This is a genomic window from Acidimicrobiia bacterium, assembly GCA_035651955.1.
Taxonomy (GTDB): domain Bacteria; phylum Actinomycetota; class Acidimicrobiia; order IMCC26256; family JAMXLJ01; genus JAMXLJ01.
Map to the genome: position 1 here is coordinate 1 of DASRES010000065.1, position 57,671 is coordinate 57,671.

At 72.0% G+C, this 57,671-nt stretch carries 54 protein-coding genes (1 of these 54 running past the window's edge); 25 read left to right on the forward strand and 29 right to left on the reverse strand.

Features of this window, described 5'->3' with window-relative positions; all coding sequences use genetic code 11:
- The 3 genes from VFC33_13805 to VFC33_13815 all read right to left on the reverse strand — a co-directional run.
- A partial coding sequence (locus VFC33_13805; protein ID HZR14311.1) for a hypothetical protein occupies positions 1-180 on the reverse strand: 180 nt, incomplete at its 3' end.
- Positions 181-408: 228 nt separating this feature from the next.
- A complete protein-coding gene (gene rsrA, locus VFC33_13810) occupies positions 409-654 on the reverse strand; it encodes a mycothiol system anti-sigma-R factor (GenBank protein ID HZR14312.1) in 246 nt (81 codons plus the stop codon).
- A gap of 4 nt (positions 655-658) precedes the next feature.
- Complete coding sequence (locus tag VFC33_13815) at positions 659-1,243, reverse strand: sigma-70 family RNA polymerase sigma factor (GenBank protein ID HZR14313.1); 585 nt, start codon at positions 1,241-1,243, stop codon at positions 659-661.
- A 104-nt stretch (positions 1,244-1,347) separates the two neighbouring features.
- Between VFC33_13815 and VFC33_13820 the strand changes: the two genes are divergently transcribed.
- The gene (locus VFC33_13820; protein HZR14314.1) at positions 1,348-2,094 is read left to right on the forward strand and encodes a methyltransferase domain-containing protein; all 747 of its coding nucleotides are present in this window, start codon (positions 1,348-1,350) and stop codon (positions 2,092-2,094) included.
- Positions 2,095-2,104: 10 nt separating this feature from the next.
- Here VFC33_13820 and VFC33_13825 read toward each other — a convergent pair whose 3' ends face one another.
- From VFC33_13825 to VFC33_13845, 5 genes are all read right to left on the reverse strand, one after another.
- On the reverse strand, positions 2,105-2,779 hold the full coding sequence (locus VFC33_13825) for a hypothetical protein (GenBank protein ID HZR14315.1): 675 nt from the start codon (positions 2,777-2,779) through the stop codon (positions 2,105-2,107).
- A 45-nt stretch (positions 2,780-2,824) separates the two neighbouring features.
- Positions 2,825-3,727 carry an ABC transporter permease gene (locus tag VFC33_13830; protein ID HZR14316.1) on the reverse strand — a complete coding sequence of 301 codons (903 nt, stop codon included), beginning with the start codon at positions 3,725-3,727 and terminating at the stop codon, positions 2,825-2,827.
- The gene (locus VFC33_13835; GenBank protein ID HZR14317.1) at positions 3,724-4,767 is read right to left on the reverse strand and encodes an ATP-binding cassette domain-containing protein; all 1,044 of its coding nucleotides are present in this window, start codon (positions 4,765-4,767) and stop codon (positions 3,724-3,726) included. Before VFC33_13835 ends, VFC33_13830 begins: the two co-directional genes overlap by 4 nt.
- Positions 4,768-5,033: 266 nt before the next feature.
- Positions 5,034-5,204 (reverse strand): CsbD family protein, encoded by a 171-nt coding sequence (locus VFC33_13840; GenBank protein HZR14318.1) that lies wholly within the window; start codon positions 5,202-5,204, stop codon positions 5,034-5,036.
- A 52-nt stretch (positions 5,205-5,256) separates the two neighbouring features.
- Positions 5,257-6,681, reverse strand: a complete 1,425-nt coding sequence (locus tag VFC33_13845) for an alpha/beta hydrolase-fold protein (GenBank protein ID HZR14319.1) — start codon at positions 6,679-6,681, stop codon at positions 5,257-5,259.
- Between the two features lie 159 nt (positions 6,682-6,840).
- On the opposite strand from VFC33_13845, the gene VFC33_13850 reads away from it, so the two are divergent.
- Positions 6,841-7,086, forward strand: coding sequence for a DUF6458 family protein (locus VFC33_13850; GenBank protein ID HZR14320.1), 246 nt, complete (start codon positions 6,841-6,843; stop codon positions 7,084-7,086).
- Between the two features lie 19 nt (positions 7,087-7,105).
- Here VFC33_13850 and VFC33_13855 read toward each other — a convergent pair whose 3' ends face one another.
- On the reverse strand, positions 7,106-8,176 hold the full coding sequence (locus VFC33_13855) for an iron-containing redox enzyme family protein (GenBank protein ID HZR14321.1): 1,071 nt from the start codon (positions 8,174-8,176) through the stop codon (positions 7,106-7,108).
- A gap of 72 nt (positions 8,177-8,248) precedes the next feature.
- On the opposite strand from VFC33_13855, the gene VFC33_13860 reads away from it, so the two are divergent.
- The 8 genes from VFC33_13860 (at position 8,249) to VFC33_13895 (ending at position 16,042) form a co-directional block, all read left to right on the forward strand.
- Positions 8,249-9,202, forward strand: a complete 954-nt coding sequence (locus tag VFC33_13860; GenBank protein HZR14322.1) for a glycosyltransferase family 2 protein — start codon at positions 8,249-8,251, stop codon at positions 9,200-9,202.
- Positions 9,203-9,263: 61 nt separating this feature from the next.
- Positions 9,264-10,700, forward strand: a complete 1,437-nt coding sequence (locus tag VFC33_13865) for a wax ester/triacylglycerol synthase family O-acyltransferase (protein HZR14323.1) — start codon at positions 9,264-9,266, stop codon at positions 10,698-10,700.
- A gap of 10 nt (positions 10,701-10,710) precedes the next feature.
- A complete protein-coding gene (locus tag VFC33_13870; GenBank protein HZR14324.1) occupies positions 10,711-11,973 on the forward strand; it encodes an alpha/beta hydrolase in 1,263 nt (420 codons plus the stop codon).
- A gap of 251 nt (positions 11,974-12,224) precedes the next feature.
- A complete protein-coding gene (locus VFC33_13875; GenBank protein ID HZR14325.1) occupies positions 12,225-12,695 on the forward strand; it encodes a MerR family transcriptional regulator in 471 nt (156 codons plus the stop codon).
- Positions 12,696-12,743: 48 nt separating this feature from the next.
- Positions 12,744-13,757, forward strand: a complete 1,014-nt coding sequence (locus VFC33_13880) for a YihY/virulence factor BrkB family protein (GenBank protein HZR14326.1) — start codon at positions 12,744-12,746, stop codon at positions 13,755-13,757.
- A gap of 12 nt (positions 13,758-13,769) precedes the next feature.
- The gene (locus tag VFC33_13885) at positions 13,770-14,585 is read left to right on the forward strand and encodes a hotdog domain-containing protein (GenBank protein HZR14327.1); all 816 of its coding nucleotides are present in this window, start codon (positions 13,770-13,772) and stop codon (positions 14,583-14,585) included.
- Between the two features lies 1 nt (position 14,586).
- Positions 14,587-14,904: a cupin gene (locus VFC33_13890; protein HZR14328.1), complete on the forward strand. Its 318-nt coding sequence runs from the start codon at positions 14,587-14,589 to the stop codon at positions 14,902-14,904.
- A 139-nt stretch (positions 14,905-15,043) separates the two neighbouring features.
- Positions 15,044-16,042: an oxidoreductase gene (locus VFC33_13895; GenBank protein ID HZR14329.1), complete on the forward strand. Its 999-nt coding sequence runs from the start codon at positions 15,044-15,046 to the stop codon at positions 16,040-16,042.
- A 46-nt stretch (positions 16,043-16,088) separates the two neighbouring features.
- On the opposite strand, the gene VFC33_13900 is transcribed toward VFC33_13895, so the two are convergent.
- Positions 16,089-17,603, reverse strand: a complete 1,515-nt coding sequence (locus VFC33_13900) for an alkaline phosphatase family protein (GenBank protein ID HZR14330.1) — start codon at positions 17,601-17,603, stop codon at positions 16,089-16,091.
- A gap of 88 nt (positions 17,604-17,691) precedes the next feature.
- Here VFC33_13900 and VFC33_13905 point away from each other — a divergent pair, with 88 nt between their 5' ends.
- The gene (locus tag VFC33_13905) at positions 17,692-18,165 is read left to right on the forward strand and encodes a hypothetical protein (GenBank protein ID HZR14331.1); all 474 of its coding nucleotides are present in this window, start codon (positions 17,692-17,694) and stop codon (positions 18,163-18,165) included.
- 9 nt (positions 18,166-18,174) lie between these two features.
- Here the strand turns inward: VFC33_13905 and VFC33_13910 are convergent, their stop codons facing one another.
- The gene (locus tag VFC33_13910) at positions 18,175-19,365 is read right to left on the reverse strand and encodes an arginine deiminase family protein (protein ID HZR14332.1); all 1,191 of its coding nucleotides are present in this window, start codon (positions 19,363-19,365) and stop codon (positions 18,175-18,177) included.
- Positions 19,366-19,405: 40 nt separating this feature from the next.
- The gene (locus VFC33_13915; protein HZR14333.1) at positions 19,406-20,398 is read right to left on the reverse strand and encodes a cyclic nucleotide-binding domain-containing protein; all 993 of its coding nucleotides are present in this window, start codon (positions 20,396-20,398) and stop codon (positions 19,406-19,408) included.
- Positions 20,399-20,458: 60 nt separating this feature from the next.
- Here VFC33_13915 and VFC33_13920 point away from each other — a divergent pair, with 60 nt between their 5' ends.
- Positions 20,459-23,782, forward strand: a complete 3,324-nt coding sequence (locus VFC33_13920; GenBank protein HZR14334.1) for an AAA family ATPase — start codon at positions 20,459-20,461, stop codon at positions 23,780-23,782.
- A gap of 6 nt (positions 23,783-23,788) precedes the next feature.
- Here VFC33_13920 and VFC33_13925 read toward each other — a convergent pair whose 3' ends face one another.
- From VFC33_13925 to VFC33_13970, 10 genes are all read right to left on the reverse strand, one after another.
- Positions 23,789-24,601 carry an alpha/beta hydrolase gene (locus VFC33_13925; protein HZR14335.1) on the reverse strand — a complete coding sequence of 271 codons (813 nt, stop codon included), beginning with the start codon at positions 24,599-24,601 and terminating at the stop codon, positions 23,789-23,791.
- 26 nt (positions 24,602-24,627) lie between these two features.
- Positions 24,628-26,046 carry an FAD-dependent oxidoreductase gene (locus VFC33_13930; protein HZR14336.1) on the reverse strand — a complete coding sequence of 473 codons (1,419 nt, stop codon included), beginning with the start codon at positions 26,044-26,046 and terminating at the stop codon, positions 24,628-24,630.
- 231 nt (positions 26,047-26,277) lie between these two features.
- Positions 26,278-28,458 (reverse strand): alpha-glucan family phosphorylase, encoded by a 2,181-nt coding sequence (gene glgP / locus VFC33_13935; protein ID HZR14337.1) that lies wholly within the window; start codon positions 28,456-28,458, stop codon positions 26,278-26,280.
- A 65-nt stretch (positions 28,459-28,523) separates the two neighbouring features.
- Complete coding sequence (locus tag VFC33_13940) at positions 28,524-29,546, reverse strand: Gfo/Idh/MocA family oxidoreductase (GenBank protein ID HZR14338.1); 1,023 nt, start codon at positions 29,544-29,546, stop codon at positions 28,524-28,526.
- 84 nt (positions 29,547-29,630) lie between these two features.
- Complete coding sequence (locus tag VFC33_13945; protein ID HZR14339.1) at positions 29,631-31,073, reverse strand: hypothetical protein; 1,443 nt, start codon at positions 31,071-31,073, stop codon at positions 29,631-29,633.
- 157 nt (positions 31,074-31,230) lie between these two features.
- On the reverse strand, positions 31,231-32,586 hold the full coding sequence (locus VFC33_13950; protein HZR14340.1) for an ABC transporter substrate-binding protein: 1,356 nt from the start codon (positions 32,584-32,586) through the stop codon (positions 31,231-31,233).
- A gap of 28 nt (positions 32,587-32,614) precedes the next feature.
- A complete protein-coding gene (locus VFC33_13955) occupies positions 32,615-33,430 on the reverse strand; it encodes an enoyl-CoA hydratase/isomerase family protein (GenBank protein HZR14341.1) in 816 nt (271 codons plus the stop codon).
- A complete protein-coding gene (locus VFC33_13960; protein HZR14342.1) occupies positions 33,427-34,227 on the reverse strand; it encodes an enoyl-CoA hydratase/isomerase family protein in 801 nt (266 codons plus the stop codon). Before VFC33_13960 ends, VFC33_13955 begins: the two co-directional genes overlap by 4 nt.
- Positions 34,224-35,501, reverse strand: a complete 1,278-nt coding sequence (locus VFC33_13965; protein HZR14343.1) for an acyl-CoA dehydrogenase family protein — start codon at positions 35,499-35,501, stop codon at positions 34,224-34,226. The genes VFC33_13960 and VFC33_13965 overlap by 4 nt, the downstream gene beginning before the upstream one ends.
- Positions 35,498-36,907: a class I adenylate-forming enzyme family protein gene (locus VFC33_13970; GenBank protein ID HZR14344.1), complete on the reverse strand. Its 1,410-nt coding sequence runs from the start codon at positions 36,905-36,907 to the stop codon at positions 35,498-35,500. The genes VFC33_13965 and VFC33_13970 overlap by 4 nt, the downstream gene beginning before the upstream one ends.
- Before the next feature lie 94 nt (positions 36,908-37,001).
- Here VFC33_13970 and VFC33_13975 point away from each other — a divergent pair, with 94 nt between their 5' ends.
- The 5 genes from VFC33_13975 (at position 37,002) to VFC33_13995 (ending at position 42,744) form a co-directional block, all read left to right on the forward strand.
- The gene (locus VFC33_13975) at positions 37,002-38,270 is read left to right on the forward strand and encodes a MaoC family dehydratase N-terminal domain-containing protein (GenBank protein ID HZR14345.1); all 1,269 of its coding nucleotides are present in this window, start codon (positions 37,002-37,004) and stop codon (positions 38,268-38,270) included.
- Positions 38,267-39,076 (forward strand): enoyl-CoA hydratase-related protein, encoded by an 810-nt coding sequence (locus tag VFC33_13980; protein ID HZR14346.1) that lies wholly within the window; start codon positions 38,267-38,269, stop codon positions 39,074-39,076. The genes VFC33_13975 and VFC33_13980 overlap by 4 nt, the downstream gene beginning before the upstream one ends.
- A 1-nt stretch (position 39,077) precedes the next feature.
- Complete coding sequence (locus tag VFC33_13985; GenBank protein HZR14347.1) at positions 39,078-40,694, forward strand: FadD3 family acyl-CoA ligase; 1,617 nt, start codon at positions 39,078-39,080, stop codon at positions 40,692-40,694.
- A gap of 77 nt (positions 40,695-40,771) precedes the next feature.
- Positions 40,772-41,455: a GntR family transcriptional regulator gene (locus VFC33_13990; protein ID HZR14348.1), complete on the forward strand. Its 684-nt coding sequence runs from the start codon at positions 40,772-40,774 to the stop codon at positions 41,453-41,455.
- 62 nt (positions 41,456-41,517) lie between these two features.
- Positions 41,518-42,744, forward strand: coding sequence for an amidohydrolase family protein (locus VFC33_13995; protein ID HZR14349.1), 1,227 nt, complete (start codon positions 41,518-41,520; stop codon positions 42,742-42,744).
- Positions 42,745-42,752: 8 nt separating this feature from the next.
- Here the strand turns inward: VFC33_13995 and VFC33_14000 are convergent, their stop codons facing one another.
- Positions 42,753-43,637 (reverse strand): SDR family oxidoreductase, encoded by an 885-nt coding sequence (locus tag VFC33_14000; protein HZR14350.1) that lies wholly within the window; start codon positions 43,635-43,637, stop codon positions 42,753-42,755.
- 256 nt (positions 43,638-43,893) lie between these two features.
- Here VFC33_14000 and VFC33_14005 point away from each other — a divergent pair, with 256 nt between their 5' ends.
- The 3 genes from VFC33_14005 (at position 43,894) to VFC33_14015 (ending at position 46,967) form a co-directional block, all read left to right on the forward strand.
- Complete coding sequence (locus VFC33_14005; GenBank protein HZR14351.1) at positions 43,894-44,862, forward strand: hypothetical protein; 969 nt, start codon at positions 43,894-43,896, stop codon at positions 44,860-44,862.
- A 108-nt stretch (positions 44,863-44,970) separates the two neighbouring features.
- Positions 44,971-45,753, forward strand: a complete 783-nt coding sequence (locus VFC33_14010; protein HZR14352.1) for an enoyl-CoA hydratase/isomerase family protein — start codon at positions 44,971-44,973, stop codon at positions 45,751-45,753.
- Between the two features lie 5 nt (positions 45,754-45,758).
- Positions 45,759-46,967 (forward strand): NADH:flavin oxidoreductase, encoded by a 1,209-nt coding sequence (locus tag VFC33_14015; protein ID HZR14353.1) that lies wholly within the window; start codon positions 45,759-45,761, stop codon positions 46,965-46,967.
- A gap of 16 nt (positions 46,968-46,983) precedes the next feature.
- On the opposite strand, the gene VFC33_14020 is transcribed toward VFC33_14015, so the two are convergent.
- Positions 46,984-48,432, reverse strand: a complete 1,449-nt coding sequence (locus tag VFC33_14020; GenBank protein HZR14354.1) for a sensor domain-containing diguanylate cyclase — start codon at positions 48,430-48,432, stop codon at positions 46,984-46,986.
- 58 nt (positions 48,433-48,490) lie between these two features.
- On the opposite strand from VFC33_14020, the gene VFC33_14025 reads away from it, so the two are divergent.
- Positions 48,491-49,600, forward strand: a complete 1,110-nt coding sequence (locus tag VFC33_14025; GenBank protein HZR14355.1) for an amidohydrolase family protein — start codon at positions 48,491-48,493, stop codon at positions 49,598-49,600.
- A gap of 4 nt (positions 49,601-49,604) precedes the next feature.
- Here the strand turns inward: VFC33_14025 and VFC33_14030 are convergent, their stop codons facing one another.
- Together VFC33_14030 and VFC33_14035 are read right to left on the reverse strand one after the other, a co-directional pair.
- Positions 49,605-50,213: a TetR/AcrR family transcriptional regulator gene (locus tag VFC33_14030; protein ID HZR14356.1), complete on the reverse strand. Its 609-nt coding sequence runs from the start codon at positions 50,211-50,213 to the stop codon at positions 49,605-49,607.
- Positions 50,210-51,865, reverse strand: a complete 1,656-nt coding sequence (locus tag VFC33_14035) for an MFS transporter (GenBank protein HZR14357.1) — start codon at positions 51,863-51,865, stop codon at positions 50,210-50,212. Before VFC33_14035 ends, VFC33_14030 begins: the two co-directional genes overlap by 4 nt.
- Before the next feature lie 84 nt (positions 51,866-51,949).
- On the opposite strand from VFC33_14035, the gene VFC33_14040 reads away from it, so the two are divergent.
- Entirely contained in the window at positions 51,950-52,258 is a 309-nt protein-coding gene (locus tag VFC33_14040; protein ID HZR14358.1) for a hypothetical protein, read from the forward strand.
- A gap of 18 nt (positions 52,259-52,276) precedes the next feature.
- On the opposite strand, the gene VFC33_14045 is transcribed toward VFC33_14040, so the two are convergent.
- Positions 52,277-53,524 (reverse strand): CoA transferase, encoded by a 1,248-nt coding sequence (locus VFC33_14045; GenBank protein ID HZR14359.1) that lies wholly within the window; start codon positions 53,522-53,524, stop codon positions 52,277-52,279.
- A gap of 24 nt (positions 53,525-53,548) precedes the next feature.
- Positions 53,549-54,301, reverse strand: coding sequence for an SDR family NAD(P)-dependent oxidoreductase (locus VFC33_14050; GenBank protein HZR14360.1), 753 nt, complete (start codon positions 54,299-54,301; stop codon positions 53,549-53,551).
- 38 nt (positions 54,302-54,339) lie between these two features.
- On the opposite strand from VFC33_14050, the gene VFC33_14055 reads away from it, so the two are divergent.
- The 3 genes from VFC33_14055 to VFC33_14065 all read left to right on the forward strand — a co-directional run bounded on the left by VFC33_14055 (position 54,340) and on the right by VFC33_14065 (position 57,489).
- On the forward strand, positions 54,340-55,431 hold the full coding sequence (locus VFC33_14055) for a phosphotransferase family protein (GenBank protein ID HZR14361.1): 1,092 nt from the start codon (positions 54,340-54,342) through the stop codon (positions 55,429-55,431).
- The gene (locus VFC33_14060; GenBank protein HZR14362.1) at positions 55,428-56,633 is read left to right on the forward strand and encodes a cytochrome P450; all 1,206 of its coding nucleotides are present in this window, start codon (positions 55,428-55,430) and stop codon (positions 56,631-56,633) included. Before VFC33_14055 ends, VFC33_14060 begins: the two co-directional genes overlap by 4 nt.
- 79 nt (positions 56,634-56,712) lie before the next feature.
- Positions 56,713-57,489, forward strand: coding sequence for an SDR family oxidoreductase (locus VFC33_14065; GenBank protein HZR14363.1), 777 nt, complete (start codon positions 56,713-56,715; stop codon positions 57,487-57,489).
- A 21-nt stretch (positions 57,490-57,510) separates the two neighbouring features.
- Here the strand turns inward: VFC33_14065 and VFC33_14070 are convergent, their stop codons facing one another.
- Positions 57,511-57,671, reverse strand: partial view of a cation:proton antiporter gene (locus tag VFC33_14070; protein ID HZR14364.1) — the 3' end only. The gene runs 2,011 nt beyond the window's last position; 161 of the gene's 2,172 nt are visible here — the last part of the coding sequence; the start codon falls outside the window, past its right edge — the gene reads right to left on this strand; the stop codon is at positions 57,511-57,513.

The following is a 57,671-nucleotide window of genomic DNA, read 5'->3' on the forward strand; positions in this document are numbered from 1 at the left end:
GATCAAAAACCCCGACAACACGAAAAACGAATCAACACCCAAAAACCCGCCCCGCCCCCACCACACCGACCCATGAAACGCCATCACCCCCAACACAGCCACCCCACGCACCCCATCCAACCCCGGCACATACACCAAACCGGGCGGAGGCGCGACAGGGCGGCCAGGGGGAGCGGACACGTCGACGCGCGGGCCCCGATCGGAGCGCGGAGCGTGCTCCGCGGGGAGCTTCTCGACGCCGGTCATGCCCTCCGGCCCTCGGCCTGGTGTGCGGACGGTCTCGTGGTGGCGGGCCGCCGTGCGGCGCTGCCAAGCGCGGGCGCGCGGCCGCGCGCGGCGGCATTGTACGGACGATTTGCGCCAGTCGTTCCGGCGCGGCGGAATCGCGCGCCCGGCTCCGGTGCCGCGCTAGACGACGAGGTCGTCGGGCGGGAGCTCGTGGCCGAGCGCGGCGGCGATCCGGCGCCGCAGGTCGGGAGGCACCTCGTCCCGGCACTTGAAGGCGATCACCTGGCGGAGCTCGATCTCGAAGTCGAAGCCCTGCGCGCATGGCGGGCACTCGTCGAGGTGGCGGGCGATCGCCGCCCGCTTGAACGGCGTGAGCTCGCCGTCGAGGTACTCGTAGATGCGCTGGATGGCGTGCTCGCAGTCCATACCGTCATCCCCCCGCGGCGGTCGACGCCCGCGGGACCAGTCCTCGTTCCTCGGCCAGATCCCACAACCGCTTCTGGAGCTGCTTTCTTCCGCGGTGGAGCCGGCTCATGACGGTCCCGATCGGCACGTCCATGATCTCCGCGATCTCCTTGTAGGAGAAGCCCTCGATGTCGGCGAGCAGGACGGCCATGCGGAACTGCTCGGGCAGGTCCTCGAGCGCCTGCTTCACGACCTGGTCGGGCATCGCATCGAGCACCTCCGCCTCGGGGCTGCGCGCGGCCTCCGCCGCCTCGAGCCCGCCCAGGCGCCGGAACAGGTAGAAGTCCTCGACGTCGTCGAGATCGACCTGCTCGGGCCGGCGCTTCTTCGAGCGGTAGCTGTTGATGAAGGTGTTCGTCAGGATCTTGTACAGCCAAGCCTTGAGGTTCGTGCCCTCCTTGAACCCGCCGAACCCGCGGTAGGCGCGGAGGTAGGTCTCCTGGACGAGGTCCTCGGCGTCCGCCGTGTTGCGCGTCATCCGGAGCGCGGCGGAGTAGAGCGCCGACATGTACGGCATCGCGAGGTCCGCGAACTGCGCCTGGTCCGCCATCGGGGCGAGCGTACCCGCCGGACGGTGTGCGGCGGCGGGCGATAAGATCTCTCATCGCAAGACGTCTCGTCTCGACATATGAGACAACGAGGAGGAACGACGACGTGGCCGACCCGTGGGACCCCGACCGGTACGCGACGCACGCCGGGTTCGTCCCCGCGCTCGGCGGGCCTGTCGTCGAGCTCCTCGCACTGGCGCCCGGCGAGCGAGTGCTCGACCTCGGCTGCGGCGACGGTGCGCTGACCGAGCAGCTCGTCGCGCTCGGCGGCGACGTCGTCGGCGTCGACGCGTCGCCCGCGATGGTGGACGCCGCCCGCGCCCGCGGCCTGGACGCGCGCGTCGTCGAGGGAACGGCTCTCGGCTTCGACCGCGAGTTCGACGCCGTGTTCTCGAACGCCGCGCTGCACTGGATGCGCGACGCCGACGCGGTCCTCGCCGGTGTTGCGCGCGCGTTGCGACCGGGTGGGCGGTTCGTGGCGGAGATGGGCGGTCACGGATGCGTCGCGGCCGTGTGCGTCGCGCTCGTGTCGGTCCTCGCTCGTCACGGGATCGACGGGGTGGAGCGGTTCCCGTGGTACTTCCCGACCGTCGACGACTACCACGGGCGCCTCGAGCACGCCGGGTTCGTCGTCGACTCCATCGCGCTCGTCCCCCGTCCGACGTTGCTGCCCGGCGACGTGCGTGACTGGCTCGACACGTTCGCGACCGCGTTCCTCGTCGGTTTGAGCGACGGCGAGCGTTCGCAGGTCCGCGACGAGGTCGCCGATCTGCTCGCGCCGTTCCTGCGCGACGAGACGGGACGGTGGACCGCGGACTACGTGCGGTTGCGCTTCGCCGCGCACGTCGCCTGAGGCCGTTGGCTCAGCTCAGGATGTTCACGGCGCGCGCGCCGACGACGACGATCACGAGCACCGACGCCGCGGACTGGGCAACCATCAGCGCCTTCGCGGCCGGTGTGAGCGGCATGGCGTCGGTCGGGCTGAACGCCGTCGCGTTGGTGAACGCGACGTACAGGTAGTCGAGGAAGCTCGGCACCCAGCGACCGTCGGCCGCGGCCGGCGTCGTCATCTGCGGGAACAGGAAGTCCGGGCGACGGTGGTCGGGGCGCGTCCGGGCGAGCGGGCCGCCGCGGTCGAGCTCCCAGTACCAGAGGCCGAAGACGATGACGTTCGTCACCCAGATCGCGATGGCGGAGTAGATCAACTGACGGCCGCCGGCCTTGCCGCCGTGCAGCAGCCGGTGGACGAGCAGGCCGAGCGACGTGAAGTTCGCGACGCTCAACAGCCCGATCAGCGCGACCGACAGCGCGCGCAGGCCGGACGAGTCTCGCGAGGTGTGCGACGGGTTCGTGACGACGAGCGGGACGAGGATCGCGAGCTCGAGCACCGGGATGATCCAGCCGGGCCCGATCGTCAGCCGGTTCGGCAGGAGCAGGTACAGCGCGAGCGCGGCGACGATCGCGAGCGCCGCGGGCACGCGCGACTCGCCGGTCGACACGAACCCCCACGCCGCCTCGTCCTCGCGATCGCGCTCCACGCGCCCATTGTCGGACGCCGCGCGCCGCGCGCGGTGGACCCGCGGTCAGTCCGTCTTCGAGAACAGGCGCACCGCGACGGTGAGCAGCGCGAGCCCGAACGCGGCGCACATCGCGATCTCGAGCGCGACGGGGACGTGCCAGCCGCCCCACGTCACGGGCGGCAGCAGCTCGGCCCGGACCCGCGGCGAGGCGTGCACGTGCGCGAAGACGATGTGACGCATCGGGTCGACGAGGTACGTGAGGGGATCGAGCCTCGTCGCGACGTTCAGCCACCTCGGCAGACGGCTGAGCGGGAACACCGCGCCCGATAGGAAGAACATCGGCAGGACGAGGAGCTGCATCACGAACTGGAACGACTCGACCTGCTGCATCCGGCTCGCGATCACGATCCCGAGCGCGGTCAACACGAACGCGGTCAACGCCATGACGAGCAGCAGCCAGACGACGAGCAGCGGTGACCACGGCACCCCGACGGCGGGCGCGAGGACGAGCATCAGCGCGCCCTGCACGGTCGCGACCGACGCACCGCCGATGCACTTGCCGGTGACGAGCGCGCCCCGGCGGATCGGCGCGACGAGCATCTCGCGGAGGAACCCGAACTCCCGGTCCCAGACGATCGACACGGCGGAGAAGATCGACGTGAACAGCACCGTCATCGCGATGACGCCCGGGAACATGAACGTCCGGAAGTCGAAGCCCTTCGTCGCGCCGGTCGCAGCGAGCGAGCCGATCCCGCTCCCGAGCACGAAGAGGTAGATGATCGGCTGCGCGAGTGACGTGACGATGCGGGCCCGGCTGCGCGAGAAGCGGATCAGCTCGCGCTTCCAGACCATCTTCACGGCGCGCAGGTCGTCGCGCCACGTCCCACCCGCGACGCGTACGGAGACGACGTCGTCGCGTGACGGCGGCGCGGACGGTGTCGCGGTCGGCGTCGTGGTCGTGCTCACCGCGACCTGCTCGCGCGCATGAAGACGCTGTTGCGGAGGCGCTCGCCACTGGTCGCCTCGGCGTCGCGGATCGTTCGACCGGTGTACGTCATGAACACGTCGTCGAGAGTCGGGCGGGCGACGCTGACGGAGCGGATCGACACGTCGAGCTCGGCGAAGAGGCGCGGGACGAACTGCTCACCCTGCGCGACGTGCACCGTCACCTCGCCCTCGCTCATCGTCGCCTCTTCGCCGAACCGCTCACGGATCTCGGTGATCGCGCGGGCGTCGTCGTCGGTCTGCAGTCGCACGCGGTCGCGCCCGACGCTCGCCTTCAGGTTCTCGGGCGAGTCGATCACCACGATCTCGCCGTTGTCGATGATGGCGATGCGGTCGCAGTGCTCGGCCTCGTCCATGTAGTGCGTCGTGAGGAACATCGTGATCGCCTCACGACGGCGGAGCTCGTCGATGTAGCTCCAGATGTGCGCGCGCGTCTGGGGGTCGAGGCCGACCGTCGGCTCGTCGAGGAACAGCACGCGCGGTGAGTGCAGCAGACCGCGCGCGATCTCCAGCCTGCGCTTCATCCCGCCCGAGAACGTGCGCACGAGGCTCTTGCGCCGCTCCCACAGCCCGACCATGTGCATGACCTGTTCGAGGCGCGGCGCGACGGCCGCGCGCGGCACGCCGTACAGCTCGGCATGGAAGCGGAGGTTCTCGTCGGCGGTCAGGTACTCGTCGAGCGTCATGTCCTGGAACACCAGACCGATGCGTCGCCGCACCTCGGTCTGCTGCTCGACGACGTCGAACCCGTCGACCTCGGCGACGCCCGACGACGGGTGCAGCAGCGTGCACAGCATCGAGATCGTCGTCGACTTCCCGGCGCCGTTCGGGCCGAGGAACCCGAACGTCTCGCCGGGCGCGACGTCGAAGCTCACGCCCCGCACCGCCTCGAAGTCGCCGAAGCGCTTGCGCAGGTCCCGGACATGGATCGCGGGACGCGCGTCACGAGCCTCGTACCCGGCGCTGGGCGCGCGAAGGGCCGGACCCGGGGTGGTCGCCATGACGTGATCGTACGCGGACGCGAGACGGCCGGGCCGTGCGGTACGACCCGGCCGTGTCTCTTGGTCGCGCTCGCAGGCTCGCCGCTCCTGCGAGCTCGCTACGGACCCTTCGGGCTCCTCCGCTCGCCGCCGCGGACCCAGCCGCGGCTCCTACGAGCTCGCTACGGACCCTTCGGGCTCCTCCGCTCGCCGCCGCGGACCCGGCCGCGGCTCCTGCGAGCTCGCTACGGACCCTTCGGGCTCCTCCGCTCGCCCCGCGGGAGCGGTTACTTGAACGCGTCCTTGACCTTCTCGCCGGCCTGCTTCAGCGAGCCCTTCATCTGGTCGGCCTGGCCCTTCGCCTCGAGGTCCTCGTCGTCGGTGGCCTTGCCGGCGGCCTCCTTCGCCTTGCCCTTCAGGTCCTGGACCTCGTTCTTGATCTTGTCGCTCGCGGACATGTGCATCCTCCCTGGTCGCCGGTCGGGATACCCACCGCCCGTCGAGCGCGAATCACGATGCCGCGGCCAACGTCCCGGACCCGAAGCTGTCACCCGCGAACACGCTGCTCACGCTGGGCACCGGCCCGAGCGTGACGAGGATCGCCTCGCGCGTCGTGCCGGGCGGGACGACCGTCGAGCCGACGAGCGACGGCACGAGCGCCTGCGCCTCGTTCTTGACGCTCGTGCGGTTCGACCGGTCCGCCCATTCGAGCGCGACGAACGCGGGCGCGTTGGCGTCGATGGTCACGCCGTTCGCGTCGACGAACGACACCTTCGCGAGCGAGTACGCGCGTGACCCGGACCTCGGGTTCGCGATGACGACGCGCACGTACGACACCGCGGGCCAGCGCGCGTGGCGGCGCAGCCGGTCGAGCGCGCGAACCGTCGCGTCGTCGGCGGGCGCGGGCAGCGTGACGTCGAGCTGCGCGCCGTCGACCGTCCCCGTCCAGTGCCCGGTGACCGACGGCGGCAACAGCGACACCGGGATCTCGGGCGGCGGCGGGTGCAGGCGGATCCACTCGCCGTCGAGGAACCGCTCCACGCTCGGGAACGCGGCCGCGACGAACTGCCAGCTGTGCGATCCCGGGATGCTCTGGAACCACACCGGCACGCCGTCCTCCATCAGCGTCGACGCGGCCGCGAGCGACTCGCCCTTCACGACGCGCTCGTCGTCCTCGTCGCCGTCGACGATGAAGATGCGGTGCCCGTGCGCGGCGTCGAGATGGAGCTCGGGCGAGTTCGCGGCGATCGTCACGAGGTCGCCGCCGAACATGCCGGCCGGGTCGTCGACATGGAAGTACGCGGCCATGGGGATCGTGTCGTCGTACAGGTCGGGGTGGCGGAGCGCGAGGTTCGCGGCGCCGTAGCCGCCCATCGAGAAGCCCGCGATCGCTCGGCGTGTCCGGTCGCGACGGTTCGCACCCTCCACCGCGCTGATGACGTTGCTCGTCACGAAGGTCTCGATCTGGTCGGTACCGTCGCGGGCGTTCGCCCACTCCGTGTCGTCGTGGTGCGCGCCGTTGCCGTCCGGCGCGACGAGCACGAACGGCGGGTTGCCCTGCGCGAAGAACGTGTCCATGAGGCCCGGGAGCCCGGCGTCGAACACGTCGGACGCGTGGCCCGGGACGCCGTGCAGGAAGTACAGGACGGGCAGGCGGGGCGAGTCCGGGACCGGAGGCCGGTACACGTAGACGTCGTTCTTCCGGCCCGCGTCACCGGGCACCGGGACGTGGAGGATCTGGACCGTCCCGTGCTCCGACAGGTGGGGGACGCTGGTCGTCGTCGAGGCACCCGACGGCGCCGACGTGGTGGACGCGGACGCCGCGGAGCGCGTGCGGCCGGACCCGCGTGTCGCGACGACCGCCGACACCGCGCCGGCCGCGACGACCGCGAGCACGACCACGCCGACCACGACCGTCCTGCGACGCAAGGTCACGGCTCCCTCTGGCCGCCTGCTCCGCCGGCGCCGAACCGTAGCGGCGCCGGCGCCCGCTGCGGGACCGCTGCCTCGCGCGCCATGCGGCGTCCCGCCACGTTTCGCGCGCGCACGGGTGCGGGTAACCCCGGGCAACGGAGCACGAAAGGAGCCTTCGGCATGGGTGTCGGTGTGGGGCTGTTCCTGTTCGCAGCGGGCGCGATCCTCACGTTCGCCGTCGAGAAGACGGTGAACGGGATCGACCTGCAGACCGTCGGCGTGATCCTCATGATCGTGGGTGGTCTCGGGGTGGTGCTGTCGCTGCTGTTCTGGTCGGGCGGCACGCCGCTGCGGCGGCGCACGACCGTGTACGAGGACCGCGCCGGCGGCCGGCGCGTCTACGAGGAGCGGGGCGACATCCTGTAGGCGCCCGCGTTCGCGGCGGTCACTCGCTGCTGACGGCCCTCGCGTCCCACTCGGACGGGAGCGGCCGCAGCAGCGAGGACGACCCCGCGGTCCACGCGCCTAGCACCGCGTCGGTGAAGCGGTGCTCGACGGCGACGAGCGCGCGGGCGCCGAACACGACGTCGCCCGCGTGCTCCGGCTCGTCACGCGCGAACCCGTCCGCCATCGCGTGCAGCGCGATCTGCTCGTGCCGCGCGTCGACCTCGACGTGCGCGTCGTAGAAGCGGCGGGCCGCGTCGTCCACCCCGAGCCGCGCGAGGAACGCCGAGTAACGGCCCATCGGGACGACCGACGTCATCTCGAACAGCGTGAGGTGGCCGACGGCCGCGCCGCGCCAGCGCCGGTGCAGGCCCAGCATCGTCACCAGGTTGACGGTCGCGAGCGTCGGGCCCGGGATGACGTCCAGGTACGCGCCGTACGAGCTGTCGAGGGCGAGCGCGCGCATCGTCGTCGCGAACAGCTCGGCGTGCATCGCGTCGGCGTCGCCCGAGCCGTACTCGTCGCGCTGGATCTCGACCATCGCCGTCTTGGCGCGACCTCGCAGCCGCGGGATCGTCCACGTGTGCGGGTCCGCCTCCTTCAACTGGTACGCGCTGCGATGCACGCACAGCTCCCGCATGTGCTCGCGAGTCCCCGACGCGAGCAGCCATGCAGACAGCGACGGCCCGGTGTCCGTCGCGGCGAGTCCTTCGAGCACGGGGACGACATCGCGCGGATGCAGCCGCGGCGGCGGACCGACGAGGTCGACCAGGGCCTGCATCACGGCCTGCTCGAGGCGACGGCGAAGGTCGAGGAGCGCGGGCGCCCACTCCCACTCCGGATCCACGCCCGCGAACGACCGGTAGTGCAGCTCGTAGCTGCAGGTCAGCGCGAGTTGCACATCGTCGTCGGCGAGGACGTCGTCGACGTCGAGTGCCGGGACGAGGACCGGACCGAGCGGGCGCCGGAACGCGTCGAGCACGGCCTCGCTGACGGGACCACGGGGCGACGGGAGCGGGACATCGCGCGACCCTCGTCGGCCGCGGTCGCTGTCCGCTCGCTCGTCCGCCACGGACCTGCGTTACCCAACCCGCCCGCACCCCGAACCGGCGTGACGCGCGTCGCGTGCGGGAAGCATCGCGGCGTGCCGGCGCTCAGCTACGTCATCCCCGTTCGCGCGACGCGACCCGTCGACGAGCTCACGCCGTACCTCGCGTGGCTGGCGCGCGAGGTGGACGACGTCGTCGTCGTCGACGGGTCCGACGCCGCCGTCTTCGCCGCGCACCACCACGCGTGGCACGCGTCGGTGCGGCACGTCGGTGTCGATGCCGACGTCGCGTCGCCGATGGGCAAGGTCGGCGGGGTGCTCACCGGACTGCGACTCGCTCGTCACCGCCACGTGATCGTCGCCGACGACGACGTCCGCTACGACCGCGAGACGTTGGCGCGCATGGAGGACCTCCTGCGCGATGCCGCCGTCGTGCGCCCGCAGAACGTCTTCGCATCCTGGCCGTGGCACGCCCTGTGGGACGCCGGCCGCTCCCTGATCGCGCGGGCCTTCGGCGGCGACTGGCCCGGGACGCTCGGCGTCGACCGTGATCTCGTCCTGCACGCGGGCGGGTACGCGGGCGACGTCATGTTCGAGAACCTGGAGCTCGTGCGCACGATCGAGGCCGCGGGAGGGCGGCACGTGCGTGCCGACGACGTCTACGTCGCGCGCCTGCCGCCGTCGACCGCGCAGTTCGTGAACCAGCGCGTCCGCCAGGCGTACGACGAGCTCGCGCGACCGGGACGCCTCGCCGTGCAACTCGCGCTCCTCCCCGCCGTCGTGCTCGGCGGACGGCGTGTCGCGCTCGTCGTCGGGGCGACGGCGATCGCCCTGGCCGAGATCGGCCGCCGGCGAGCGGGCGGCGCGCAGCACTTTCGCGCGCGCGCCACGGTCCTCGCGCCCGCATGGGTCGCCGAGCGCGCGGTCACGTCGTGGCTCGCGGTCGCCAGTCGCCTGCGCCACGGCGGGATCCGCTACGGAGGGACGACACTGAAGCGGGCCGCGACATCACGACGTGATCTCGCGCGCAGCATCGCAGCGCGCGCGTGACACGCGGCGACTCCCGGGGTACACCTGGCGACGACGCGGGACGCGCGGGAAGGGGGACCCGATGCGGCGCATGGGTGGACAGGACGCGGCGTTCCTCTACGGCGAGACGCCGTCGTGGCACATGCACGTCTCGGCTCTGATGATCCTCGACCCGTCGACGACACCCGGCGGCTGGGACTTCGAGAAGCTCCGCCTGCACACAGCTGAGCGCCTCTCGCTCGTTCCCCAGTTCCGGCTGCAGCTCGTGGACGTGCCGTTCGGCCTCGACCGTCCCGGCTGGGTCGAGGCCGCCGACTTCGACATCGACCACCACGTGCGCCGGATCGCGGTCCCCGCGCCGGGCGGTCCCCGCGAGCTCGGCGACCTCGCGGGCCGGCTCACGTCGTACAAGATCGACCGGCGGAAGCCCCTGTGGGAGCTGTGGGTCATCGAGGGCGTCGAGGGTGGGCGCGTCGCGCTGCTCTACAAGGTGCACCACGCGCTCGTCGACGGTGTGTCCGGCATGGGGCTCGCGGAGGTGAGCTTCGACCTCGAGCCCGAGCCGGCCACGCCACCGGCCGCGTTCGAGCAGTCGGAGAAGCTGACCGGCGACGTGCACGCGCCCAACGTCGTCGAGCGGCTCGCGCTCGGGATGCTCAACGCGGTGACCCGCGTGCCGTACCGGATCGCGCGCTTCGGCGTGCAGAGCGTCGTCCAGGGCGTGACCGCCGCCGGCTTCCTGCGCCGGCGTCCCGTCGCGATGCCGTTCCAGGCCCCGCGCACGTCGTTGAACGGACAGTTCACCCCGCACCGGAAGCTCGCGTACACGACCGTGCCGCTCGAGCGCGTGAAGGCCGTCAAGCACGCGTACGACGTCAAGCTGAACGATGTCGTCCTCGCGCTGTGCGCGGGCGCGCTCCGTCGCTATCTCGCGAAGATCGGCGACCTGCCCGACCAGCCGTTGCTCGCGCAGTGCCCGGTGTCGCTGCGCGGCGGTGGTGACGACGAGATCGGCAGCAAGGTCGGGTCGATGTTCGTCAAGCTCGCGACCGACGTCGCCGATCCCGAGGCGCGCCTACTCGCGATCCACGAGAGCACACGCGACGCCAAGGAGATCGGCCAGGCGCTCTCCGCGGACAAGATCCTCGGGCTGACCGAGACGACGCCGCCGGGTCTCATCGGCCTCGCGGCGCGGATGTACACGTCGATGGGCCTCGAGAGCCGGGTCCCGCCGCCGATCAACGTCGTGATCTCGAACGTGCCCGGCCCGCCGTTCCCGCTGTACATGGCGGGCGCGCGCCTGGAGTCGATGTACCCGATGGGCCCGTTGCTGCTCGGGACGGGGCTCAACATCACCGTCGTCAGCTACAACGGCTCGATCGACTTCGGGTTCCTGTGCTGCCCCGAGATGCTCCCGGAGCCCACGCTCGTCGCCGAGGGGATCGCGCTCGCGCTCGACGAGCTGGAGGAGGCGGCGCGGCGGCGCGCGCCGGCGGAGCCGGCGACGACCCCTGGCTAACGTCGGGGACGTGATCTCCTGGATCTACCTGGGCGTCAGCGCCTGGGGCCTGCTCTTCACGATCTCGAGCCTGGTGCGCCTGCGCCGGCCGGCGTTCCTGCTGTTCCCGTACTTCATGGGCGCGTGGGTCACCGGCGAGCTCGCGCTGTTCCACGTCGCGTGGCAGGCGATCGCGACGATCGTGTTCGTCGAGCTCGGCGCGCTCGGCCACTGGCCCGGATGGCTGGGGCTCGCGCTGGCGGTGTGCTCCTGGGTCGGGCTCGCGTACGACCAGCGGCAGGCGATGCGTGCCCCCGGAGCGCTCGAGCGCGCGCTGCGGGCCGGGCTGGGCGACGACTACCGGAACGGGATCGACCAGGATCTCGCGTCGAAGCTCGCGACCGGTCTCCGCTTCGGCGCGCTGGCGCGCCCGTTCCACATGCGCGACCGGACGGTCGAGCGCATCACGGACATCGCGTACGGCGACGCCGGCAAGCGCAACCTCCTCGACGTCTACCGGCTCGAGCAACGGCCGGAGCAGCCGATGCCCGTCCTCGTCCAGGTCCACGGCGGCGGTTGGGTCTACGGCAACAAGCAGCAGCAGGCGCTCCCGCTCCTGTACCACCTCGCCGCGCGCGGCTGGCTCTGCGTGTCGATCAACTACCGGCTCGGCCCGCGCGCGACGTGGCCCGACCCCGTCGTCGACGTCAAGCGCGCGATCAAGTGGGTGCGCGAGCACGTCGCCGAGTACGGCGGCGACCCGAACTTCGTCGTGCTGACGGGCGGGTCCGCGGGCGGCCACCTCGCGAGCCTCGCCGCGCTGTCACCGAACGACCCCGCGTTCCAGCCCGGGTTCGAGGACGTCGACACCACGGTCGACGCGTGCGTGCCGCTGTACGGCGTGTACGACGTGCTCGACCGTCACGACAGCCGTGTCAAGCGCGGGATGGAGTGGTTCCTGACCAAGGTGCTGATGAAGCGGTCGCCCGACGAGGACCGCGAGATGTGGGACCGGGCGTCGCCCGTCTCGCGCATCACGCCCGACGCGCCGCCGATGTTCGTGATCCACGGGACGTACGACTCGCTCGTGTTCATCGACGACGCGCACGAGCTCGTCGCGGAGCTGCGCGCGGTGTCGCGCAACCCCGTCGTGTACGCGGAGATCCCGGGCGCGCAGCACGCGTTCGACACGTTCCACTCGGTGCGCGCCGACGCGACGGTCAACGCGATCGGTCGGTTCCTCGCGTACGTCTACTCCGCGCACATCGCCGCGGCGCGCGAGCGCGCGTCGTAGGCCCGGACCCTCTCATCGTGGGTTCATGGGCACGGCGCGATGTTCGGGCCGACCCCAATGCACGGCGGTCCGTCTCCGGTACGTGAGCCCCCACGGTCTCCGGTGACGGACCGTCGTCGCGTCCGGCCTCGTCAGCGTGCTGGTATCGTCGATCCTGACGTGGACGTGAAGATCCGGGCCAGAGGCGGGCCACAACGGACCGGGCGGCGACGGACCGGGCCGCGACGGACCGGGCGACGACGGACCGGGCGATGACCGACGAGGCGCGCTACGCCATCGGGGAAGCCGCGCAGCGAGCCGGCGTCTCGACGCGCACGCTGCGCTACTACCAGGAGCTGGGTCTGCTCACCCCGTCCGGCGCCAGCCCGGGCGGCAACCGCCGCTACTCCGAGGCGGACGTCGCGCGCCTGCTGCGGATCCTCGAGCTCCGCAACGTCATGGGGTTCGATCTCGAGCGGATCGGCGACATCCTCCGGGCCGAGGACCGCCTGGCCGAGCTGCGCGACGAGGTGCAGCGCGGCATCTCGCGCAAGCGCCACCAGCAGATCATCCGCGAGGCGATCGCGATCAACGCGCGCATGCAGGAGCAGGTGCGCAGCAAGCTCGCCCAGCTCGACGGCTTCATGACGGAGCTGCAGGCGAAGGCCGAGCGCTACCGCGAAATCGCGCGAGACCTGGGTGTGGGCGACACCGACGCCGACCTCGCCGCATCCGACCGCTGACAGCCGATCGGCCGACGACACGGGGCGCAGTCTGGGTATCAGCCCCACATGAACGCGGCCGAGCGGGTCGTCCGGGCGATCGACGGGCTCCAGCAGCGCAGCGAACCGGTCGCGTTCGTCGTCGGCGTCGTGAAGAAGTTCGGTGACGACCGCGGGACGATGCTGTCCGCGTTGCTGACGTACTACGGGTTCATGGCGCTGTTCCCCATGCTGCTCCTCGCGACGACGATCCTCGGCTACGTCGGCAACCGGACGATCGAGAACAGCATCATCGGCCAGACGCTGCGCCAGTTCCCCGTGTACGGCGAGCAGATCGGTCGCGACGCGGCGCATCCGCTGACCGGCAACGTGTTCGGGCTCGTCTTCGGGCTCCTCGGCCTGCTGTACGGATCACTCGGGATCGCGCAGTCCGGTCAGCACGCGATGTCGCAGATCTGGAACGTGCCCGGCGTCTTGCGACCCGGCTTCATCCCGCGGCTGGGACGTTCCATGCTGCTCTATCTCACGATGGCTGCCGCCATGCTGCTGAGCGCGGCGGCGAGCGTCACCGTGACAATCGCGGGACGCGGGTTCGTCGTGCGGGTGCTGGCGCTGCTCGCCGCGCTCGTGATCAACGTGGTGCTGTACGTGGGCGTGTTCCGCGTGTTGACGCCGCGCGAGATCGCGCTCCGGGACCTCGTCGTCGGCGCGGTGCTCGGCGGGGTCGGCTACACGATCCTGCTGACCGTCGGAACCGCGCTCGTGCAGCACCAGCTCCGGCACGCGCAGGCCGTCTACGGCCAGTTCGGCTTCGTGCTCGGCCTGATCGGCTGGATCTATCTCGTCGCGCAGATCACGCTGTACGCGGCGGAGGTGAACGTCGTGCGCGAGCGACGGCTGTGGCCGCGCGGGATCGTGCAACCGCCGCTCACCGACGCGGACAAGCGCGTGCTGCACGACATCGCGCGCCAGGAGGAGCGACGGCCGGAGCAGCGCGTCGGCGTCGGCTTCGGGCCCGACGCACCCGCGGAGGCGGGCCGTGACGCGGACCACCCGGAGCCCCGGAAGGATCCCGACCACTAGATTCGGGCCCTCATGGCCGCCACGCCCGTCTCACACGAGTTCGAGGACGATCGCACTCCCGATCCGCGCGCGCGTGTCAGCTTCATCGCGGAGATGGGGTTCCACTGCTCGTTCCACGACGACGTCATCGTCGGGCACTCCGACGCACCCGCGAGCGCGCTGCTCGTGCCGGGGTCGGACGTCGTCCGCCCATCGGTCATGCTGACGCTCGCCGACATCCTCATCGGCTCGCTCGCGAACGAGGCGGTGTTGCCGCGCATCACGATGACGGCCGACCTCAACGTCCGCACGCTCCATCCGCTCGCCGCGGACAAGCCCTTCACCGGCGAGGCGCGCGTCCTCAAGTCCGGACGCACCACGACGCTCGGCGAGGCGACGTTCCGCTCCGACGGCGACGCCCAGCCGGCCGTGCTGTCGCACGGGACGTTCATCGCGTCGCCGCGCCCCCAGGACACCGGGTTCTCGCTCCGTTCACGGGGGCCGTTGCACGCGCCTCCGGGGACGATGACCGTGCCGTTCGCCCGGCGCGTCGGCTGCCGTCGTGTCGGCTCCGGCGCCGCGGAGATCGCGCGGCGCGACGACCTGCTGAACCCGGCCGACACGCTGCAAGGTGGGCTCGTCGCGCTCGTCGCCGAGGAGGCGGCGTGCGCGCTCCACGACGACGCGGTGCCAACCGCGCTCGACGTGCGCTACCTGTCCGCGATCCGCGTGGGTCCCGCGCGCGCGACGGCCGTCGATCTCGGCCCGGTGACGCGCGTCGAGGTGCGCGACGCGGGCGCCGACGCGCGGCTGGCCGCGGTCGCGGTCGTGCGGTTCCGGGAGGTCTGACATGGCGGAGCGCGTGCTCGGTGACGTCGCGACGAAGCTGCTGTTCGAGAACGACCGCGTGCGCGTGTGGGAGATGCGCCTCGCACCGGGCGAGTCGAGCGCGGTGCACCGTCACGACCTCGACTACCTGCTCGTCCAGATCGACGGCGACCGCATCGCGGGGATCCCCGAGCCCGACACCGGTGGCCGCTTCGACCAGCCGATCGAGGGCGAGGTGCACCCCGGGCTGACCGTGTTCATCGAGCGGGGCGGCATCGAGACCGCCAAGAACACGGGCACGACGCCGTACCACGAGATCCTGATCGAGTTGAAGGATTGAGCGAGCGAGCCTTCAGGCGAGCGGAAGCGTGGCCCCGGGAGCGGCGAGCGTGGGCGAGCCGGGTATCCCGGGCGAGCAGCGAGCGTGACCACGGGGATCACCCGGCGCCGAAGGCGCCAAGAGCGGAGGTGTCGTCGAGTTGAGCTTTCGTGCGTTCGTCGCCGAGCAGCGTGACGACGGATCCGTCGCGCGGGGCGTCCGCACTCTGGACGAGTCGCAGCTCCCCGCGGGCGACGTCACCGTGCGGGTCGAGTGGTCGAGCGTCAACTACAAGGACGCGCTCGCGACCATCCCGAAGGGCGGCGTCGCGCGAGTCTCGCCGCTGGTCCCGGGGGTCGACCTCGCCGGTGTCGTCACCGCGAGCGACGACGCCGGCATCACGCCCGGTACGCGCGTCGTCGTGCACGCGTACGACCTCGGCGTGTCGCACCACGGCGGGTTCGCCGAGCTGGCGCGCGCGCCGTCGGGCTGGGTCGTCCCCCTCCCCGACGGGCTGACGACCCACGACGCGATGGCCATCGGGACCGCGGGGTTCACGGCCGCGTTGAGCGTCGAGGCGCTCGAGCGCCACGGCCTCGCGCCCGGCGACGGGCCCGTGCTCGTGACGGGCGCGACGGGTGGTGTCGGGTCGACGGCCGTCGACATGCTCGCCGCACGCGGCTACGAGGTCGCGGGGAGCACGGGCAAGGCCGAGGAGCACGCGTACCTCCGCGGGCTCGGCGCGACGGAGATCCTCGACCGGTCCGAGACGAGCGCCGACACCGGCAAGGCGCTCGAGCGCGAGCGGTGGGCAGGCGCGGTCGACTGCGTCGGCGGCTCGACGCTCGCGTACGTGCTGCGCACGCTGCGCTACGGGACCGCGGTCGCCGCGAGCGGGAACACGGGCGGGCGCGAGCTGCACACGACGGTGTTCCCGTTCATCCTGCGCAACGTCGCGCTGCTCGGCATCGACTCCGTCAACACGCCGATCGACGTCCGGCGGCGCGTGTGGCAGCGCCTCGCGACCGACCTGCGCCCTCGACACCTCGACGACGCGATCGCGCACGAGGTCGACCTCGACGGCGTGGAGTCCGTGCTCGACGACATCCTCCACGGCCGCGTGCGCGGCCGCGCCGTCGTCCGCGTCGCGCCGCAGTAGCCCGACGTTTTCGGAAGCGTCAAGCACACGATGTGTGTCTGACGCTTCACAGAACGGCGCGGGAGCGGGCGCGGGCGTCGACGAGACCGTCCGGGCCGAGGAACAACCCGGTCAGCGTCCGGTCGTCGGTGCGCATCCGCCACGACAGCATCCGTTGCGCGTACGCGAGCACGCGTGACGTGTACGCGGGATCCGTGACGCGGTCGTGCAGCTCGTCCGGATCGCGTTCCAGGTCGTAGAACAGCGGCGGCAGCGCGGCGAAGTGGACGTACTTGGCGCGCCGGTCGCGGATCACCGTCAGACACGACTCGTCGAGATCGAGCCCGATCGACTCGCCGCGCGCGGCACCGACCGGATCGCGGAAGTCGAACGACCAGAACACCGCGTCGCGCCATCGTGACGGCGTGCCGCCGTGCAGCCACGGCAGCAGCGACCGCCCGTCGCACTGCACCGGTGTCTCGCCGCCGAGCCATTCCAGGATCGTCGGCATGACGTCGACGTTCTCGGTGAACGCGTCGACGACGCGCCCTCGTGTCCCGTCGGCCGCGGGCCGCGGGTCGCGCACGATCAGCGGGATCCGGTACGACTGGTCGAACCAGCCGAGCTTCTCGATCAGCCAGTGGTCCCCGAGCTGCTCGCCGTGGTCCGACGTGACGACGACGAGCGTGTCGTCCCACAGCGCCCGCGCGCGCAGCCCGTCGAAGAGGCGACCGAGCTGCGCGTCGACCTCGCTCTGCATCCCGAAGTAGGTCGCGCGCAGCTGGCGGAGCTCCCGCTCGTCGGACGGCGAGCGCACCTCTCGCATCGACAGCGCGCCGGCGAGGAACGGATGCTGCGCGGCTTCCTCCTCGACGGTCGGGTGCCGTACCGGGGCGGGGACGTCGTCGGGGTCGTACATCGCGTTGTAGGGCGCGGGGGCGACGAACGGCGGATGGGGCCGGATGTACGCGACGTGCACGAACCACGGCTCGGCGCCCGCGTCGTGGTCGAGCCAGCGCAGCAGCTCGCCGGTGAGGAACGCCGCCTCGGTGTGCTCCGCGGCGTAGACGGTCGGCGCGCCGGGCCCGTCGCCGGCGGGCCGGCACAGCTCCCGCCGATCCGAGGGCACGTCGTAGCCGAGACCGATCAGCCACTGGGCCCACGCCTCGAGGTGCTCGGGCAGCTCGACCACCGCCCGGAAGCCGGGGAGCACGCCCTCGTAGGTCGACAGGCGCGGGTCGCCGGGCGGCACGGTGCGCGGGTCGACGCTCGTGTCCGTGTAGCCGAACAACGCGGGGTCGTAACCGAGCGCCCGCGCCTCGAGCGCGAGGTTCGTGAAGCGCGCGTCGAGCGGGGTCCCGTTGAGCACCGACCGGTGGTTGTGCGCGTACATCCCGGTGAACAACGACGCGCGGCTCGGCCCGCACGGCGCCGCCTGCGCGAAGTGCTCGCGGAACAGCACCCCTTCGGACGCGAGCCGGTCGAGGTTCGGGGTGCGCACGACCGGATGCCCCAGGGCGGACAGGCAGTCCCCACGCCACTGGTCGACGGTGACGAGCAGGACGTTGCGAGCGGGCGGCATCGGCCCACGCTACGTGGGACGGGTATCGTGCGCGACCGGTAGCCCGGGCAGGGCTCCGTTCATCTGGAACACCATCGCGCAGGACGACATGTACCTGCGCGTCGACGGTCGCCCGGTGATCTTCGTCTACGACGACTCGACGACCACCCCGCAGGGGTGCGACATGGCCCAGCGTTGGGTCGACGCGCGCAACGCCGCGCCCGGCAACTTCTATCTCGACCTCAAGGTGTTCCCGTCCTACACGACGTGCACCGCGCAACCCGACGACTGGCACCAGTACGCGCCGGCCAACGCGACCGACGAACAGGGCACGCACGCCTACACGATCTCGCCCGGGTTCTGGAAGTACGGCGAGACGCCGCCGCGGCTCACGCGCGACCCGACCCGCTGGGCGCACGACGTCGCGCAGATGCGCGCGTGGAACGCGGACTTCGAGCTCGTGACCACGTTCGACGAGTGGGGCGAGGGCACCGCGGTCGAGTCGGCGTCCGAGTGGGCGTCGGCGAGCGGTCGGGAGACGTACCTCGACGCGCTGCACGCCTCGCTGTTCGAGAACCAGTAGCCGGCGCGGTCAGCGGGCGGGCTCGCGCCACAGGACCTGTGTCGCGCAGTGCGGTCCGCCGTACCCGCTGGTGAGCTCGTCGACGTCGACGGTCTCGACGCGGACGTCCCGGGCACGGAGGCGATCGACGAACGCCGGCCCCGCCTGGGCGGGCACGAGGTAGTCGCGGGGCCCGGCGAGGAGCCCGTTGGCGGCGAACTGCTCCTGCTCGTCCTTCGTGAACGTGACGACGTCCATCCCGTGCTCGGCCAGGTACGCGAGCAGCGTGGTCGTCCGCGTACGTCGGTACCGCCGTCCCGCGCGGGTCTCGTCGGGCACCCACACGTCGACCTCGGGCTCCGCGTCTCCCGTCCGGTCCTCGCAGATGCCCGCGAGATCGGTGTCGTAGAGCGCGAGGTAGGTATCGAGGTGCATCTCGTCCATGCCGCCACGCGGGTCGCGCACCACGCCGACCTCGACGTCGCCGTAGGCCCCGGCGTCGAGGAGCTGCCCGACGCCGTCCTCGTTCGTGAGGAACCCCTGACCCTGCAGGCAGAACCGCCCGGCGGGCAGGAAGTCGCCGCCCTCCACCCGTCCCGGCGCGGCGACGCGCAGCAACGGTGTGATCCCGAGTTGGGCGAGCACGAGCTCCGCGACGTCGTTCTCGGGGCGTCGCACCGCGAGATCGAAGCGACCGACGACGACGCCGGCTGCCGTCGTGATCATCGGGTCACGCATGAAGTACGAGTTCCCGGCCGGCCTCACCTCGAAGTCGGCGGAGAACCGCGAGGTCGCGTCACGCGCGTCGGCGTTCGTGCGCACGTGCACGGCGGGCCTGAGCATGACGAGGTCGGCGAGCGCGCCGGGTCCGAGCGCGTCGATCGTCCGCTCGTGCAGGCGGTCGAGTGCCTCGCGATCGGCCGGTGACACGCTCTCGTCGGCCACGTAGACGAGCGCACGTCCCGCCGCGTCACGGAGACGCGCCCGGTCTCCGGCCGCAAGCACCTCGCGCACGTCGACCACCGTGATGGCGCGGGACTCCAGCGTCGACCGCAGCGCGGCGTGCTGGGCGCGGGCACGCGCCGGGTCGAACGGGCGCAGGAAGTTGAACGCGTCGGTGTTGAGCGTCGCGAACAGCGTCTCGACGGCAGGCGCGCAGACGAGAACGAGCCGCGCGCGGTCCCACTCGGCGCGCTGGGACGCGCGCACGCTCTCGGGCATCGCCGCGACGCTACGCGACGCGGAAGGTACGCCAGCGCGCTCAGGCGTCCTCGGCGCGATGGCCGGCGCTGAGCTCCGTCAACGCGGCCGCGTCGAGGTCGTCAGGCGACGCGACCGCGACCTTGCACGGCGTGCGCGCCCGCGCCGTCGCGGTACGCACACCGTGCTCGAGCGCGGCGCGCTCGCCAATGACCGCGCCGGGGCCGACCTCGCCCAACGGCTCGCCGTCGATCTCGATCGTCACGACGCCGTCGAGCACGAGGAACAGGTCGCGCCCCCGCTGACCCTGTCGCACGAGCTCCCTGCCCTCCGTGTACCGCTTGATGCGCGGCTTCGCGCCCGCCCGCATGATCCGCAGCGACAGGTCGCGTTCGAGAGCCGTCTCGACCGCGGTCACGAGCGCCGGGGAGTCCTCCTTGCCCCACGGCGAGTGCCGGCCGAACGCCTGCCGGTACCACGACTTGAAGTCGATGAGCCCCGTCTTCTCGACGAGCTTGCCGGCGTCGTCGTAGATCCAGTGACGCGGGAACGGACTCGCGCCCTCCAGCGCGTGCTCGACCCGGCCGTCCGTGTGCAGTATGAGCGACAACGTGGTCCAGGCCGTCGGCGCCTGGATCTTCACGAGTGGCGCACCGCGTACGCGTCGCGGCGCGGGCGCGCCCGTCCGGCCACCCGCGGTCTGGACGAACCGCGCCGAGCCGGGACGGATCTCCGGCTCCGCGCGAAGGTCGGGGAACGGCGTCGCGCGCAGCGTCAGCTCCCCGGGCCCCACGCGAAGGGTCGTGCTCCCGATGCGACCACCGCCCGAGTAGCCCGCGTCGACGATCTCGCCGTCGACGACGTCGATCCAGGCCCGCAGCTCGTTCGCGAACCGGAAGCGATCCGCGGCCTGCAACGCGCCGAGATCGTCGATCACGTCGGGAGGCGGGTCGTCGTAATGCGCTACTCCCATCGCGAACGGCGCCTTGGTCATGCCCGCGACCGCTTCGGACGGGATCCACGAAACCGACGTGACGACAGACTCGATCCGCATGACCGTCTCCCACCCGACGCGCCCACGCGCCCAGCGACGCACGAACAATAGGCTTCGTTCGTGGCGAGCACGACCGGCTCGGGGCGGGGGACGCGCACGGTCCTCATCACCGACATGGTGGGCTCCACCGCGCTGCGGACACACCTGGGCGACAACGACGCCGACCGGCTGCGCGACGAGCACGAGCGGCTCCTGCGCGACACCGTGTCGCGCCACGGCGGAGCGGTGGTGAAGAGCACGGGTGACGGCGTCATGGCCGTCTTCGACGGTGCGACCGACGGCATCGAGTGCGCGGTTGGGATCCAGCATGCCGTCGCGGCGCAGGCGCGCCGGACGGGGCTGCCGGTGGAGATCCGCATCGGCGTCGCGGCCGGCGACGTGACGTGGGACGACGACGACTACCACGGGACACCCGTCGTCGAGGCCGCGCGGCTGGAACCGAAGGCGCGGCCGGGAACGGTCCTCGTGTCGGAGCTCGTCCGTCTCCTCGCGGGAACGCGCACCGACGTCGAGCTCACCGCGGTCGGACCGTTCGAGCTGAAGGGACTGCCCGGCCCGGTGACCGCGTACGAGATCGTCGTCGACACCGACGCGGACGGTGAGCGCGTCCCGCTCCCCGACGCCTTGCCGGCGAGCGACGGGACCGCGTTCGTCGGACGCGACGACGAGCTCGCCGCGCTCGTCGCGAGCTGGGAGCGCGTGCGTGCACGCGACCACGAGATCGTGCTCGTCACGGGCGACGCGGGGATCGGCAAGACGCGGCTCGCGGCCGAGCTCGCACGGCGCGCGCTCGCCGAGGACGCGGTCGTCCTCTACGGGCACTGCGACGAGGACCTCGACGTCCCCTACCAGCCGTTCTTCGAGGCGTTGCGACACTTCGTGGAGCACACACCGAGCGCGTTCCTGGCCGACGAGCTCGGCCCGGGCGCGGGCGAGCTCGTCCCGCTCGTGCCCGACATCGCGTCGCACCTCCCGGGTGCAGCGCCGGCGCCGAGCACCGACGCCGGCACCGCCCGGTTCCGGCTGTTCGAAGCGGTGAGCGGATGGCTCCGCGCGACATCCTCACGCCGGCCCGTCGTGCTCGTCGTCGACGACCTGCAGTGGGCGTCGAAGGGCACGATCCTGCTCCTCCGTCATCTCGCGCGCGCGAGCGAGCCGATGCGCCTGCTCGTCCTCGCGACCTGGCGCGACACCGACGTCCCGACGGGCGAGCCGCTCCCGGAAGCGCCCGTCGAGTTCCTCGCCGAGACGTCGCGGACGGGGCGGGTCACGCGGGTCCGGTTGGCGGGCCTCGGCGTCGACGACGTGTCGTCCCTCGTCGACGACCTCGTCGGCGCGCCCGCGTCGGCTCGAGCGGCTCCAGGCCGCGCCGCCCTGGCAGAGGCACTGCACGGCACGACCGAGGGCAACCCGCTGTTCGTCCACGAGCTCGTACGCGACCTGCTGGACGTGGGCGCGGGTTCGGTCGACACCGCCGACGCGCGCGCCGTCGAGCGCTTCGGGGTACCGGAGACCGTACGTGACGTCGTCCTGCGGCGCGTCGCGCGACTGGACGAACGGGTCATACGCGTGCTCGCCGCGGCAGCGGTCGCGGGGCGCGCGTTCGAGATCGGCGTGCTCGAGGACGCGCTCGACGCGCGCGGCGACGACGTCATCGACGCGCTCGAGATCTCCGTCGCCGCCGGCCTCGTGCGTGAGCACCGCGACACGGTCGGGCAGTTCGAGTTCTCGAGCGGCCTGGTGCGCGACGTCCTATACGAGCAGTCGGGTCCGACGCGACGCGCGCGTCTCCACGAGCGGATCGCGGACGCGCTCGAACGTCGTCACGGTGATGACGACGCGTGGGCCGCCGAGATCGCCTCGCACCTCGTCGCGACCGCGCGTCCCGGCGACGCGGCCCGAGCGGTCGGCCGTCTGCTCGTCGCGGGCCGGTTCGCGCTCCGCTCCCTCGCGTACGAGCAGGCGGTGACGCACCTCGAGCTCGCGCTCTCGGTCCTCGACCGCACGGACTCCCTGCCGCGCGCTGACCGTCTCGACGTCCTCCTCGCGGTCGGGGACGCGCGCTTCCGCGTCCTCGACTTCGCGGGCTCGAAGAAGGCGCTGCAAGAGGTGGCCGACGAAGCTCGCGTCGACGGCGACGCGGACCGCCTCGCCCGAGCCGCGCTCGCGCTCGTCCGTCAGGCCCAACCGTCGGCCCGCGAGCACGCACTCGGCACGCTCGTCGACGAGGCACTCGCGGCGCTTCCAGACGACGACAGCGCGCTGCGCGCGCAGCTCCTCGCGACACGCGCCGCGCATTCGTTTCTCGACACGTCCGAGGGTGCGCGTCCCGAGATGGCCGCCGAAGCGGTCGCGATGGCCGAGCGCGTCGGCGATCCCGGCGAGCTCGCGTTCGTGCTCGCGGCGTGCGTCCTGGCGACGTTCGGTCCCGCGTTGCTGCCGCAGCGGACGCGCTACATCGAGATGCAGCTCGAGGCGAGCGCACGCTCCGGTCACGTCGAGGCGTCGTGCGAGGCGCACGGATGGCGGGCGACCGCGCGCATCGAGGCGGCGGAGCGCGCCGGCGTCGACGACGACGTCGCCGCCATGACCCGCGAGGCGGAGGCGCTCGGGCAGCCGTGGTACGTCGCGATGGCGCAGCTGCGTGCCGCGATGGTGGCGCAGCTCTCGGGCGACTACGAGCGCGCCGAGGAGCTCGCGAACGCGTCGCTGAGCGCGTCGACACCGGACCAGCTCGCCGTGATGGCGGCGTACGCGGGTGTGCTGTGGACCGTGCGACGCGACCAGGGCCGGCTCGCCGAGGTCGAGCCCGCGCTGGCGGCGTTCGCGGCCCAGACGCCCGACGTCGCCGCGTGGCAGGCCGCGCTCGCCGTGACGGCGGCCGAGGTCGGGCGACGCGACGACGCGGCCATGACCCTCCGTGCGCTCGCGGAGCGCGACCTGTCCACCGTGCCGATGGACTGGTTCTGGCTCGCGACCATGACGTTCGCGGGCGAGGTCGCGTGGACGGTCGGCGACGCGGACGTGGCTCGCACGGTCTCGTCGCTGCTCGCGCCCTTCGCGCGGCGCGGTGCGCCGATCGCGATCGGTGTCGGGTACGTGGGAACGACGTCGCGCGCGCTCGGCCTGTGTCACCAGCTGCTCGGCGACCTGGACGCCGCCGCGGGACATCTCCAGGACGCGATCGCGGTCGAGCGGTCGCTGCGTGCGCCCGCATACGAGGCCCGTGCGCAGCTCGCGCTCGCGCGCGTGCTCGTCGAGCGAGGAGCGGACGGCGACCGGGCGCGCGCCGGTGATCTCCTCGCGGCGGCCGGCGCGACCGCCGAGCGCCTCGCTCTCGTGACCGTCGCCGCGGACGTGGAATCCGCGCGGGCGAGCGCCTGACGTCGCCTACGCGGGCAGGAAGTCCAGCAGGAGCTCGTTGACACGCTCCGGCCGCTCGAGCTGCATCCAGTGCCCGGCACCGTCGACGCGCTCGTACCGCCACGGACCCGTGACGTACTTGGCGGAGTCGGTCATCTGCGACTCGAGCAGCGCGATGTCACCGTCGCTCCAGACCCCCATCGTCGGCGCCGCGACGGGAGGGAGCTCGAGAGGCGGGCCGACGTACGACTCGGGCGGGATGTTCGCGCGGTACCAGTTGAGCCCGGGCGTGAGCGAGCCGTCGCGCTCGAGGTCCCCGATGACGGCATCGGCCTCGGGGTAGCGCGACCACTCGCGGAAGTTCGCCCAGCCGTCGGCCGTCAGCCACTGCTCGGCGATGTCGCGGAACTGGAACAGCAGCATGTACCACGACTTCTCGCGCTGGCGGAGACCGGCCTCGCGGAACGCGATCGGGTTGCCGACCGACATCGCGACGAGGTGATCGACACGGTCGGGCGCGAACGCACTGACCGCCCACGCCAGCGCGGCACCCCAGTCGTGACCGACGACGTGGGCGCGCTCGACGCCGGCGTCGTTGAGCACCGCGAGCGCATCGGCCGCGAGGTACGGCAACGCGTACATCTCGACGTCGGCCGGCTTGTCGGAGCGGCCGTACCCGCGCAGGTCGGGGACGATGACGCGGAACCCTGCGCCCACGAGCGCGGGGACCTGGTGGCGCCACAGCTTGGCCGTGTCGGGGAAGCCGTGCAGGAGGAGCACCGGCCGCCCGTCCCCCGCCACGTCGTACTCGATCCCCACACCGTTGACGTCGACGCGCATCTCCGCCCTCTCCTCGGTCGCTTCGTTCAGGCCGCGATCGCCGCGAGCAACCGGGCACGGTCGGGACCTGCGGGCGGCAGGTCGCGCCAACCCGCGCCGAGCTCGATCGCCTTGTCCAGCACACCGGGCTGCGCGACCACGTCGTCCGGCAGCATCGTGACACCCGCGATCGACAGGAACGCGCGCAGGACGTCGGGGTCCTGTCCCGCCGCCGCTTCGAGCGCGTGCGTGATCTCCCATTCGGGGTCGCCGGGCTCGTAGGGCACGCCCTGCGCTTCCGCCTCCATCTCGGCGAGCCGGTTGCGATCGAACCGCAGCGTGGCGCGATACCAGGGCTCGACCGTCTCCTGCGTCTTCGCGTGCCAAGCGCGCGCGAGCTGGAGCGGGTCGTCGACCGGTTGGTCGCGCAGGACGTCGCGCAGCGCGAGCCCGTGCATGATCCCGATGCTGATCCCGCGACCGAGCGACGGGTTGGTGCACGCCCATGAGTCCGCCACCGCGACGACACCGGTCGCGACGGGCCTGCCGTCGACGAACAGCTCGCGGTGGCGGTCCTCGAGCTTCGCCATCACCGCGACCGTGTCGTCGAGCGGCTCGCCGTCGGCCCAGTGCGCGACGCGAGGGAACTCCTTCAACGCCGCGGACCACGTGTCCACGTCGCGCAGTGCCCGCATCGGCGCGTCGCGCGCGCTCGTGATGAAGCCGACGCCCCATGTGCCGTTGTCGGCGGGGAGCGTGAGGATGGACACCGATTCGTAGTGCTGGAGCAGCCCGCCGAGCGCGGGCGGGATCGAGCGGTCGGCCGAACGGAAGTGACGGCCGTAGTAGACGAACCCGGAGTCCTCGACCTCCTCCTCGACCGGGCGCGCGCCGACCGCGGCGAGCCACGACGGCAGCGGCGAGCGCCGACCCGTCATGTCCACGACGAGATCGGCACCGATCACCTCGCCGGTGCTCGTGCGCACGCCGGTGACGTGCGGGACGCCGTCGGCGGTCGGCGCGCCGGTCTCGAGACCGGCGACCGCGACGCCGCGTCGGATCGTCAGCCCCGCGGTCTCGGCCGCGACCGACGCGACGGCCGCCTCCATGACCGGGCGCCGACCGGTGACCGAGGTGAAGCGGTCGTCTCCGTCGCGCTCGCCGCCGTTGAGCTCCCGCGGCGCGAGCAGCACCGGGTTGTACCGGAGCGCGCCGAGACGCTCGGCCGCGTCGACGACCTCGGGGAGCTCGTCGTCCACGATCATCCGGAACCGGGGCAGGAAGTAGTGCAGCAGACGGAACTGGTTCACGCCCCGCCGCGCCCACGACGTCCAGGCGTCCTCGGCGGCGTCGGGTGGCGGTCCGTCGTCCCGCTCGAAAACGGTCACGTCGTTCCCGTCACGCGCGAGCAGCGTCGCGGTCGACATCCCGACGATCCCTGCGCCCACCACCACGATCCGTGCCATCGAGTACCCCCGCCTACGAGGGACGCGGACGACAGTCGCGCCCGCGTCACCGGATGGAGTTCGCTCCCGCCGCACCGGTCGGATCACCGCGCCGCCCGAACGCTACGCCCGGACCTTCGTGACGTCGACGGTGACTGCGTTCACAACGGCCGGACCGCCAGGCCGACGACCTGCTCGCCGGGATGGCCACCGATCCTGCGTGCCGCGTGGCGGAGCGAGCGGTACGGCCGGTCAGCCGAGCGCGAGCGAGGGGACGCCGTAGACGACGCGCTCGTAGTCGCCGAGCATCCGCGTCGCGCAGAATCGCGGGCCGATCGTGCGCAGCGATGCCTTGACGCGTCGCAGCCAGTCGTGCGGGATGTCGTCGCCGTCCCGTCGCGCGAACAACGGGACGATTTCGTCTTCGAGGATGTCGAGCAGCGACGTGGCGTCGCGCAGGTCCCGTGTCGCGTCGTCGTCCGTGGCACGGTCGGCGCGGTCGGCGGACCGGCCACCGTCGACCGCCCATCCGTTCCCGCCGTCGTAGGCCTCGGCCCACCACCCGTCGAGGATGCTGACGTTGAGGCCGCCGTTCAACGCGGCCTTCATGCCGCTCGTGCCGCTGGCCTCGAAGGGCGGTCGGGGGACGTTCAGCCAGACGTCGCACCCGGCGACGAGCGGCGCCGCGATCGCCATGCCGTAGTCCTCGAGGAACGCGACACGGCCCGAGATCCCGGCTTCGCCCTTCAGCGCGAACAGCGACTCCGCGACGCGTTTCGCGTCCTCGTCGAGCGGGTGCGCCTTCCCGGCGAGCACGAATTGCAGACGCTCGCGCACGAGCGTGACCGCCCGTGCGGGGTCGAGCGAGAGGAGGTGCAGCCGCTTGTACGTCGCGAGCCGTCGCGCGAAGCCGACAGTGAGCCGTGACGGCTCGAACGTCGACGCCGCCGCCGCGACGTAGTCGAGTGGTTCGCCGCGCGCGAGGCGGTCACGCGTGCTGCGCTCGCGGACGCAGTCGACGAGCCGCGCGCGCAGCTCGTCGCGCACGGCCCACAGCTCGGCGTCGGGGATGCCGTCGACGCCGGCCCACGTGGCCGGCTCGTCCGGGTGGTCGAGCCAGTCGCGGCCGAGGTGGCGCGCCAGCAAGGACTGCATCGCGGGCGCCATCCAGGTCGGGAGGTGCACGCCGTTCGTCACGTGACCGATCGGGACGTCGTCGAGCGCTCGACCGGGGAACATCGGTTGCCACATCGCGCGCGCGACACCGCCGTGCACCGCGCTGACACCGTTCGTCGAACGGCTCGTACGGATCGCGAGGGGCGTCATGCCGGGCGGCTCGTCGGCATCGTCGGGATCGATGCGCGCGAGACGGAGCAGCCCGTCGTGACCGACACCGAGGTCGTCGACGAGGTCGCCGAGCACGGCCATGAGCTCGGTCTCGGCGTAGGTCTCGTTGCCGGCCGGGACCGGAGTGTGCGTCGTGAAGACGACGCGCGAGCGCGCGACTGCGAGCGCGTCGTCGAACGAGCGGCCGTCGCCGGTCAGCTCGTGCGCGAGCTCGAGCGTCGCGAGCGCCGGGTGACCCTCGTTCAGGTGGACGACCTCCGGTTCGATCCGGAGCGCGCGCAGCGCCCGCATGCCACCCACTCCGAGCAGCGCGTACTGCGCGAGCCGGATCTCACGGTTCCCTTCGTACAGGCGCCCGGTGATGAAGCGGGCCAACGGCGAGTTGCGCGCGTCGTCGGCGTCCAGCAGGTACAGCGGGACGCGGCCGACGTCGGTGCGCCAGACGCGCGCGACGACGTTCTCGCCCCGGATCGGCACGGTCACGGTGACCGGCTCACCGTCGTCGCCGGTGACGAGCACGGTGGGCAGCTGCTCCGGGTCGACGTCCGTCCAGTACTCGTGCTGCTTGCCCCGGGGGTCGAGCCGCTGGTGGAAGTAGCCGTGCCGGTAGAGCAGCCCGACGCCGACCATCGGGAGGCCGCGGTCCGACGCCTCCTTCAAGATGTCGCCGGCGAGGACGCCGAGCCCGCCCGAGTAGATCGGTAGCGACGCGTGCACGCCGAACTCCGCGCAGAAGAACGCGATCGGTCGCGCGACGTCGCCGGTGGCGTACGGGCCTTCACGGCTCACCGCGTTCGCGAGCGCGCGCACCCGCGCCTGCATCCCGGGCGTCGCGGCCACCGCAGCCAGCGTCGTACCGGGCGTCTCGCGCAGCAGCCGGACCGGGTTCTGGTTCACGCGCGCGAAGCGCTCGGCGTCGACGGCCGCGAACGTCTCTGCACCGTCGCGTGTCCACGACCACCGGTAGTCGAACGCGACGCCGGCAAGGTCGCGCAGCTCGTCGGGAAGCCGTGACGCCAATGCCGCGACCGCGGCGGCGACGTCGCGGTCGCCGGCATACGGCGCGCGCGGGGAGCCGTCGGCCATGCGGCTCACAGTACCGGCCGCCGCGCGCCGGTCCGTTCACGCGCGCGCTACGCGAGCGTGAACGCTCAGGTCCCTCGGCGACGCAGCCCCGCCGCGTCGTACACGGCGTCGACGACACGCATGTTCGCGACCGAGTCGACCGGCGGGGTCAGGTTGCGCGCACGGTCACCGCGCACGGCGTCACGGAACGCTTCCAGCTGGTACGAGTAGGTTGGTGTCCGGCTGCCTGCGACGCGCTCCCGGCGACGGCCGCCGCCCGCGCCGCGCGTCCACACGGTCAGCCGGTGGTAGAGGTGCGGTCCAGTGGGGTTGAACAGCCGCAGCTCGCCGTCGTCACCGCCGACCGTGACGCCGATCCGCAGCAACGTGCTCGACCACAGCGCGCACGTCATCTTGCCCTCCGCACCGCTCGGCAACGTGAACGTCGCCTGCATCCACCGGTCGACGTCCGGCGACGCGAGCCGGGCGCGCGCGAGCTTCACCGACGGCTCCTCGCCCGACGCCGTGCGCAGCATGTGGATCGCGTAGCAGCCGACGTCCATGACGGAGCCGCCGGCGAGGTCGTAGCGGTAGCGGATGTCGCGCGGGAGGGGCAGCGGGATGCACATGGCGGTCTCGACGCGGCGAACCGTCCCGAGCACGCCGCTGTTCACGATGTCGACCATCCGCTGCGCGACCGGGTGGTACCGGTAGTGGAACGCCTCCATCACGACCAGATCGGGGTGCGCGTCGGCGAGCGCTCGTACATCCTCGGCCTCGTCGGCGTTCGCGGTGAAGGGCTTCTCGCACAGCACGTGCTTGCCGGCCTCGAGCGCGCGCTTCGTCCACTTGGCGTGGAGGCCGTTGGGCAGCGGTACGTAGACGGCGTCGACGTCGGGAGCGGCGACCAGCGCGTCGTACGTGTCGAGCACGCGGTCGACGCCGTGCTTCTTCGCGAACGCGTGGGCGCGCTCGCGGTCTCGCGCCGCGACCGCCGTCACGTGCACGCCGTCGACGGCGCGCGCAGGCTTCACGACCGCCGCGGGCGCGATGCGCGCGGCTCCGAGGATCCCGATCCGCAGGTCGTCCGTCGATGACTCGGGTGACATGCACGCGGACACTACGACGCGCGCGACACGCCGCCCCGGTGCGAACCGGGGCGGCGTGCGTCGCGCGTGGCGGAACGGACGACGTCAGTTGGCGACCGTCACGCCCCGGGCGATGTCCCAACCGGTCCAGTACGGCGCGTTGCCCGGCGGGGCCGGAACCGCGGTGCCCGAGCCGACGTCGAAGCCGTGCAGACCACCCCATCCGTCGAGCACGAAGCCGCCCGAGCCGTCGGTGATCACGGCCGCGCCCCGGGTGATCGCCCAGTTGGGCCAGTACGGGCCGAGCACGGACGGTGCCGGTGCCGCGTGGCCATTGATCCCGAACGGGTGCAGGCCACCCCAGGCGTCGAGCACGTATCCGCCGGTGCCGTCGGGCAGGATCGCCACGCCCCGGGCGACGTCCCAGCCGGTCCACGACGGGCCGCCCGTCGCGAAGGGCAGGGCGTTCCCGCCGGTCGCGAACGGGTGCAGGCCGCCCCAGCCGTCGACGACGAACCCACCGGTGCCGTCGGGCAGCATGGCGACGCCGCGCGCGATGTCCCACCCGGTCCAGTACCCGGTCGTGTGGAACGTCGGCACCGTGCCACCGTTCACCCGGAAGCCGTGCAGGCCGCCCCACCCGTCGAGGACCGCGCCCCAGCCGTTCGCGGTGCTCGCGGTGACACCGCGTGCGATGTCCCAGCCGACCCAGTACGGGCCACCCGTCGCCGTCGGCGCGGTCGTGCCCTCGGAGAAGGCGTGGAGACCGCCCCATCCGTCGACGACCCAGCCGGCCGCGCTCACGGCGCGCGACGGCGGCGGGGGCGGCGGGGGAGGTGTCGTGGGCGTGATCCACGGCGACCAGTCGACGCCGAGGTCGGGTGCGTAGTCACTCGCGTACGCGCCGCTGGTGCCGTACGGGTCGAGGTCCACCATCATGAACGCGTCGACCTTGATCGGGCCCGTCCCGCCGAGGCACGCGGCGGGGAAGCTGATCGTGTAGCCGCCCGACGCCGAGAAGCTCCCGTGCACCTGGCCCGGACACAGCTGGGTGTTGAGGTCGGACGTCATGAGGTCGGCGCCGTAGGCCGTGAGGAACGCGTCGAAGTCGTCGACGCCGTCACCAGTCACGTCGATGCCCCACTCCGTCCCGGTGACCCCCGCCCACGTCGACGGGTCGGTCATCGCGAGCGTCTTCAACGACAGCGTGATCGTGTTCGTGTTGTAGTAGACGGCCCACGGACCGATGTCCGCCCGCGGGTCGCTGTCGGGCCATGTGTCACCGTACGGGTCGGCGGCCTGGTACGACCCGACCGCGTCCGCATGTAGCCGTGTGGACGTCGCGCCGACCGACCCACCTTCACCGCCGCGCGCGTCCGCCATGTGCTGCGCGAGCTCGTGCACCCGCGCCGTCTGCGATGCCACGTCCGGCGGGGGCGGCGCGTCCGCGGCATGCGCGGACGCGGCCCCCGGGAGCGCGGCGACCATCACGGCCGTGAGCGACGCCGCCGCCACGGCCGACGAGATCCGCCGGACCTTCCGCGCCACTGATGTGCCCTTTCCGTGCGCGCTCGCGGCCGTCACGGCCGGTCCCCAGGGGCGGGAACGGCGCACCCGTCAGGATGCGCTCAGCGACGCGCCAGAACCAGGGCCTTTCGAACCATTTTCATGTTCCGTACGAAGCGGTCATATCGTCCAGCCGGGATCACGTCCTCGGGAAGCCCTGGAGCCGGACCTCGTTCGCGGGGTCGCAGTTGAAGATGCCGTTGTTCGGCTTGGTGATCTTCGTGTCGACCGCGAACCCCTTCGACGTCGCGTGCAGCAGCACGAAGCAGTCGCCGCCCGCGTTGGGCCCGTTGCCGGGGTTGAACGGCGCGTGCAGACCCCCGCCGTCCCAGTTCGTCACTCCGTTCGCGTGGTCGAGGACGCACTGGCGTGTCACGTGCGAGCCGCAGGCCTTCACGCTCTGTGCCCACAGCAACCACGACGAGGTCGCGTTGACGCCGAGCTCCTTCGGCTTCGCGCCGTTGACGTACTTGTTCAGGTTGTCGATGTACAGCTTCGTCGCCGGGTGCTGCGCCGCCGTCTCGAACGGGTTGATGTACGCGGTCACGTACACCTGGCCCTGGTCGAGTGCCGTCCCCGCGTCCGAGATCAACGACGGGTCGTACACGTTCGGCTGCAGGATCGAGTACTTCGGGACGTACCCGAGCTCCTGCATCGCCTTGTACGCAGGCGCCACCTGACCGGGCGCCGACTCCATCAGGAAGGCCTGGACGTTCTTCGTCTGCACGTTCTGCGCGTACGGCCGCCAGTTGTCGACCACCAGCGGGAGCTCGTCGTAGTAGACGACCTTCCAGCCCTCGAGCTCGGCTGCCGCACGGTCCTTCTTGCCCTGGTCGTTGATCGACTGGAACTGGCTGCTCAGCAGGCCGAAGTGCTCCGTCGCCGCCGGGTCGTACTTGTTGAGCATCCGGAACGCGCCCGTCGCGAGGCTCACGTCGCGCGGGTTCGGGATCGCCGGCACCGTCATCGGCGCGCTCACCGCGGCGGCCGACACGTCGTACGCCGGGAACTCGGGCAGCTTGCACTTCACGCGCTGGTCGACGCCCGTGCCGTCGAGACCCTCACCGTTGCCGATGAGCGCGAAGTCGACCGCGCACGCCTGGATCATGCGCGCCGCGACCTCCGTCAGCTTGGAGTCCCACTTGTCGAGCTGCAGCTTGCGACCGAGGATCCCGCCCGCCGCGTTGCACCAGCCGACGAACGCGTCGGCCGCGTCGAAGAGCTCCTGGTCCAGTCCCGGCTGCGCGGTCGCGCCCGGATCGGCCATCGTCCCGACCCGGATCGACGTGTCGGTGACCCCTTGGTCGGTGGCGCCCTTCGCGCTGCCGGGGCCGCACACGGCCTTCAACGTCCCGAAGTCACCCGAGGCGGCCGACGATCCCGACGACGTCGACGTCGAGCTGCTCTTGCTGCTCGAGCGACTGCAGCCGGCCGCGGCCATGGCGACCACGACCGGGACCACCCACCACCGCGCCCGGTGTGCGAGCTTCGTCATGTTCCCCTCTCCCCCCTCGCGATCCGTCTCACGTACCCGCTTGCAGCTCCCGCCAACGCGGTTCGCGCTTCTCGGCGACCGCGCGCGGCCCCTCCTCCTGGTCGGGGTGCCCCCACATGGAGACGAGCTCGCGCGCGCCCGCCCGGCACGCCTCGGTGAGCCCGGTCTCGAGCGCGCCCCACAGCGCACGCTTCGTCGCTGCCATCGCGGCCGGCGAGTTGCGCGCGATCTTCTCGGCGAGCGCCTGCGCCTCGTCACGCAGACGGTCGGGCGGGTCGACGATCTGGCTGATCATCCCGAGCTCGTACGCGCGCTGTGCGGAGATCCGCTCGTAGCGGCCGACGAACGCCATGCGCATGACCGCTTCCGCGGGAACCTTGCGCAACAGCCCGATCGCCTCGATGGCGACGACCTGTCCCACGGAGACGTGCGGGTCGAAGAACTGCGCGTCGGACGCCGCGATGACGATGTCCGCGTCCGCGATCCAATGGAACCCGCCGCCTGCGCAGATGCCGTTCACCGCGGTGATGACCGGCTTCCAGACGTGCTGGTGCCACGCGGTGAAGTGCAGGTCCCAGTCCTCGACGGACTGCCGGTACCGCTCCATCCCGACCCCGTCCGTCGCGATCTCGGTGACGTCGACGCCGGTCTGGAACGCGCGTCCCTCGCCCGTGTGCACGATGACGCGCACCTCGGGGTCGTGGTTCAGCGTGTCCCATGCGACCGCGAACTCGTCGCGCATCTTCGCCGACATCGCGTTCAGCTGCTCGGGCCGGTTGTTGAGCAGCCACCCAACCGGGCCGCGCCGCTCCAGGCGCAGGCACTCGAGCTCCGGATAGCTCACGCGTCCACCTGCCAGCGTGCGTCCCGCCGCTCCGCGAACGCGCGGGGACCTTCCTCCTGGTCGGGGTGACCCCACATGCCGACGAGCTCGCGCGACCCTGCGCGACAGGCGTCCGTCAGACCCGCCTCGAGCGCGCCCCACAGCGCGCGCTTCGTCGCCGCCATCGCGGCGGGCGAGTTGCGGGCGATCTTCTCCGCGAGCGCCTGCGCCTCGTCACGCAGGCGATCGGGCGGGTCGACGACCTGCGACAGGATCCCGAGCTCGTATGCACGCTGCGCCGTCATCCGCTCGTGCCGGCCGACGAGCGCCATGCGCGTGATCGCCTCCATCGGCGACTTCCGTGCGAGCCCGATGGTCTCGTACGCGCTGACCTGACCGATCGACACGTGGGGATCGAGGAACGTCGCGTCGGACGAGGCGATCACGATGTCGGCGTCGGCGACGAAGTGCAGCCCACCGCCCGCGCACACGCCGTTCACGGCCGCGATCACGGGCTTCCACACGCGGTTGTGCCACGCGGTGAGCCGGAGGTCGGCATCACGTGTGCGGCGCGACTGCTCCCGGAGCGCGTCCTTGTCGCGCGCGAGCTGCGCGACGTCGAGACCGGTCTGGAACGCGCGCCCGTTCCCGGTGTTGACGATCACCCGGACCGCGGGGTCGTCGTCGAGCTCGCGCCATGCGCGCTCGAGCTCGCGGAACATCGTGGCGTCCATCGCGTTGCCCGCGTCGGGCCGGTCGAACACCAGCCAGCCGACGGCGCCGCGCCGCTCGACGACGAGCGTCTCGTACGCGCTCACGAGCGGGGCACCTCGCGCCAGGCCGCGCCCTGCCACGGGTCGGGCTCGCGCGGGAGCCCGAGCACGCGCTCCCCTACGACGTTCTTGTTGATCTCGGTCGTGCCGCCCTCGATCGTGTTCGCACGGCTGCGGAGCATGCCGGCGACCTCGTACGGCAGCGTCGTTGCGTAGTCGGACGCGTCGACGCCGGTCGCGACCTCGAACGCGGTGGCCGCCATGCCCAGCGCGGCGACGGCCTGCTCCTGCATCCGCTGGTTGAGCGAGCCCTGGTGGACCTTTCCGATCGAGCTCTCGGGGCCCGGGGCGCGACCGGCCTTCACCTGCGCGCGCACACGCTGGTTCGTCCACGCGCGGATCCGCTCCTCGCTGAACAGGCGCATCAGGTGCTGGCGGGCGACCGGGTCGCTCGCGTGGCCGGTGCGCCGCGCGAGATCGAGCAGGCGGGTCACGCTCGAGCCGCCGATGCGGTCGACGCCCCCGGAGCCGGCGCCCGACACCATCTGGCGCTCGCCCGAGAGCGTCGCGTTGGCGACGCGCCACCCGTCGCCGACGTCACCGACGCGCTGGGAGTCCGGGACGCGCGCACCGTCGAGGAACACCTCGTTGAACTCGCGCTCGCCACCGATGTGGCGCAACGGCCGGACCTCGACGCCGGGCTGGTGCAGGTCGAGCAGGAAGTAGGTGATGCCCCTCCGCTTCGGGACGTCGGGATCGGTGCGCGCGAGCAGCACGCCGAAGTCGGCGAGGTGCGCCCACGTCGTCCACACCTTCTGCCCGTGGACGACCCACTCGTCGCCGTCACGCGTCGCGACGGTCGCGAGCGACGCGAGGTCGCTGCCCGCGCCCGGCTCGCTGAACAGCTGGCACCACACCTCGTCGTTGCGCACGATCGGAGGCAGGAACCGCAGGCGTTGCTCCTCGGTGCCGTGCGCGAACAGAGCGGGCGCGGCGAGGTTGAGCCCGAGCGGGTTGAGCCGGCCGAGGTTGTACGGCGCGAGCTCGGCCTCGATCGCACGCGCGACAGCCGGTGTCAGGTCGAGCCCGCCGTACGCGACGGGCCAGGTCGGCACGACGAGCCCCGAATCGGCGAACCGCGGGTACCAGGCCTCGTAGTCGGCGCGCGAGCGCACGTCCCGGATCGCGGCGGGCCCGCCGCGGCGGGCTGCTTCGCGCCACTCGACCGGCACGTGCTCCTCGACCCAGTCACGAGCGACGCGCGCGGCGTCGTCCGGCGGCGTCGTGCGGTCGATCGCGAGTCGCGTGCCGGCCGTCATGCGCGGCTTCCCGCGAGGCGCGCGGCCAGGTCACGGCGGAGCACCTTGCCGACGTCGCTGCGCGGGAGCGCGGCGACGTGGTGGTACGCGACCGGGACCTTGTACGCGACGAGATGCTCACGGCAGACGCGCTCGAGCGTCGCGTCGTCGGCGTCGCCGACGACGAACGCGACGGGCACCTCGCCGAGACGCGCATCGGGCGCGCCGACGACCGCGACGTCGTCGACCCCGGGCGCGAGGCGCAACACCTCCTCGACATGGTCGGGGAACACCTTGTTGCCGCCGCGGTTGATGACGTCGCCGACGCGTCCCTCGATCCACACGAACCCGTCGTCGTCGACGCGCGCGAGGTCGCCGGTGCGGAGGAACCCGTCGCCGTCCACGCGTTCCGACAGTGACGACCCGTCGGCGTACCCCGCGGCCATCCGGGGCGGGCGCACGAGGAGCTCGCCCACTTCGTCGGTGCCCAGCGCCGTGCCGGCGTCGTCGACGATGCGCACGTCGACACCCGGGTGGGCGCGCCCGACCGCCCCGAGCTTCTCGGGATGCTCCTTGGCGTCGGCCGCCGTCCAGCCGATGACCTCGCCGATCTCCGCCTGCCCGTACCCGTTCAGCACGGTGACGCCGAACTTGTCGACGAACCGGCGCGCCTGCAGCGGCGACAGCGGCGCGGTGATGCTGCGGACGTAGCGAAGGGGCGCGAGGTCGGTCACCGCGGCGTCGTCGCTCAGCATCGCCATCGCGGCGGGTGGCAGCACCGTGGAGCGGATCCCGAAGCGCCGCACGAGCTCCGCGAACGTGCGCGTGTCGAAGCGGCCCATGACCACGATCGCGGCGCCGGCGCGCAGACCGAACAGCACGTTGTAGATGCCGGCGTTGAGTGTCAGCGCGACCGGGATGAGGTTCGGCGTCGGCGGTGTGCCGGACCGTGAGGATCCACGCAGGTTGCCCAGCACGCGGTCGAGGAGCTCGAAGTACGCGGTGTGCGTGTGCAGGATCGCCTTCGGGCGCCCGGTGGTCCCCGACGTCCACAGAACGAACGCGGCGTCGGACTCGTGGGTCACCGCACCCTCGCGTCGCGCGATCGTGCCGGCGTCCGTCACGACCGCCGCCGGTCGCACCGCGCGCACGATCTCGTCCCGCTCGCGCTCCGGCACGCGCGGGTTCACCGGGACGAAGACTGCGCCCGCGAGCCAGACACCGAACATCGTGAGGACGGTCTCGATCCCGTCCTCGAGGCAGACCGCGACCGGCTTGTGCGGCGCGACGCCCGCGTCGCGCAGCGCCAGCGCGATCTGCTGCGCCCGGGCGCGCGCGTCACCCGCCGTGACGGACCGGTGCAGGTCGTGCAGCAGGTCGTCGCCGGCGGCGAAGGGGTGCTGCAGGAGCAGATCTGCCAGATTCATGACCGCGGCGACACCCGGTCGCTCGAACGCATAGCCGTATTTTGTATACAACATCGCCGGGCTCGACGCCTCGCGACCCGACCGGAGGACCCCCGTGACCGACGCTGCCTCGATCACCGACGCCGGCGTCGCCCGTCTCCGCGCACGCATCGGCGTCGGGCAACCGCACCCGCAGCCGCCGCACTACCGGCAGCCCAACGAGGACGCGTTCCGTCACGTCGCCGAGGCGTACGGGGACGACAACCCACTGTGGTGCGACCCCGAGTACGCGACGACCACCCGTTGGGGCGGGCCGCTCGCCCCGCCCCACCTCGTCGGCGGGGACACGCTGATCGGCGAGGACGAGGTCGGCCGGCTCGACGACGAGACGCGCGCGCTGCTGAAGGGCGATCCCATCCGCGGCGCGCACGCGTACTACGCGGGGAGCTTCCGCGAGTGGTGGGCACCGCTGCGACCGGGCATGCGCGTGACGCGGCGCAACGCGCTCGTCGGCGTGCACGACAAGCGCAGCGAGTTCGCGCAACGCGCCGTGCACGAGTGGACGGCGGAGGTGTTCGCGGCGGCCGGCGGGCCCGTCCTCGCCGCGCAGTACCGCTTGATGATCCGCACGGAACGCGACAAGGCCGAGGAGCGCGGGAAGTACGACGACGTCGAGATCCGGCCCTACACGGACGACGAGCTCGCCGCCATCGACGACGTCTACGCGACCGAGCGCGACCGCCGGCGCGGGCCGCTCCCCCGCTACTGGGAGGACGTGGGCGAGGGCGAGGAGGTCGGGCCGCTGGTGAAGGGACCGCTGCGCGTCACCGACATGGTGTGCTGGCACGTGGGCGTCGGCATGGGCCTCTACGGCGTGAAGGCGCTCCGGCTCGGCTACGAGCAGCGCCGGCGCGTCCCGCGCTTCTTCCAGCCCGACGACCTCAACGTCCCCGACGTGCAGCAGCGCGTCCACTGGGACGCGGAGTGGGCCCGGCGCGCGGGCAACCCCGCGATCTACGACTACGGCCGGATGCGCGAGACGTGGCTCATCCACCTGTGCACCGACTGGATGGGCGACGACGCGTGGCTCTGGAAGCTCGACTGCCAGTTCCGCCGGTTCAACTACGTCGGCGACACCCACTGGATGCGCGGGCGGGTCACCCGGCGCTACGAGAGCGAGGCCGGGCCGGCCGTGGACCTCGACGTGTGGGGCGAGAATCAGCGGGGCGAGACGACGACGCCCGGCCACGCGACGATCCTGCTGCCGAGCCGCGAGCACGGTGCGGTCCGGCTCCCCGACCCGCCGGGCGGCGCGACCACGTGCCAGGAGGCGCTCGACGCGCTCGTGCAACGCTTCGCCCTGATGGAGAGGCAAGGCGCGTGAAGGACTATCCCGCACCGGTCGACGGGCTGATCGTCGAGCACGACGGGCTCGTGCTGAGGTTGCGGCTCGACCGGCCCGCGCGCCGCAACGCGCTCACCGACGACATCGTGCTGGCACTGGTCGACACGATCGAGGCCGCCGGGAGTGACGAGTCGGTGCGCGTGATCTCGCTCGACGCCAACGGCGACCACTTCTGCTCGGGCTTCGACCTCTCGCTCCGCGGTGGCGGTGACGCGAAGCCGCGGACGGGCGCGACGCAGCGTCAGATGCGCTGGCACGTCAACCGCCTGATCCCGACGATGCTCGAGACGCAGACGCCCATCGTCTGCGCAGCACGCGGATGGGTCGTGGGGCTCGGCCTGCACATCGCGCTCGCGTCGGACTTCACGGTCGTCGCGGACGACGCGCGGCTGTGGGCGCCGTTCACGACGCTCGGCTTCACACCCGACTCGGGCGGCTCGTGGCTCGTCCCCCGGCTCGTCGGTGTCGCGCGCGCCAAGGAGCTGCTGATGCTCGGCCGCAGGATCGAGGGCACGCGCGCCGCCGAGTGGGGCATGGTGCACCGCGCGGTGCCGGCCGCCGAGGTCGACGGGGTCGCGAACGAGCTCGTCGCGGAGCTCGCGTCGGCGGCGACCGTCGCGGTCGGGCTCACCAAGCTGCTCGTGCAGCGGTCGCTCACGGTCGACCTCGAGCGGCACCTCGCCGACGAGGCGCTCGCGATGGAGCTGTCGAGCCGGTCCGAGGACTTCCACGAGAATGCACGCGCGAAGCGCGAGAAGCGCGCGCCCGAGTTCCGGGGACGGTGACGTGACCAACGAGCAATTCGTCGAGACGCCGCTGAGCGACACGCCGACGACGATCCCGGCCGCGCTGCAGCGCGCGGTCGAGCGGTTCGGCGCGCAGGAAGGCCTCGTCGACGGCGAGACGCGCCTGACGTTCGCGCAGCTCGCCGAGGACGTCGACCGCGCGGCCTGCGCGCTCGTCGCGTCGGGCGTGCAGCCGGGCGACCGCGTCGCGATCTGGGCCCCGAACATCGGCGAATGGCCCGTTGTCGCGCTCGCGATCCATCGCGTCGGCGGGGTCGTCGTCCCGATCAACACGCGCTTCAAGGGCTCCGAAGCCGCGTACATCCTGCGCACCGCGGGCGCGCGCAGGCTCTTCACGGTCACGGACTTCCTCGACACCGACTACGTCGCGTTGCTGCGCGCGGCGAGCGACGTCCCGGCGCTCGACGACGTCGTCGTCCTGCGCGGCACCGTTCCCGACGGCGCGGAGGGGTGGAAGGCGTTCCTCGACCGCGGCGCCGGCGTCGACGCGTCGGAGGTGCAGGCGCGCGCCGACGCGATCGGGCCCGACGACCTGTGCGACATCCTGTTCACGTCGGGGACGACGGGCGCGCCGAAGGGCGCGATGCTCGCCCACGGCGCGACCTGCCGGGCGTACACGGCGTGGAGCGACGTCGTCGGCCTGCGCGAGGGCGACCGCTACCTGATCATCAACCCGTTCTTCCACTCGTTCGGGCTGAAGGCCGGGATCCTCGCCTGCGTCCTGAAGGGCGCGACGATCATCCCGCACGCGGTGTTCGACGTGCCGTCGGTGATGAAGCGCGTCGCCGAGGAGCGCGTGTCGATGCTGCCCGGACCGCCCGCGATCTACCAGACGATGCTCGATCACCCCAACGTGCGTGACCACGACATGTCGTCGCTCCGTCTCTCGGTGACCGGCGCCGCGACGGTCCCCGTCGAGATGATCCGCCGCATGCGCAGCGAGCTCGCGTTCGAGACGATCGTGACGGGCTACGGGCTCACCGAGACGACGGGCATCGCCACGATGTGCCGCCACGACGACGACCCCGAGACGATCGCAACGACCGCCGGCCGTCCCATTCCGGGCATGGAGCTGCGCATCGTCGACGAGCAGCGCAACGACGTGCCGCAGGGCGAGCAGGGCGAGATCGTGCTGCGGGGCTACAACGTCATGAAGGGCTACTTCGGCGACCCGGCCGCGACCGCGGTCACGATCGACGACGACGGCTGGCTGCACACCGGCGATGTCGGGCTGCTGACGCCCGAGGGCAACGTTCGCATCACCGACCGCACGAAGGACATGTTCATCGTGGGCGGGTTCAACGCCTACCCGGCCGAGATCGAGAACATCATCCTGACCAACCCCGACGTCGGCCAGGTCGCGGTCGTCGGCGTACCCGACCACCGGCTGGGCGAGGTCGGCATGGCATTCGTCGTGCCGCGCGCGGGCGCGACCGTCGACCCGGACGCCCTGATCGCGTGGTGCCGCGAGAACATGGCGAATTACAAGGTCCCGCGGCACGTCGAGATCGTCGACGCGTTCCCGCTCAACGCGAGCGGCAAGGTCCTCAAGTACGAGCTGCGCGACCGCGGCCGCGAGATCGTCGGCGAGTCGTAGAGATGCGGCACTGACTCCCGGATTCCGGGAGTCAGTGCCGCATCTTCACGCTCGGCGGTTCGCATAACGTATGCAATGTGAGTACCGCGCGGCCTGAGCTCGTCCGGCGCAGCAGTGGCGAGCACGCGGCCGTCCACATCCGCCGGCTCATCTTCGACGGCGAGCTGCGCCCGGGAACGCGTGTCCCCCAGGAGCAGATCGCGCAGGCGCTCGGGATCAGCCGCATCCCGATCCGCGAGGCGCTCATCGCGCTGGAGCGTGAGGGGTGGGTGACGATCGAGCTGCACCGCGGCGCCTTCGTCAACGCGCTCGACGAGCGCGCGGTCCGCGACACCTACGACCTCTTCGGGCTCGTGTACGGCTTCGCGGTGCGCCGTGCGGTGGAACGCACGGACGGTGACCTCGCCGCGCGGCTGCGCGAGCTCGCCGACGCGGTCGCCGCGTCGGACGATCCCGACGAGGTCGGCAAGAACGTGCTCGCGTTCCACGCCGCGGTCGTGGACGCCGCCGCGTCGCCGCGCGTGCGGGTCGTGCTGCGGTCGATGTCCGGCCTGATCCCGGGCAGCTTCTTCGCGCTTGTGCCGGGCGCGATCGAGAGCGAGCGCAAGGGCCTGACGACGATCGCGCGCGCCGTCGCTCGTCACGACGCCGAGAAGGCCGCCGCCGGGTACGAGCGGATGATGCGCAAGCAGGGCGAGCTCGTCGTGAAGCTGTTCGAGCAGCGCGGCCTGTTCGACGAGCCGGGAGGTGCGGGAGCGTGACGGTCAGCGCCGACGACCTGATCCTGATCTCCGTCGACGACCACATCTGCGAGCCGGCCGACATGTTCGACGGCCACGTCCCCGCGCGATACCGCGACCGCGCGCCGCGCGTCGTCGACGAGCCGGACGGCTCGCAGCAGTGGTACTACGGCGACGTCCGCGGGCGGAACCTGGGACTGAACGCGGTCGCGGGCAAGCCACCCGAGATGTACAACGTGAACCCGTCGCGCTACGAGGACATGCGCCCGGGCTGCTACGACGTCGACGCGCGCGTGCGCGACATGTCGGCCGGCGGCCAGCTCGCGGGGCTGAACTTCCCGAACTGGACCGGGTTCGCGGGCCAGGTGCTGCAACTCGGCCCGGACCGCGATGTCAACCTCGTCATGATCAAGGCGTACAACGACTGGCACGTCGACGAGTGGTGCGGCGCGCACCCCGAGCGGTTCATCCCGTGCGGCATCCTGCCGCTCTTCGACGTCGAGGAGGCCGCGAAGGAGATCCACCGCCTCGCGGCGAAGGGCTGCCACGCGGTCACGTTCTCCGAGAACCCGGTCGGGCTCGGCATGCCGAGCATCCACACCGACGCGTGGGACCCGTTGTTCGCCGCGTGCTGCGACACCGGCACCGTGCTGTGCTGCCACGTCGGCTCGTCGTCGAAGTCCGCGTCGACGACGCCGGACGCGCCGCCCCCGGTGCCGATGAACCTGTCGTCGACCATGTCGATCTACACGCTCGGCGACCTCCTGTGGGCGGGGTTCTGGCACCGCTTCCCGGCGTTGCGCTTCGCGCTGAGCGAAGGCGACATCGGGTGGATCCCGTACTTCCTGCAGCGCGCCGAGCACACGCTCGCCCGTCACAACGGGTGGATGCGCCACGAGCAGCCGCAGGGCCTGAGCCCGACCGAGCTCTTCCACGAGCGGATCCTCGTGTGCTTCATCGAGGACCGCGTCGGGATGGAGCTGCTGGACCGGTTCAACGTCGACAACGTGTGCTGGGAGTCCGACTACCCGCACTCCGACAGCTCGTGGCCGAACGCACCCGAGCACCTCGCGTCGATGTTCGACGGCGTCGACGGCGCGCGCGTCGCGAAGATCACGCACGAGAACGCGATGCGCCACTTCCGGTTCGATCCGTTCGCGTCGCGTGCGCGCGAGCGCTGCACCGCGGCCGCGCTGCGCGCCGAGGCCGGCGACGTCGACACCGTCACCCACGTCGGTCGCCTCGCGGACGAGTCCGACCGTGACGCGTGGCGCAGGATGACGGGCGCGGCCGCGCGCACCGCCCGTTAGCCGGGTCGCTACGCGCCCGGGTCGAACTCGCCCCGGCCCATCTGCTCGCGCACGGTGACGACGGGCGGGTTCGTGAGGCTGCGCCGCTGCCAGTTCGCGCCGTCGACGACGAGCGTGTGCCCCGAGATGAAGCGCGCGTACGGCGACGCGAGGAACGTCGCCGCCCAGCCGAGCTCGCGCAGCCGCCCGACCCGCAGCGCGGGCTGGCACGCGTCCTTCTCGGACGTGCGGTCGAGGTTGCCGCGGATGTCGGCGGTCATGTCCTCGTGCGGGAACAGCCCGGGCACGAGCCCGTTCACCTGGATGCCGTACGGACCCCACTCGACGGCGAGCGTCTCCACCATGTTCTTGACCCCGGCCTTCGCGGCCGCGGAGTGGGCGAAGCCCGGGCCACCGGTCCACGCGTACGACGCGCCCACGTTCACGATCGAGCCGGGTGTGCCGGCCGCGAGGTGACGGCGCGCGAACTCGCGCGCGCAGAAGAACGTTCCGTTGAGCGTGATGTCGATCACGGTCCGCCACGCGTTGGGCGACATGTCCTCGGCCGGCACCGGGAAGTTCGCGGCCGCGTTGTTCACGAGCACCGCGGGGAGCCCGAACGCCTCCTCGGCGGCGTCGAACGCGCGCTCGATCTGCTCGGGATCGCGGATGTCGCACGGCGCGGTCATGACCGGCGCCGCGAGCTCGCGGATCGCGGCCGTGGCCGCCTCGAGGTGCTCGGGCCGCCGGCTGAACACGGCGAGCGACGCCCCGAGGCGGGCGAACTCCTGCGCGATCGCCCGTCCGAGCCCGGTCCCGCCGCCGGTCACGACGACGGCCACGCCGTCGAACGTGCCCGGTGGGAGCGCGCTGGTGCCGGCGGGCGGCGGTTCCGGCAGACCGGACACGGGCATCGGGCGCTCCTCGGGACGCGGGCGAGCCGGCGGCACACCGGGCGGCGGACCTTCCTAACCTCCATCCCGCCCGGCGTCCAGACGGCACCGGCAGCGCTCGCCGGGTCGAGTCCCCGGTCGAATGCCGCGTCGAGTGCCGGGTCGAGTGCCGGGGCGTGGGCAGTGTCACCCCTTCTCCGGCCCCGCGTTGCGGCGGGCCGCGGCGCGCCGCTAGCGTGGTTCGATTCATAGGTTAGGCGAACCTTAGGGGGCAAGGGTGACAAGGGGGCAGCGGCGGGTCCGATCCGTCCCACGCCGGCGCGCCGGCCGGCTCTCGGCGGCGGTGGTCGTCGGCGCCGCGCTCGCGCTCGTGGCGACGACGGTGCCGGCGGCGGCCGCGGGTGGCGGGGGGTCCGTCCACGCGACCGCGTCGACGTATCCCGACTCCGAGGGGATCGTCCTCGACGCGTGGGGCGGGCTGCACGTCTTCACGTACGGGAGCACGCCCGCGAAGATCACGAGCTTCGGCGGCGCGCCGTACTGGCCGGGTTGGGACATCGCCCGCGGCGTCGCGCTCCGCAACACGAACCTGACGACGTGCACCGCGTTCGGCGGCTACACGCTCGACGCGTGGGGCGGCCTGCACCCGTTCGGGATCGACGGCGCGGGCGCGCCCGCGAAGCCGACCGACGGACCCTACTGGAAGGGCTGGGACATCGCGCGTGACGTCGTGCTCGTCCCGCAGTTCCCGGCCCAGGCGGACAGCGCGCCCGCGGGTGGGCTGGTGCTGGACGGGTTCGGCGGGCTGCACTACTTCACGATCGTCCCGGGCGTGCCTGCTCCGGTGATCACGGGCGGGCCGTACTGGAACGGGTGGGACATCGCCCGCGGCGTGATGCTCGTGACCGACAGCACCGGCTGGCGCGGCGGCTACGTCGTGGACGCGTGGGGCGGCCTCCACCCGTTCGGCGTCAACGGGACCACGCCGCCGGCCGTGGACCCGAGCACGGTGTCGTACTGGCCCGGCTGGCAGATCGTCCGCAGCGGAACGGTGTTCCGCAACGCGGCCGGCGTCACGAACAACCTCCCGAACGGCGGCTTCACGCTCGACGCGTGGGGCGGGCTGCACGGCTTCGCGTTCACCGGCCAGACGCCGCCGGTGACGAGTGGGTTGCACAACGCGCCGTACTGGTCGGGTTGGAACATCGCCCGCGGCCTCGTGATGCGCAACATCCGCACCTGCTAGCCGGCGTCTCCGGCCGTACGGCGGAAGGGCGGCTCCTCGCGGAGGGGCCGCCCTTTCGCGGCGCGGCTACGTTCCGGACGGCCGCACCACCGACGACCGAGGGACTGCATGGCGAGCGAACGGGTGCACCTGAGCATCGACGGCGCGATCGCGACGATCACGAACGACAACCCGGAGAAGCACAACGCGTTCGACGACGACATGGACGTCGAGCTGTTCGCGATCCTCGACGAGCTCGCGTCGCGTCGCGACATCCGAGCCGTCGTGTGGCGGGGTGAAGGCGCGTCGTTCTCGTCGGGCCGCGACGTCGGGTCGATCGGCAACCTCAAGGTCGAGCTGTCGCACCACGAGCTCATGCGGCGCGGCCATCGCGGCATCCAGCGGCTCTGGGACCTGGATGCGCCGGTGATCGTCGCGTGCAAGGGATGGGTGATGGGCGGGTCGTTCCAGCGCGCGCTGCTCTGCGACATCCGCATCGCGTCGGAGGACGCTCGCTTCCGCCTCCCCGAGGTCGGCTTCGGCGTCATCCCCGACACCGGCGGGGTGGCAGTCCTGTACGAGATGTGCGGCCACGGCGTCGTGAGCGACATGGTCCTGAGTGGGCGCGTGCTCTCGGCACACGAAGCGCTGTCGCACGGGATCGTCAGCCGCGTCGTCGCGCCCGACGAGCTCGACGCGACGGCACGCGAGATCGCCGAGAAGATCGCCGCCGCACCGGCCGTCACGGTGAAGATGGCGCGGGAGGTGATCCGGCACCTCAGCGTGCCCGCGATCCGCACGTCGATGGCCGACGAGATGATCTACCAGACGTTCATCAACCGCAGCGACGACTTCGCGGAGCTCCGGGCCGCGCGCGCCGAGGGCCGCGAGCCGCGCTACACGGGGAGCTGATCGACATGGCCGACACCACCTCCGTTCCCGACGTGTTCGCACCGGCGAAGCTCGGGCCGGTCACGTTGCGCAACCGGGTCATCAAGGCGGCGACGTTCGAGGGGGTCATGCCCGACGGGCTCGTGACCGACGCGCTCGTCGAGTACCACCGTCGCGTCGCGCGCGGCGGCGTCGGGATGACGACGGTCGCGTACCTCGCCGTCGCGCCCGAGGGCCGCACCGACCGGCACTGCATCCATCTGCGCGACGAGGCGCTCGCGGGCCTCCGGGTGCTCACCGACGCGATCCACGACGAGGGCGCCGCGATCGCGGCGCAGATCGGTCACGCAGGGCCGGTCGCGAACGCGAGGTCGAACCGTGCGCCGTCGCTCTCGCCGTCGGGCGGCTTCAGCCCGCTGGGCTCGCGGATGCGCGCCGTCACCGACGCCGACATCGCCCGGATCACGGACGACTACGCACGCGGCGCGCGCATGATCGCCGACGCCGGGTTCGACAGCATCGAGATCCACCTCGGCCACAACTACCTGCTCTCGGCGTTCCTGAGCCCGAAGCTGAACAAGCGCACAGACGGCTACGGCGGGAGCCTCGAGAACCGGGCCCGGTTCCCGCGAGCAGTGGTGAAGGCGGTGCGCGACGCCGTCGGCGACCGTCTCGCGGTGACCGCGAAGGTCAACATGGCGGACGGCACGCCGGGCGGCTTCTGGCTGAACGAGAGCGTCGAGTTCGCCCGCATGCTCCAGGCCGACGGCGCGCTCGACGCCCTCGAGCTCACGGGTGGGAGCTCGCTCGCCAACCCGATGTACCTGTTCCGCGGTGAGGCGCCGATCGCCGAGTTCGCGGCGACGCAGCCGCAGCCGATCCGGCTCGGCATGCGTCTGTTCGGGAAGCGCTTCCTGATCGAGTACCCGTGGGAGGAGGCGTTCTTCCTCCCCTACGCGCGGCAGTTCCGCGCCGCGCTCGACATGCCCCTGATCCTCCTCGGCGGCATCAACCGGCGGGAGACGATGCAGCAGGCCATGGCGGAGGGGTTCGCGTTCGTCGCGATGGCGCGCGCGCTCCTCCGCGAGCCCGACCTCGTCAACCGGATGCAGAAGGGCGCGACGGACGAGTCGCTGTGCATCCACTGCAACAAGTGCATGCCGACGATCTACAGCGGGACGCGCTGCGTCCTCGTCGAGGCCGAGCCGCCGGCCGGCCCGAGCACCGTGGCGTAGAACCCCGCGCGCCGGTTCAGACGGCGCGGCGCAGGACGTGCGCGCTCGCCGCCCACCGTCCCCGACCGGCCCGCTTCGCGTCGTACATCGCCTGGTCGGCCCGGCGCAGGAGCTCGCTGACCGACAGGTCGCCGGCCGGGTTGAGCGCGATGCCGATGCTCGCGGTCACGGCCTCGGCACCGCCGAGGCGCGCGGCGGCGAGCGTCTCGATGACCCGGTCGGCGACGTCGATCGTCTCGTCCAACGTCGCGACACGTTCGAGGAGGACGCAGAACTCGTCACCACCCAGACGGGCGACGACGTCGCCGTCGCGCACGCATCCCGCGAGCTGCTGCGCGGTCGCGACGAGGACGCGGTCACCGGCTTCGTGGCCGAACGAGTCGTTGACCCGCTTGAAGCCGTCGAGGTCGACGTAGAGCACCGCCAGCGTGGAGCGCTCGCGCGTCGCGCGAGCACACGCACGACGCACGGCCTCGAGGAAGGCCGTCCGGTTCGCGAGCCCCGTCACCGGGTCGTGGAGGGCGTCGTGGCGGAGTCGCTCCTCGAGCGCACGCTGCGTCGTGATGTCGTGCACGTTGACGATGACGTCGTCGTCGCGCGCGTCGGACCGGCGGGTCAGCGTGACGGCGGCGAGACGGGTCGACCCGTCACGGTGCCGGAGCGCGAGCTCACGGGTGCGCGCGGTGTCGGGCGCGGCGACCGCCTCGTGCAGGAACCCGCGAGCAGAGGCGGCGTCGTCCGGCTGCACGAGCGAGAGGAACGACTCACCTTCGACCGCGTGCGGCTCGTAGCCGAGCATCGGGCCGATCGCCGGGCTGACGTACCGGATCGTGCCGCACTCGCCGAGCACGCCGATGATGTCCATCGCGTGCTGCACGAGGGCCTGGAACTGCTCGCCGTGGTCGCGCAGCTCGCCCTGCGCCTCCTCGGCGATCGCCTCGGTGTGGCCGAGCACGCGGATCACGAGCGTGAAGCAGACGACACCGACCGCGGCGACCGCGTGCGCGTAGCGACCGGGGACGATCGTGGCCACGGTCCCCGACGCGACCGCGAGCTGGCCGAGCGCGACGCAGCCGACCATCCACGCGATCGCGGGACGCCAGCTCCGCGAACCCATCGTGCGGAGGACGTCGGTCGCGCCGAGCGCGTACCCGATCGCGAGGACGGGCCCCCAGCCCGCGGCGTACACCACGGCCGTCGTCGTGACCATCACGACCGCGATGCGGACGTGCATCGCGAACACCCCGCCGCGCCGGCGGTGCCAGTACACCTGCGACGCGGCGTTCAGCACCGCGGTCGCCGCGACGAGCGGGACGAACCAGACGAGGCTGATGTCGCCGAGGAGGTGGGCGCGCTGGAGGAACCACGCGCCGACGACGGCGAGCGGCGTGCTCGCGTAGACCGCGGGCAGCACGGCCCACGCCAGGCGCGTGTCGGGGCGCGCGGCTGCGCGCGACGTCCTCACGACGTTCCCATCGGCCGGTGTGGGACAGTGTGAAGCAGGTCTCAAAAGGTTGGTTCACATGCTCGCGATCTCGGCCGATTCGCACGTCACGGAGCCCGGCGACTGCTACCTGCCCCGGATCGACCCCCGCTTCCGCGACCGGGCGCCGGCGGCGCGCACCGACGACCGCATGGGCGCGGTCGTCGACGTCGACAACGGGCGCAGCGTCGTGCCGTACGGGATGGTCGCGGCGGCCGGTCGTCCGGTCGAGCGGATCGGGCCGTTCGAGCACGTCGGCTGGGACGAGCTCCACCCGGGCGGGTGGGACCCCGGCGCCCGCCTCGCCGAGCAGGACCGTGACGGCGTCGCCGTCGAGGTCCTGTACCCGTCGGTCGGGATGCTGCTGTGCAACCACCCCGACGCCGACTACAAGAAGGCCTGCTTCGACGCGTACAACCGGTGGATCGCCGAGTTCCAGGCGTACGCACCCGACCGTCTCGTCGGCCTCGGCCAGACCGCGCTCCGCAGCGTCGAGGAGGGGATCACCGACCTCGAGGCGATGAAGGACCTCGGCCTGCGTGGCGTCATGGCGCCGGGCTTCGCGGCCTGCCAGGAGGACGGTGACTACGACGACCCACGCTGGGACCCGTTCTGGCGCGCGTCCGTCGACCTCGACCTCCCGGTGTCGTTCCACATCCTCACGGGCGCGGACCAGATCGGCGGCGGCCAGTTCCGGGGACCCAAGATGAACAGCTTTCTCGGCATCATCCGCGGCTGCCAGGACATCATCGGCACGCTGATCTTCGGTGGCGTGTTCGACCGCGTCCCCGACCTGCGCGTCGTGTGCGTCGAGGCCGACGCGGGCTGGGCGCCGCACTGGAAGTACCGGGCCGACCATGCCGTGAAGCGTCATCGCAACTGGCTGCCCGCGGCCGCGCTGCAGCGCATGCCGAGCGAGTACTTCGACGAGAACGTCTACGTCACGTTCCAGGACGACTGGGTCGCGTTCCGGACGACGCACCTGATGAACCACGAACGCCTGCTCTGGGCGAGCGACCACCCCCACTCCGACTCGACGTTCCCCGAGTCGCAGCAGGTCCTCGCGCAGCAGACCGCGCACCTCGACCCGGACGTGCGCGACGACATCGTGTACCGCAACACCGCGCGCCTCTACGGGCTGCGCGTCTGAGGCGTCAGCTCGACGACGGCTCGCGCGCGCCGAGGCCGCGCAGCGCGAACGCGAGCGCGTGACGGAAGAAGGCCGGCGTGATCCGCTGGTGCAGCATGAACGCCTGGTGGTACAGGCCGCCGGTGACGAGGCTGTACGCCTGCTCGACGGTGGGTGCGTCGTCGAGCTCGCCACGCTGCTTCGCGCGCGCCAGGATCCCGCGCAGCTCCGCGAGCCGCGGCGCGGTGAACTTCTCGCGCAGCGCCGCCGCGAGGTCCGTGTTCCCCGACACCTCGGTGCCGAGCGCGTCGGCGACGTCCTCCCGTCGCGCCGCGATCGAGCGCGCGATGTTGGCGAGGAACGCTTTCAGGTCACCGTCGAGGCTGCCGGTGTCGACCGCAGCCGGCTCGGGTGCGAGTGTCGCGACCGCGGCCGCGACGAGATCCTGCTTCGTCGCCCACCGGCGGTACAGCGTGGCCGACGACACGCCGGCGCGCTCGATCACCGCGGCAACGGTCAACCCCGCGTAGCCCTTCTCGACGAGCACCTCGAGCGTCGCGTCGAGGATCGTCGCGTCGCACGCCGGGCTCCGCTGGCGCCCGGGATGCGTGGCGGGAGCAGGCGAGGTCGTCATGCTGAGGACACCTGCTCCGCTTCGAGCGCGCCCTCGGCTTCCGCGAACGTGAGAGACGCGACACCGTCGAGCGCGCCGGACTCGTCCGCGCGCGCGTCCTGTGCGCGCGCCGGCAGGAACGCGAACACGACGATCGCGGCCAGCAGCACGACCACCGCACCGACGATCTCCGCGCGCGCGAACGCGTGGATGAACTCGGCGTGGCCGGCGCTCGCGAGCGCACGTCCGACGGAGCCGGGCAGGTGCGCGGCCGCGTCCACCGCGCCACCGACCGAGTCGGTCGCCGCCGACGCGACACCGGCAGGCAGGTGCATGCCGGCGACCCGGGTCGCCATCCCGGGCCGGTACGACGCGGCCAGCACCGAGCCGATGACCGCGACGCCGAGCGCACCGCCCATCTGGCGCGTCGTGTCGTTCATCGCGGAGCCGACCCCGGCCTTCTCGACGGGCAACGACCCCATGATGGACTCCGTGGCGGGCGCCATGACGAACCCCATGCCCGTCGACAGGATCGACATCGACACGAGCAGCAGCGTGTAGCCGCTCGACGTCGTCACCTGCGCCATCAGCACGAGTCCCACGACCGACAGCACGAGACCGCCGCCGACGACGAGCTTCGTGCCGATGTGCTCGACGACCCGCGGCGACAGCGGCGCGACGACGAGCATGATCGCGGCCATCGGGAGCAGCCGGATGCCCGCCTCCAGCGCGCCGTACCCGAGCACGTTCTGGAGGTACTGGGTCATCACGAACATCGACCCGTACATCGCGAAGAACGTCATCGTGATCGCGCCGTTCGCAGCCGAGAAGCGCGGGTTGCGGAAGAAGCGGACGTCCAGCATCGGGTGGTCGCACGTCAGCTCCCACACGACGAAGGCGGCGAGCACCACGACGCCCAGGAGCAACGAGCCGACGACCGTCGCGCTCGTCCATCCCTTCGTGGGCGCCTCGATGATGGCCCACAGCACGGCGACGAGACCCGCGACCGACAACGACGCGCCGGCGAGGTCGAGACGCGGCGCGTTCGGGTCGCGCGACTCGGGGAGGAGGAACCGGCCGGCGACGAGCGCGACCGCGGCGATCGGCACGTTGATCAGGAACACCGATCCCCACCAGAAGTGGCGGAGCAGGAACCCGCCGATGACCGGCCCGAGCGCGCCACCACCACCGGCGACCGCCGCCCACGCGCCGATCGCGCGCGCACGCTCCTTCGGGTCGCGGAAGACGTTGGTCAGCAACGACAGCGTCGCCGGCATGATGAGCGCGGCACCGATGCCCATGAACGCGCGCGTGAACACGAGCGCGGTCGCCGACCCCGCGAACGCGGAAGACGCCGAGCCGAGGCAGAAGATCGCGAGCCCGGTGCTGAGCGCGCGCTTGCGCCCGATGCGGTCGCCGAGGCTCCCGGTCGTGAGGAGCAGGCCGGCGAACACGAGCGTGTAGCCGTCGACGATCCACTGCAGCTGGCTCGTCGACGCGTGGACGTCGCGGATGAGCGCGGGCAGGGCGACGTTCAGGACGGTGTTGTCGAGCGTGATGACCGCGAGGCTCAGGCACATGACCGCGAGCGCCCACCACCGGCGCCGGTCGAGCCGGGCGTCGGCGAGGGGGATCGCGGCGTCCACGGACGTCGCATCGGCGGTCACGGCCATATCGAAAGAGTAGCGTTTCGAAATACCGCTGTTTCGAAACCACGGCGTGACGGTCGTCACGGGAGGGTGGGTACGGTCGGGGCCGTGAGCGACCGCGACCCGGAGCCGCCCGACCCCGAGCTCGACGCCCTCGAGGCGGCCAGCGCGCTGTGGCCCGTCGCTCTCGAGGTGCGCTTCCGGCGCGACGTCTCGCCCCAGGCCATCGCCGACTTCCTCGACACGCTGCGGCTCGAGGACCTCCCGGGCGAGGCCCGGCTGACGACCGACGTCGACGCCCGCCGCAGCACCGTCGCGTTCGCGCCCTGGACGCGCGGCGCCGAGCGGACGCGCTGGGAGCGCCGGCTCCGCGACGACCACCTCGTCGCGGAGGTGCGGACCCCCGACGAGGGGTGAGCGCCGAGGCGCTCGGGATCAGCCGAGCGCCTTGGCGTCCCTCAGCGCGGCGAGGCGGGCGTCGTCGTACCCGAGGACCTCGTGCAGCACCTCGTCGGTGTGCTGGCCGAGCGTCGGCGCCTTCGTCGGGACGGGCAGCTCGCCGTCCACGAGCTTGACCGGGAACGGCAGCTGCTCGGCACCGAGCCGCTCGCGCGGCAGCCAGGGCAGCCGGTCCTGGAACTGCGGGTCGTCCGCGATCGTCTTCGGCGAGTTCACCGGCGCGATCGGCGTGTTGACCCGACCGCCGAACTCGAGCCACTCCGCGGACGTCTTCGTGCGGAAGATGTCGCGCAGCTCACGGTGCATCTCGACGTTGCCGCGCGCGTGGTCGGCGTACTTCGAGCCCGGCCACCGCTCGAACATGTCCATGCGGTCGACGCCCTCGCAGAAGTTCTTCCAGAACGCCTGCTCCGACGCCATGAAGAGCACGTAGCCGTCCTTCGTCTCGTAGACGTTGTACCGGACGCCCTCCTTCATGCCCGCGGTGCCGGGCGCGCGCCGGACGTAGTCGTCCGACTTGTTGCCGGTGACCTCGCTCTCGGGCCGCTCGTAGGACTTGTAGGTCTCGGAGCGCAGCCAGTCGATCGCGGCCGCGGCGTCGGACTGCGCGACCTCCATGCGCGACCCCTCGCCCGTCGCGCGCGCCTGCAGGATCCCCGACAGGATGCCGAGCGCGCCGTAGAGCGGGCCTGCGTTGATCCCGATCGACACGTGCTCTGGGAGGTACGCGAAGCCGTCCTCGTCGACCTCCGGCGCCACGATGCCCGCCCACGTGTCGTACGCGATCCCGTGGCTCGGGTAGTCCTTGTACGGGCCGGTCATGCCGTAGCCCGAGATCGTGATGAACACGATGCGCGGGTTCACCTCGCGCAGCTTCTCGAACCCGAGGCCGCGCCGCTCGAGCCCGCCCGGGCGCATGGCCTCGACCACCGCGTCCGCGTGGCGCACGAGGTCGAGGAACACCTCGACGCCCTCCGCCGTCCGCAGGTCGAGGACGACGCTGCGCTTGCCCCGGTTCGTGTGCAGGTGCATGAGCGACGTGCCCTCGACGATCGGCCACGTCATCTCGCGCACGTAGTCGCCCGAGGGTGGCTCGACCTTGATCACGTCGGCGCCGAGGTCGGCGAGGCAGGTCGTGATGGCCGCCGGCCCGAGCATCGAGCACTCGACGATGCGCACGCTCTCGAGCGGCCGGACCGTGTGTGACGGGGCGTCAGAGGTCATGGCCCGGCAGGTTATTCAGATCGCTCAGGTCGTGACCGACCCGCCGTTGAGCTGGAGCGTCTGGCCCGTCATCCACGACGCCTCGTCGGACGCGAGGTAGACGCACAACGCCCCGATGTCCTCCGGCCGGCCGAGCCGCCCGACGGGCACCTGGCGCGCGAGCCGCGCCGTGACGTCGGAGCCACCGGTGTTGTCCATCAGCCCGATGGCGAGCGTGTTCGCGGTGACACCGAAGCGTGCGTTCTCGATCGCGAGGTGACGCATGAACCCGATCGCGCCGCCCTTGCCCGCGCCGTACGCCGCGACGCCGATGTTCAGGCCGACGGTGCCCGCACCCGACGCGATCGTGATCACGCGCCCGAACCCGCGCTCGCACATGCCGTTGATCACGGCGCGGCTGCAGTGCAGGACGCCGTACAGGTTCACCCGCAGCGGCCCCTCCCACGCGGACGGGTCGGTGTCGCGGAACGCCTGCGGGACCATCGCGTGCTCGCCACCGTTGCCCGCGTTGTTGACGAGCACGTCGACGGGCCCGAGCTCGCGCTCGACGTCGGCGACCCCGCGCGTCACGGCGTCGAAGTCCGTCACGTCGAACGGGACGGCGCGCGCGGCACCGCCCGCGTTGCTGATCGCCTCGACCGTGTCGACCGCGCGCTCGATGCGCAGGTCGTTGACCGCCACACGCGCACCTTGCGCAGCGAGCGTGCGCGCGATCCCCGCGCCCACGCCCTGCCCCGCGCCGGTGACGAGCGCTCGCTTCCCCGTCAGGTCGAACACCGTGCGGGACCGTACCCCACGTCGCGACGTCCGACGGCGTGGCAGGCTGGGTCACCGTGTCGACCGACGACGCCGTCCCGATCGGGCCGCTGACCGAATGGCTGCACGCGAACGTTGCCGGCTCGCACGGCGCGGTGCACGTCGAGCAGCTGTCGGGTGGGTCGTCGAACCTCACGTTCCGCGTGCGCGACGACGTCCACGACCTCGTGCTGCGGCGGCCGCCGCTCGGTCGCGTGCTCGCCACCGCGAACGACGTCCTGCGCGAGCACCGCGTGCAGCACGCGCTCGCGGCGACCGACGTGCCCGTCGCGGCGATGCTCGGCGCGTGCGCCGACGTGAGCGTGATCGGCGCGCCGTTCTACGTCATGTCCATGCTCGACGGCGTCGTCTACACGGACGCCGAGGCGGTCGCACACCTCACCGAGGCAGACGCGCGTGCGGCGTCGTACGAGCTCGTCGACGTGCTCGTTCGACTGCACGCCGTCGACCCGTCCGCGGTCGGGCTCGCGGACCTCGGCCGTCCGGACGGGTTCCTCGAGCGCCAGGTGCGGCGCTGGCGGACGCAGTGGGAGACATCGAAGCAGCACGACTGCCCGGAGATCGAGGAAGTCGCCGACCGTCTCTCGCGTGCCGTGCCCGCGGGAGCGCACACCGGGATCGTGCACGGCGACTACAGCTTCAACAACACGATCTGGGAGCGCCACCGGCCGGCGGTGATGCAGGCCGTCCTCGACTGGGAGATGGCGACGCTCGGCGACCCTCTGACCGACCTCGGGATGCTCGTCACGTACTGGGGACCCGTCGGCGAGCGACTGTGGCGTGCACGCGCACCGCAACCGCACCGCGCGAACGCCGGGTTCCCGTCCGCGGACGCGCTCGTCGAGCGGTACGCGCGTGCGAGCAGCCGGCCGCTCGACGACATCGACTTCTATCGCGTGCTCGCCACGTTCAAGCTCGCGGTGATCTCGGAGGGCGCGCTGGCGCGCATCGTGGAGCGTGCGCCGGAGCGCGCCGCGTCGACGCGCGCGGTCGTCGAGGAGCTGGCGGCCGCCGCACTCGACCAGGCCGAGCGGTCGTCCGACCCCGCCCTCAACGGACGCGCCCGCGCGAAGGAGGCGTACCAGAGATGACCGACGTCGTGCTGCACGACCCCGCGACGTACGCGCACGGGTTCCCGTACGAGCACTTCCGTGCGCTGCGCGACCACGATCCCGTCTCACACCACGACCACCCGAGCTGGGCGCGCGGGTACTGGGTCGTGGCGCGTCACGAGGACGTGCAGCGCGTCTCGCGCGACTCGGGCACGTTCCGCAACGCGCCGCACCCGTTCCTCGAAGGGCGCGCCGACGACGACCAGAGCGAGGCGTCTGGGCTGCTCATCAGCCTCGACGCGCCCGAGCACGTCAAGCTGCGCAAGCTGATCAACCGCGGGTTCACGCCCCGGCGCGTCGCCGACCTCACCGACCGGATCCGGGCGCGCGTCGACACCATCTTCGACGACCTGCGGGACCGGCGGTCGTGCGATCTCGTCGGCGACGTCGCGCTGTGGCTGCCGCTGCACGTCATCGCGGACCTCGTCGGCGTGCCGGAGGCCGACCGGCGGAAGGTGTTCGAGTGGACCGAGACGACGTTCGGGTTCGATGCGTCGGTGACTCCGGACGAGCAGCGCGACGCGATGACGCAGATGTTCGGCTACGCGGACGCGTTGTGCGAGGAGCGCCGTCGCGAGCCGCGCGACGACCTGCTGAGCGTCCTCCTCGACGCCGACGTCGACGGCGAGCAGCTGTCGCAGCTCCAGATCGACCTGTTCTTCATGCTGCTGCAGAACGCGGGCAGCGAGACGACCCGCAACCTCATCACGACCGGGACGCTCGCGTTGCTGCAGCATCCCGACCAGCTCGCGCGGGTGCGAGCCGACCTCGAACTGCTGCCGGTCGCGATCGAGGAGCTCCTCCGCTACGTCACGCCCGTGATGCAGTTCGTGCGCCATCCCGTCGTCGACACCGAGATCGCGGGCACAACGATCGAGGCCGGTGACCGCGTCGTGATGTTCTACGCGTCGGCGAACCGCGACGAGCGCGCGTTCGACGAGCCCGACGCGCTCGACGTGACCCGTACGCCGAACGACCACGTCGCGTTCGGTGCGGGTGGACCCCACTTCTGCCTCGGTGCGAGCCTGGCCCGGCTCGAGGCCCGCATCATGTTCGAGGCGATCCTGACGCGCTTCACGGATCTCGAGGTGGACGCGGACGTCGACACGCTGCCGCGGGTCAGCTCGAACCTGATCGACGGGTTCGTGCACCTCCCGGTGCGCTGGTCGGCGATCAACTGATCGAGGGCGCTTTTGTGAAGCGTCATGCACACACTGTGTGCATGACGCTTCACAGAACACGGACGAGGAGGACGGACGGGTGGGACGGCTCGACGGCAAGGTCGCGGTGGTGACCGGAGCGGGCGGCGGGCTCGGGCGCGCGATGAGTGTCGCGTTCGCGCGAGAGGGCGCGGCGGTCGCGTGCCAAGACCTCGTGGAGACGGCCGCGAAGGCGACCGCGGACGAGATCGCCGCGCGGCCGGGAGGTCGCGCCTTGGCATGGGCCTGCGACGTGACCGACTCGGGTGCGATCGACGCGATGTTCGATGCCGCGAGCGAGCAGCTCGGAGTCGTCGACGTGCTCGTGAACTGCGCGGGCGTGGACCGCACACCGGGTGACGGGTTCGAGAACGGCGGCTTCCAGCTCAACCACATGTCGGACGACGCGTGGAAGCGGATGCTCGACATCCACCTGAACGGAGCCTTCTACTGCTCGCGCGCGATGACGCGCCGGCTCGTCGACGCGAAGCAGGGCGGGTCGATCATCTGCGTCTCGAGCATCGCCGGGCTCGCGGGCTGGGGTCCGCCGCACTATGCGACGGCGAAGGCGGGCCTGCTCGGTCTGGTGCGCAGCCTCGCCCGCTTCGGCGGCGGCCTCGGGATCCGCGCCAACGCGATCTGCCCGGGCGTGATCGACACCGCGATGACGCAGGGGGTCCCGGCCCCGATGATCGACGGGCTGAAGATGCTCACCCCGCTCGGCCGGGTCGGCGAACCTGCCGACGTCGCGGCCGCGGCCGTCTACCTCGCGGGCGACGAGAGCAGCTTCGTCACCGGCCAGGCCCTCTCCCCCAACGGCGGCCTCGTCATCTCGTGACGGTCGACGGCCGCCTCGACGTCACTCCGGCGTCGCCGACGCGCGTGTCGCCTCGCTGCGCGCGAGCAACCATCCCGGTGGTGTGACGACGACCGCCACCGTCGCGTCGAGCACGCCGATCATCCGCTCGACGAGGTGACCGAGGAACGCGGTGCCCTCCGCGGCCCGGAGCTCGGCCGAGA

Excerpts from the sequence above, each read along its gene's own strand:
- VFC33_13880 (HZR14326.1), top strand. The coding sequence starts at position 12,744 with ATGAACGCGGCCGAGCGGGTCGTCCGGGCGATCGACGGGCTCCAGCAG.
- VFC33_13970 (HZR14344.1), bottom strand. The coding sequence starts at position 36,907 with ATGAATCTGGCAGATCTGCTCCTGCAGCACCCCTTCGCCGCCGGCGAC.
- VFC33_14010 (HZR14352.1), top strand. The coding sequence starts at position 44,971 with ATGGCGAGCGAACGGGTGCACCTGAGCATCGACGGCGCGATCGCGACG.
- VFC33_13995 (HZR14349.1), top strand. The coding sequence starts at position 41,518 with ATGTTCGACGGCCACGTCCCCGCGCGATACCGCGACCGCGCGCCGCGC.
- VFC33_14060 (HZR14362.1), top strand. The coding sequence starts at position 55,428 with ATGACCGACGTCGTGCTGCACGACCCCGCGACGTACGCGCACGGGTTC.
- VFC33_13925 (HZR14335.1), bottom strand. The coding sequence starts at position 24,601 with ATGCGCGTCGACGTCAACGGTGTGGGGATCGAGTACGACGTGGCGGGG.
- VFC33_13875 (HZR14325.1), top strand. The coding sequence starts at position 12,225 with ATGACCGACGAGGCGCGCTACGCCATCGGGGAAGCCGCGCAGCGAGCC.
- VFC33_14030 (HZR14356.1), bottom strand. The coding sequence starts at position 50,213 with ATGACGACCTCGCCTGCTCCCGCCACGCATCCCGGGCGCCAGCGGAGC.
- VFC33_14015 (HZR14353.1), top strand. The coding sequence starts at position 45,759 with ATGGCCGACACCACCTCCGTTCCCGACGTGTTCGCACCGGCGAAGCTC.
- VFC33_13835 (HZR14317.1), bottom strand. The coding sequence starts at position 4,767 with ATGGCGACCACCCCGGGTCCGGCCCTTCGCGCGCCCAGCGCCGGGTAC.
- glgP (HZR14337.1), bottom strand. The coding sequence starts at position 28,458 with ATGGCCGACGGCTCCCCGCGCGCGCCGTATGCCGGCGACCGCGACGTC.
- VFC33_13850 (HZR14320.1), top strand. The coding sequence starts at position 6,841 with ATGGGTGTCGGTGTGGGGCTGTTCCTGTTCGCAGCGGGCGCGATCCTC.
- VFC33_13905 (HZR14331.1), top strand. The coding sequence starts at position 17,692 with ATGTACCTGCGCGTCGACGGTCGCCCGGTGATCTTCGTCTACGACGAC.
- VFC33_13950 (HZR14340.1), bottom strand. The coding sequence starts at position 32,586 with ATGACGAAGCTCGCACACCGGGCGCGGTGGTGGGTGGTCCCGGTCGTG.
- VFC33_13910 (HZR14332.1), bottom strand. The coding sequence starts at position 19,365 with ATGCCCGAGAGCGTGCGCGCGTCCCAGCGCGCCGAGTGGGACCGCGCG.
- VFC33_13885 (HZR14327.1), top strand. The coding sequence starts at position 13,770 with ATGGCCGCCACGCCCGTCTCACACGAGTTCGAGGACGATCGCACTCCC.
- VFC33_14045 (HZR14359.1), bottom strand. The coding sequence starts at position 53,524 with ATGACCTCTGACGCCCCGTCACACACGGTCCGGCCGCTCGAGAGCGTG.
- VFC33_14035 (HZR14357.1), bottom strand. The coding sequence starts at position 51,865 with ATGGCCGTGACCGCCGATGCGACGTCCGTGGACGCCGCGATCCCCCTC.
- rsrA (HZR14312.1), bottom strand. The coding sequence starts at position 654 with ATGGACTGCGAGCACGCCATCCAGCGCATCTACGAGTACCTCGACGGC.
- VFC33_13840 (HZR14318.1), bottom strand. The coding sequence starts at position 5,204 with ATGTCCGCGAGCGACAAGATCAAGAACGAGGTCCAGGACCTGAAGGGC.
- VFC33_13915 (HZR14333.1), bottom strand. The coding sequence starts at position 20,398 with ATGCGGATCGAGTCTGTCGTCACGTCGGTTTCGTGGATCCCGTCCGAA.
- VFC33_14000 (HZR14350.1), bottom strand. The coding sequence starts at position 43,637 with ATGCCCGTGTCCGGTCTGCCGGAACCGCCGCCCGCCGGCACCAGCGCG.
- VFC33_13940 (HZR14338.1), bottom strand. The coding sequence starts at position 29,546 with ATGTCACCCGAGTCATCGACGGACGACCTGCGGATCGGGATCCTCGGA.
- VFC33_13890 (HZR14328.1), top strand. The coding sequence starts at position 14,587 with ATGGCGGAGCGCGTGCTCGGTGACGTCGCGACGAAGCTGCTGTTCGAG.
- VFC33_13930 (HZR14336.1), bottom strand. The coding sequence starts at position 26,046 with ATGGCACGGATCGTGGTGGTGGGCGCAGGGATCGTCGGGATGTCGACC.
- VFC33_13900 (HZR14330.1), bottom strand. The coding sequence starts at position 17,603 with ATGCCGCCCGCTCGCAACGTCCTGCTCGTCACCGTCGACCAGTGGCGT.
- VFC33_13865 (HZR14323.1), top strand. The coding sequence starts at position 9,264 with ATGCGGCGCATGGGTGGACAGGACGCGGCGTTCCTCTACGGCGAGACG.
- VFC33_14025 (HZR14355.1), top strand. The coding sequence starts at position 48,491 with ATGCTCGCGATCTCGGCCGATTCGCACGTCACGGAGCCCGGCGACTGC.
- VFC33_13815 (HZR14313.1), bottom strand. The coding sequence starts at position 1,243 with ATGGCGGACCAGGCGCAGTTCGCGGACCTCGCGATGCCGTACATGTCG.
- VFC33_13965 (HZR14343.1), bottom strand. The coding sequence starts at position 35,501 with ATGACGGCCGGCACGCGACTCGCGATCGACCGCACGACGCCGCCGGAC.